The organism is Bradyrhizobium sp. GW821-FHT13H06, assembly GCF_058803975.1.
This window is the reverse complement of the sequence record NZ_JBXAPN010000016.1, coordinates 57,672-115,342: the sequence shown is the minus strand read 5'-3', so window position 1 is coordinate 115,342 and position 57,671 is coordinate 57,672. Positions and strand designations below refer to the sequence as shown.

The window sequence follows — 57,671 nt, the reverse complement described above, 5'->3', positions numbered from 1 at the left end:
CTATGGCCATGAGGGCATCCTGGAAGAATCGTCCATGGACGATCTGCGACGCCAGTTCGAGGTCAATGTGTTCGGCGCTGTGGCGATGATCCAGGCCGTGCTGCCTTCCATGCGAAAGCGCCGTGCCGGACATATTCTGAACATTACGTCGATGGGCGGGATCATGACGCTGCCGGGCTTGAGCTATTACCACGGCAGCAAGTTTGCTCTGGAAGGGATCTCCGAATCCCTTGGCAAGGAAGTCAAGGGGCTCGGGATCAAGGTCACCGCGGTCGAGCCCGGCAGCTTCCGCACCGACTGGGCCGGTCGATCGATGGTGAGGGCGGCACGATCGATCGGAGACTACGACGCGATCATCGAGCCGATCCGCAAACGGCGCATGGAGCTGAGTGGCAAACAGGTCGGCGATCCCAGGAAGGCCGCGCTGGCGATGCTGAAAGTCGCGCTGTCGGCAGATCCGCCGGCGCACCTGCTTCTCGGCAGTGACGCAGTCCGGCTGGTCGACGAAAAGATGAAATCGTTGCAGGCCGAGCTCGATGCATGGAAAGGCGTTTCACTTTCCACCGATGTGGCGTGACGCGTGCCCGCACGCTCGCGGCTGGCGTTTTGAGCGCGCCGGGGACAGGCCAACGGCCGACGGGCCATGCTTCCAACCAGGTCAGTCTTCCTGACCATCTTTTGGCGTTGCAGTTGCGCCCGTTTGTCGTCTAGAAACGGCCGCATCGGTCCTCCTGGCAACCAACCGTCAACGGTTTTCGCCCAGGATTTCGGGGCTCAAAGGGTCTGGCAATGTTGATTCGCGGCCAAATCGAGGGGATTTCGGGGGAGGTGGCTCTGGCCGCCGCCACGACCTCGGCCGCGTTGCTGCCCACCCTCCTTATTGGCGGCCTTCTTCTTACTTGCCCCTGAGGGCCGGCTGGGCGCCATGCGCCTGGGCGCTCAGGGGTTGGTCGAGATCACCGGACACCTCAAGCGCCAGGGGACAAATCGGTCTGAACGGCGCAAACGCTCAAAAGGAAATTTCGTAATGGCCACCCAGAACAAGTCCGACAAGGACCGCGTCATCATTTTCGACACCACGCTGCGCGACGGCGAGCAGTGCCCCGGCGCCACCATGACCTTTGAGGAAAAGCTCGAGGTCGCCGAGCTCCTGGACGATATGGGCGTCGACGTCATCGAGGCCGGCTTCCCCATCACCTCCGAAGGCGACTTCCAGGCCGTCAGCGAAATCGCCCGCCGCTCCAAGAACGCCGTGATCGCCGGCCTGTCGCGCGCCCATCCCGCCGACATCGATCGCTGCGCCGAGGCGGTGAAGTTCGCCAAGCGCGGCCGCGTCCACACCGTGATCGCGACCTCGCCGCTGCATATGCGGGTGAAGCTGAACAAGACCCCGGAGCAGGTGATCGAGACCTCGGTCGCCATGGTCGCGCGCGCCCGCAACCAGATCGATGACGTCGAATGGTCGGCGGAAGACGGCACCCGCAGCGAGATGGATTTCCTGTGCCGCATCGTCGAGGCCGTGATCAAGGCCGGCGCCACCACGGTGAACATCCCCGACACCGTCGGCTACACGGTGCCGGAGGAATACACCTACTTCATGAAGACGCTGATCGAGCGCGTGCCGAACTCGGACAAGGCGGTGTTCTCCGTGCATTGTCATAACGATCTCGGCATGGCGGTCGCGAATTCGCTGGCCGGCATCGTCGGCGGTGCGCGCCAGGTCGAGTGCACCATCAACGGCATCGGCGAGCGCGCCGGCAACGCCGCGCTCGAGGAGATCGTGATGGCGATCAACGTGCGCAACGACAAATTCCCCTACTGGAACAAGATCGACACCACCCAGCTCACCCGCGCCTCGAAGGTGGTGTCGGCGGCAACCTCGTTCCCGGTGCAGTACAACAAGGCCATCGTCGGCCGGAACGCGTTCGCGCACGAGAGCGGCATCCACCAGGACGGCGTGCTGAAGGACGCTTCCACCTACGAGATCATGCGGCCGGAAATGGTCGGCCTGAAGCAGTCCTCGCTGGTGCTCGGCAAGCACTCCGGCCGTCATGCCTTCGTGCACAAGCTGGAGGAGATGGGTTACAAGCTCGGCCCGAACCAGCTCGAGGATGCGTTCACGCGCATGAAGGCGCTCGCCGACCGCAAGAAGGACATCTACGACGAGGACATCGAGGCGCTGGTCGACGAGGAGATGGCGGCGTCCCACGACCGCATCAAGCTGACCTCGCTGACGGTGATCGCCGGCACCCATGGTCCGCAGCGCGCGACCATGAAGCTCGACGTCGACGGCCAGATCAAGATCGAGGAGGCCGAGGGCAACGGTCCCGTCGACGCCGTGTTCAACTGCATCAAGCGCCTGGTGCCGCACGAGGCGAAGCTGGAGCTGTATCAGGTCCACGCCGTCACCGAAGGTACCGACGCGCAGGCCGAAGTCTCGGTGCGGCTGTCGCAGGACGGCCGTTCGATGACGGCACGAGCGGCGGATCCGGATACACTGGTGGCCTCGGCCAAGGCCTATCTCGGCGCGCTCAACAAGATCGTCATGAAGCGCCAGCGCGACACGGTGACGACGGCGGCGGCGAGCTGACGTTTCTTCGCCTCTCCCGCTTGCTTGCGGGAGAGGCCGACACGCGAAGCGTGGCGGGTGAGGATTCTTTCCCCACGGGGAATGTCCCGTTGCCGAAACACCCTCTCCCCCAACCCTCTCCCGCAAGCGGGAGAGGGAGCGCAGCAGTGCCTGCGGCATTCACCATGAATACCTGCCCTGCTAAGGGCCAATAGCGGCGTAAGCCGGCGGCCTGTATTGATGCAGCCGGCATGAAGAAAGGCCGCTCGGCGTGCCCGGCGGCCCAATAACACCCAGGGAGAGATTATGCGCACCTTCGCGATCGCCGCGTCCATGGCGGTACTGGCACTTGGCCTGACCGGGCCGGCACTGGCCCAATCGCCAATCATCATCAAGTTCAGCCACGTCGTCGCCACCGATACGCCGAAGGGCAAGGGGGCGGAGAAGTTCAAGGAACTCGCCGAGAAATATACCGGCGGCAAGGTCAAGGTCGAAGTCTATCCGAACTCGACGCTCTACAAGGACAAGGAGGAGCTCGAGGCGCTCCAGCTCGGCAGCGTGCAGATGCTGGCACCGTCCAACTCCAAGTTCGGGCCGCTCGGCATTCGCGAGTTCGAGGTGTTCGATCTGCCCTATATCCTGCCCGACCTGAAGACGCTGCGGAAGGTGACGGAAGGCCCGCTCGGCACGAAGCTGCTCAAGCTGCTGGATGCCAAGGGCATCACCGGCCTTGCCTATTGGGACAACGGCTTCAAGCAGATGAGCGCCAACAAGAAGCTGATCACGCCCGCCGACTATCAGGGCGTCAAATTCCGCATCCAGTCCTCGCGCGTGATCCAGGCCCAGTTCAAGGCGCTCGGCTCGCTGCCGCAGGTGATGGCATTCTCGGAAGTCTACCAGGCGCTCCAGACCGGCGTGGTCGACGGCCAGGAGAACACCTGGTCGAACATCTATACCCAGAAGATGCACGAGGTGCAGAAGTACATCACCGAGACCAATCACGGCTACATCGGCTACGTCGTGATCGTGAACAAGAAGTTCTGGGACGATCTGCCGGCCGACATCCGCGACCAGCTTTCCAAGGCGATGAAGGAGGCGACCGCCTTCAGCAACACGCAGTCGCAGAAGGAGAACGACGACGCGCTCGCCGAGATCAAGAAGAGCGGCAAGAGCGAAATCATCAAGCTCACGCCGGAGCAGGACGAGGCGATGCGCAAGGCGATGGAGCCGGTCTACAAGGACGCCGCGAGCCGCGTCGGCCAGTCGCTGATCGACGAGTTCCAGAAGGAAGCGAAGAGCACGACGAACTGATTCTAACGACGATGAATGATGAACGAAGGCTTCCGTGCGCTCCGCACGGAAGCCTTTTTGTTGCGAATGATTTCCGATCGCGGCTGGAGGTAAAATCGGCGGTTACATCTTCGTAACAACGCCTCCCTGTCCAAGTTGTAAGTTGCGCCTCAGCCGCGCCGCGCTCATCCTCGGGCATCCTTCCAGAGGAGGTTCGTATGAGGAAATTCACCATCGCAGCCATCGCCGTGCTCAGCATCGCCGGCTCAGGCGCGGTCTATGCCCAATATCATCGCCCGTGGATGGAGCACGTCCGCCACATGCGCATGAACCCCGAGGACCGCGCCGCCTTCGTCGACGCGCGGATCGCCGCCGTCCATGCCGGGCTGAAGCTCAACGCCGATCAGGAGAAGCTGTGGCCGCCGGTCGAGACCGCAGTGCGGGAATTCGCCAAGCTGCGCATCGATCGCGCCAATGCGCGGATGAATGCCGGCCCCGGCGATACCGACAGGCCGGAGGATCCGATCGCCCGTCTGCGCCAGCGCGCCGAGGACATGGGCGCCAGCTCCGCCGCCCTGAAGAAGATCGCCGATGCCGCCGATCCGCTCTACAAGACCCTGGACGAGGGCCAGAAACGGCGCCTCGCCGTGCTGACCCGCCACCGCGGCCCGTTCGGCGGCGGCGAGGATGGGCCGCGGCACCGCCATTTCATGGAGCGCATGGAGCGGGGCATGGACCGCATGATGGAACGCGGCATGGATCACTTCCACCATGACCGTTTCGACCGCGACGGCGGTCCGGACCGGGACCGCGAGGGCCAGCTCTGAGCGGATCGGGTTTCCGGCCATTAACCTTGGTGAAGCCGCTGGAATCCAGCGGCTTTTCGCTTTTTGCGTCCCGCGGAAGAGGCCTCGGCAAACCCTTGGAAAACCTTCACCGGATCGCTTGCCAGACCCGGATCGCTTTGCTAAACGACCGGCCTCGCAAGGCTTTAGCCGCCTTTCGGGCGCATAGCTCAGTTGGTAGAGCAGCTGACTCTTAATCAGCGGGTCCCAGGTTCGAGCCCTGGTGCGCCCACCATCCTTAAGAGATTGGCCCGCAAGGGCTTTTTTAAATTCCCCGGCAGAACAAATCGGGTCTCGTGCGACGCTTTTGATGATCGTACGTCGCACGCCGTGCGACGAGTCGGATAATTCGGGGCCGCAGCTTATCCAGCGCTGAAACACGTCGGCCAAATGAGGCCTAGCGGTCTGCGTTCAGCCGTTCATGCCTTCCTTCCGCACCTGCAATTCGAGCATGTCGATACCGGAATCGGCGCGAGCCGCATTGCGGGCTCGGTAGTGCTTCACGATGGTCTGCGCGCTTCGATACGAATGCCCTGTAATGTCGCAGATCGTCAGCAAGTCGCAGCCAGCCCGATCGAGAAGCATGACGCAGGTATCACGTAAGTCTTGGTCGTGCTTCTGGTCGAGTTCACCGGCGCCGTTGACGAAGATCAGAGTGGGGCAGGGCTTGAGACGCCATGCTGTCTCATGGCCATTGCTGTCGCGTGCGGTCTGCGCATCGAGCCATTTCGTCAAGGCGCGCTTGCGCTGATCAACCGCTCGAACGCGTTGCGCCTTATTCTCTTCATCGAGAGGAAAGGGAGCAAACAGCTTCTCGACAGTCTTGATCAATTCGGCATTCAGTCGGTCTGCGCGGACGATTGCCTGGCGCGCGCTGTCGCGCGCGAGAAAGCCGAAGATTGCGACGGCTCGGGCGGTCGACACCCAATGGCGATAGGTACTCTCGTCGTAGGGCTCGCCATTGTCTTCGTTGACAACGAGCTCGGGCGGTACCTGATCCAGTTGAAGCCGAAGCTTGAGCTCCTTTACGCGTGCACGCGAGGCATTGAGCCGTGCGCTGAGTTGTGGCGCTTCCTTGATGTCGACAAGCTCGCCGGTCTTGCTCTGTCGGAAGGCGTGCCGTCCCTCGACGTCGCTCTCGTTGCGCATCATGAGACGGTCAGTCTGGCGCTGCCCGGTGAACAACGCCAGATGAAAGCTGTCCCCAACCGAGGGGCGGTCAATCGCATCGGCCGCTGCCACCCATGCAGAAAATTCCGACATCGTAACCTGCACGATGCGTCCGTCCGGATGATCGAACTCCATGCCTTCTCGCGGGTTGGGTCCGAGACGCCACAAGACGCTTTCCTGTCCCCACGTGAATGCCGCTGAGAGTGCGGCTACCATCGCGAGCGCCATGTGGTGGCCGCGGGCCGATCTCGCATAGTTATAAAAGGCGCGGAACTCCGGTTTGCCAATTGATGTTGGAGTGGCAGTCGCGATCGGCTCCAGCTCTCGTGCAGGCTCGGCCACACCCAGCAGCTTGGCGGCACGGATCTCGGCGCGCATCCTGGCCGCGGATTCGCGTGATTGCGGTCGATACAAGATGGCGGATATACACTTGCGATAGGAGGATTGTGAGGCGGACGACAGCGCCCTGAACTCCACTGACTTACTCCAATCGTCCAAAAGGTCCTCGATCGTAGAACGCTTCCGGATCGTAATTTTCTTCGGCAATTTGCCGGCGCGGCGCGCCGCCTCGATTTCCGACTTTCGCTTGTCTGAAAAATCCGAGGCTTCCTGAAGATTGAACCACGCCCCGACGGGGCGTCCTTTTTCATCGTAGGGCGGATGGCGCAGATCGGCATCGACAAAGCCGAGTGCCCTGGCGTAAGCGCCGTGCGATGAGCGAGGACGGCCATCACGCCACTTCACATGCGGAAACTTGGGATCGGCCATAAGAGCCTCAGTGCCTATAGGAGATGGCACCTATTGGAATCTAGCTCGATCTGGTCTGTCAAGAGTCGTGCTGGCCGTAGGCCTTTCGCAGCCGCTCACGGTGCTCGTCATCGCTTGCTGCCGGTGGTGGTGCGAATGCGTCATTCGCAATCGGCTTAGGGCGCATGGGATGATGTCGGGTAAGCCAGGCATCGAATCCGGTGCGTTCCCATTTCAGCGGTCCCCGCTCGCTGATCGGCGACGGCAAGCCGTCGCGCTCGTGCCTGAGGCGGCGCGTGCGATAGAACGTATCAAGTGAGACCCCTATCGCCATCGCGACATCGGTCGAGGAATAGGGAGGCTGCATGCCGGGGTGACGCAAGGTATGGCCTTTTTGACCGAAGCCCTGATGAACCAGAATCAAGATGGAGCGTCCTGACGAAGACCCTAAAACGCACGTCAGGGATTTCGTCAGGCCTTGTATTCGATCATGGGGTTTAGGCTTGCGCTAGCCGATGCTATTGCAAGCAGCGGCATCGAGATCAAGCTGCCACCGGATAAAGATGCCTTCCTGCTACTTAGGTCATGCTCGGTCTTGCTGCTCACTTTGTGTTGAGGCTTGACGAAACGCGCTTCGACAAAGAAAGCCTTTTCCGCGTGCGGCAAGCGCCGCACCGGACTCTCGTGAACCGAGCCGCTTCGCGTCTCGGCCTTCGGTTTCGATCCCTCACGGAAGCAAGCATAGATATAATGTGTCGCTCGCCGGAGGCACTCGCACGAAGGGCTGCCGCTTCGCGGCACCGCTATCACTGCCCGTCGCGCGGGTGCCTTCTTGAACCGGTCTCGCGACTGCACTCGGTCCCGGGTCCCGCCGCGCTCCGCGTCGGCGCTATGCTGACCCTCTTGCGGGTGCCTCTTTTGATTTTCTCACTCTTGCTCTTGTTTCGATCTCTTGTTTTGGCCTGCGCTGACTTGTTCAACGTTCTAACGCTTGAGATCTATGGGGCTCCGCCCCTCGCGCGCGCCAGGGTAAAGCGCCGGCTTTCGCCGGCGCCGCCCCGAGCGGTCTCCCCGGTCTTCCGTGCTTTTGAACAGTCCTCATCTTCTCGAACGGCTGACAGACGCGCGTGCAGACCCGCTCTTGCGAGCGGCCCTTAGCGGGCGGGCGAGCCCCCTCCGCTCGGGTCGCCCTGGCACTTGCTACCCCCGGTCTCGCCGACGGGCAGGGGTGCAGGCGCGAGTGCGCCTTGCACCCATGGAAGCAAAAGGAAGAATGATCATGTCGGCAAAGCAGGTTGAAATCATCCCGGCGAGCGGGACGGAGACTTTCATTCCGCTCAACAAGCTCAAGAAGTCACCGAACAATGCGCGCAAGACGCCGCATAGCGAGGCGGCGATTGAGGCCTATGCGACGAGTATCGCCGCGAAAGGCATTCTGCAAAATCTGGTGGTCGAGCCCGAATTGGACGGAGAGGGCGTAGCCACCGGGTTCTATCTAGTGACCATCGGCGAGGGTAGGCGGTTGGCCCAATTGCTGCGGGTGAAGCGGAAGGAGATCAAGAAGACCGAGCCGATCCGTTGCGTCATCGACACCAAGAATGACGCGCACGAGATCAGCCTGGACGAGAATGTTACCCGGGAAAACATGCATCCCGCCGACCAGTTCGAGGCGTTCAGGAGGCTCGCGGACCAGCGTGGTTTTGGTGCGGAGGAGATCGCGGCCCGGTTCGGCGTGACGCCGCAGGTGGTGCGGCAACGGCTGCGATTGGGGTCAGTCTCGCCGCGATTGGTTCAGCTTTATCGCGATAGCAATCTGGCTCTTGATCAGTTGATGGCCTTTGCCATCATTGACGATCAGGCCAGGCAGGAAAACATCTATGAGCGTTTGTCTTATGACCGTGAGCCCGGCACGATACGCCGTCTGCTCACCGAAACCCACATCGTCGCGACCGATCGCCGGGCGCGGTTTGTCGGGCTTGAGGCCTACATCGAGGCCGGTGGCACGATCCTGCGCGACCTCTTCACCGAGGATCGCGGCGGCTATCTGGAGGACGTAGCGCTGCTCGATCTCTTGGTGACGGCACGGCTCGGCCGGGAGGCGGATGCCTTGCGGACGGCCGAGGGATGGAAGTGGACAGAGCCCCATCTTGACTTCCCGCACGCTCACGGCATGCGGCGCGCCTTCCCGCATCCGGTCGAGCTTTCGGCGGAAGATCAGGCCGCGCTCCAAGCCGTTCAGTCCGAGTTTGACCGGCTGACCGAACAGCATCAAACCTCCGACGAGCTGCCTGATGAGGTGGATGCTAGGTTCGGTGAACTGGAAAGCCAAATAGAGCAGTTGGAGGCGAAACGGCAGGCTTACGACGTGCACGATGTCGCGCGTGGGGGTGCGTTCGTCATCCTCAATCATGACGGCACCGTCAGGATCGAGCGCGGTTTCATCCGCCCCGAGGACGACAAATCCCAGCCCGGGGCCGGGCAAGACGGCGACGCTCGGGGGCAGGACGAGGAAGGCGACGGGGACAATCAAGCAACGCGCGATGGTGAAGGAGAGGAGGCAGAAAACGAGGAGGAAGACGGGGAGCAACGGTTGTCCGACACGCTCATTCGTGACCTCACCGCGCATCGCACCTTGGGACTACGTATCAATCTGAGCGAGCAGCCGGACGTCGCCATCGTGGCGGTTACGCATGCGTTCGCAGCACAAATCTTCTACATCGGGGCCAATGCCCACGTGGTCGGCATCCAACCCGTGAAGACGGATTTGGGCACGCATGCGGTCGGGATCGAAGATACCCCGGCCGGGAAAGCGTGGTCGGATCGTCATGCCAATTGGGCGAGGCAAATGCCCCGGGACGTTGCCAAGCTGTGGGAATTCGTAGCCGAACTCGATCACGACAGCAGGACGGCGCCGTTCGCCCATTGCACGGCATTGACGGTCAATGCGGTCAAATTGCCGTTTGACTTGAGGCCCCGCGCGTTGGCGGTGGCCAGCCGTTTGGCCGAGGCCGTCGCCCTCGACATGACCGGATATTGGCGGCCTACGGTGGGGAGTTATCTCGGCCGGGTCACCAAGGCGATCATTTTGGAGGCCGTCCGCGAAGGCGTTAGCGAGGAGGCGGCCGAGCGCTTGTCGGGGATGAAAAAGATCGAGATGGCGGCCGCCGCTGAGCAATTACTGGCGCCCACCGACTGGCTGCCCGCCGTGCTCCGCACGCCGAAGACGGCGGATCACGTTCCTGCACCGGACACGACGCAAGGGCGCGATTTCTGCTCGCAAGCTGCTGAGTGAGAGGTGTGCCGGGGTCGCAAGGGCGGTCCCGGCGCTCATCAAATTCCGGCCGCGCACCTGACGGTGCGCGGCCGTTTTAGTTGAGATGAAGCGGCGACAACGCGCGTTAGCCCGTCTCCAAATGCGAGCCACGATCCCTCCGATCTGAGCCATTTGCAGCGACCCGCGAGCTTGTGCCGCGCCTCCCTTCTGGCAGCAGCCAGGCGATCAGGTTGGGGTCCTGATTGTGTCTGGACCTCGCGTATCCGACGCGCAATCGCGCGAATAATCTTAGCCGGCGCTGTCGCATCCTCATGCGAAAATACAGCCAGTTCGCTTTGATCTGTCCGGTGCACCGTCCTAGCGATTGATGTGCAGGCGTTGCTATTCCTGATCGATCCTACTGTTCTCCAATGCCGTGGTAGGCGTCGGCAGCCACGGTAATCTCCGTCAGTCCGGGTTATGGGCTCGCGTCCAACGCAACCTCGATTGGCTGATCAGGCCCGAGGGACGGCAAGAGCCTCGATCGCCTTCCCGCAACGGCTCACGCCTGCTTTTTTCCCCTGCCGCCAAGCGGCGGCATTCCTCGCGGAAGACAAAAAAGCAGGCTTTCGCCGTCCTCCGCTGCGCTGCGGGCCTTGCGGCTGCGGGCCGATCGCTCCCCGGGCCAAGGATCGCCATCGAGGCTGCGATGGGCGCGGCCCGAGCAACAGACAGACGGAGATCACCATGGCGACCATCGGCACTTTCACCGCTTCGGACAACAGCTACACTGGCTCGATCAAGACGCTGACGCTGAACATCAAGGCCAAGTTCACGGCCTCCGAGAAGGACAACGACAAGGCTCCCGACTACCGGATTTTTGCAGGCGCGACCGAATTCGGCGCCGCCTGGAAGAAGACGGTTCGCGACAGCGACCGCGAATATCTCTCGGTCAAGCTCGATGATCCGAGCTTCCCTGCTCCGATCTACGCCTCGCTGGTGAAGGTCGAAGGCGAGGACGGTTTCAGCCTGATCTGGTCGCGCCGCAGCGGCGATTGATCGCACGGGATCAACGGCCCCGCCTCTATGGAGGCGGGGACTTTTGCGTTTCCTGCGCCGCTTTGAAGGAAGGCAGAGAGCATTTTCTCCTTCAAGAGGGAGGCGCGCGGCTGCGAATTCTCGGCGCAACTCGAAGCCAGGTTTGAGGCGCCGAGTTGCGAATTTACGAGCTCCGGGGTGTGTCTTCTTTGGTCCGTTGGCGAGCTCGATCGCTCTTTGCGCGGTCGACTGATCGCGTCGATTTCGATGTGAAAGCGGACACCAGGACCAGGCCTCGGATGCGATCCGAGCCGTTCTCCCGGCAAGTTAATAGGCTCAGAATAGCCGTTTGCGTGGGTGAATGGCGCTCTGCGGCACTGTCTGGCTCCTCCGTCCGAAGGGGCACGATTCCCTGCTTCTGGCGCTACGACCTATGGCAGCCGTCCCCCATCCGAAACCCTCGCTCGCTCCTTTTTTCCCCGCCGGCAAGCCGGCTCCTCGCGGCCGCTTCGCTGCAAAAAAGGAGCGGGCTCGGGTGCGCCGCTGCGCTTCGTCCCACGGGTTCGGTTGGGGGCCGGCCGCCATGACGGTCCCGCCATCGCAGGGCATCGGCGCCTTGCGGCAACGAAGGAGACAGACCATGACCGCGATCGGATTCGTTACCCGCACAATTTACGGCGGCTTCAGGGGCCAGCTCAAACTTCTGCCCATTTGCGTCGACATCGACATCGTGCCCAACCGCGACAAGTCCGGCGATACATCACCGGACTTCCGCATATTCACCCACGGGCTTGAGGTGGGATCCGGCCGGATTTTGACCGGCGAGGGCCGGGGAGCGGACTATCTCAGCTTGTCATTTGCAGCACCTGGCCTCGGAGGCCGCGAGCTCTGCGCCAACCTTGGTCGAACGGTTGGCCTGTACGGTGAAGGCAGCTTCTTCCTGATCTGGAATCCTATCGATTAGGTCAGAAAGTTAGGCTCCCGCGCGATGCGCGGGAGCCTAATCTTATGTGCCGGAGACGGCTTTGAGTATCGCCGGCGGGTGTACGAGTGTCCCCGACTAAACACACATGGAAGAGCGAGCGCGGCTGAACGGCCTGCGAGACGTCCCGTTGCGATCGAAAAAATGCACTCGCAAGCAACGCAATTTGCTTGGAGTTGAAGGTCGGGCGATGGCTTTTTCTCAACGTTCCGATGCAGAAAATCGCTCCGGCGCCGTCGGAATTTATGTCAATCGATGGACAGCCGAGAGTCTGGAATTGACCGCTTGGACGCGTGCCGGACGGTCGAGCTTTGCGTGCTTCTGTCCCAAATCGTTCGCTGCAAGATAGTGCGTCGGGTGTGCCATAGCTGGGATTTCTCCACCAGGATTGCCATCCTTTACAGACAAAGGGTAGTTCTGAGCGTTGAAAGGACCCTCGCTGTTATGGGCAAGAGTTCGCGGAGCAATGCGAATATTGCGTGCTGAAGGCTTATGGGCGATGCCTTCGGCCCGCGCTCTACTCGTCGCTTCGCTCCTCACCGAGCCACCCTAGGGGTGTCTCGGCCCTTCGGGTAAACGATCGCTATCGCAAGCGTGGAGACAGTGGGGTTTCGCTCGCCAACTGCGAAGTCGGGGCAGCTTTTTCGCAATAAACCGGCCACCAGCCGACGTGTTTCTGCAGGCGCTATTAAGGGATTATCGCAGACCCGAACGCATTTTGTCGCAAATCGCCGCGAGTGCCGAGAGCGTGTTGGGCCCTGGGAATGAGCGTTCGGGAGACTCAGGACAAGGGTAAAGCAGAGAAAAATCGACGCCGTCGGCAGCAAAATCTGCGTCAATCTACACGCGTCAAGGCGCTTCGATTTCGTCGATTCGGACCTTCTGAGCGGCCGGATTTTTCGTGTTTCCGTTGAGCGCCGGCCTCCTAAAGTGCGTCAGCAAACCGGCTCGCCCGACGTGCGCTGTTGGCAATTTCAGGGCTACGATCGTTTCTTTTTCCAGCTCAATTGCTGGCGAATGGAGTGCTGGCGCGTGCATCAGCGGACTTCGTCGCAGCAAAGAGAAGAAGCATGAGTTAGTCAAGAAAGAGCAGGGCCGACATGCAAGATAAAAGCACTGCCGCTACAGCGTGCTTAAGCCGTTGTCTGCACATCCAAGATTTGGCGCTCTCAGTATACTCGCTGTCGCCACGTTCGACCTAACGCGATGGCGGACTTGCGCAATTGCGTCTGCTTGTCCTTGGCCTCACAAATCGCCGGCACGTTCAACGCCGGACGCGAGCCGCGCTAGCGATCGACGACGAATCCGATGTAAAGCGGGCGGGTCGCGCGTTGTCCGCACTGCGCTATGTCTGGCGCTCCGGGGCGTGCGTGAGAACACGCCGCGCGACCTATGCGAGGTCAAGGTTGACCGCGCCGGTGCCAGAACTCACTGAGCGCAGCGCTGGCGATCATCACCAGAATTTCGCTTCATCGTCGCGCCTGAAGACTGTGCCATTCATGTCGTGGAGGTCTTTACGGTCGGCTTGTCGCAACCTTAGACAATCTCGTCGGCCGGGCACTCCGGGCATGTATCGCCGATCGATTCCAGGACTTCGGCGATCGCAACCGCGGCGACCTCCGGAGAATACCCCTCCGGTGGATTCTGCCGTGCGAAGTCGAACGCTCGCTCATGGGCGTGCGGGTCGCCGCGATCCTGCATCCAGCCGTGCTCCCCGCACTCCCTGATGGCTCCGGCTTCGTTGAGGACCGAAATGGCCCAACCGCGCAGCGTTCGGATCGCAGGCCGTCTTTCCTTAGACATCAGCATGAATCGGCTCCACCGAGACGAATCCTCGTCTCTCGCCCTCGTTCCGGCCGGTTAACACAGGGCAGGGATTCCAAATCGTCGGCACTGGCGATTGTCCACGTGTTCCGCCATCTTGTGCACAACGCTAGGACGCCGCGGCTGGGTCTTCCTTCTCGCCCGTCGCCACGATCTTCAGCGCGCCGTCCGGGAGCGCCCGCTGCAGCGCCTTTGCCTCGTCCCAGGGCGCGCGCATCCAGGTGTCGTGCTCTTCGATCGTCGTGAGGATAACCGGCATCGCCTTTGGATGAACGCGTTTCACTTCTGCGTTGGGATCACAGGTCAGAAACCCAAAGACATCAGCCGTGACCTCGCCTTCCTTTGCCTTTCGCACAGACGTCCAGTTGGTCCAGATCCCGCCGAACGCGAGCAGGGGACGGCTCTCATCGGGAGAAAACCAGACGGGAACCTTCTTTCCATCGATGGTGTCGTACTCGCTGAAGCTGGTGATGGGTACCAGGCAACGATTTGCCGGCTCGAGCCACCGCTTCCAGTGGCTGCTTTTCGTATTACGGATGTTGGTTGTCCCTGAGTCTGGCTCCATTCGGAGCAGCTCCTTGAAGTCGACCTGCTTGCCCTTGGCCTCAAGCTTCTCTGCTCGTTTCTTCGTGGCGTCCATCAAGGCCTTCGGGGACGAAGGCATTCCCCACCGCGCCATAACGATCTCGCGTCCGTCTGCGGCGTTGCGGACGATGGGCGCGGGATAGTCGGGAAAGATGCCCGGCATGCTTGGCAGATTGCCAACGCGGCTGTTCAACGCTCCGAATAACTGACGTATCGCGTCAACGTTCTTGGTCATCGAGTAGAGATTGCACATCGTCACGTCTCTGAAACAGCGGGGCGGGGTCGGCGCACGAGCTGCAGCAGCGTCGCCACAGGACGGCGTCCCGCCTTAGCACATTTGTTGCACCGGAGCCTGCCGGCCAGGTCATGGACAAAGGTTGTGGAGGCGTGCGGCAATACAACGAGATCAACGTCACGCCGGGTCTTGCAGCGGGAGCATTGGATCTCCAGCCAAGGATAACCGCCGTTGATCGCCTGATCGATCGCCGGCGAAGGATCGATCGGCTCGCCATTCGCCCACATGCGCTCGTTCCAGCTCTCACACAGGAGGCGATCCGCCTGTTCGATCAGTGCTTCACCCTTGGCGCGAGCCGCTGTGGACTGCTCGGCCAGGATGGTGGTCATCGCGCGTGCCTTGCCGAGCTCCTTGCCAAGGGCCTTCCGGTCGCCGCCAGAGAGCGGCGTCGGGTGATGCTTCGGAGCCATCCGGGGCGACGCACGTGATCGGTCAAACGGGCCCGAAGGCCGGCCAGCAGCCGTCCTCCTCGTGGCGGCCGGTTCGGTTCTGGCATGTGTTGTCCAGCAAACGTTGCGCGACCTCCTTCCAGTTCGCCTGTTGCCCGTAGAGACGAATGGCGTCCACTTTCTGGATCTCAACAATGCGCTCACACCTGCGGCAGGAAACCCGCAGGACATGCTGCGGCATCTCGCAGAGGCGTTGGCCGGGGCTCGAACGTCCCGAGGCCGCTGTCTGGTCATAGGCGTCGAGCAGAGCGCGCCAGTATTCGTCCGGCATGTCGTCCTTGGGAGCGAGTGACCCCTCTCTTATGGCTCCCTTTCCCATTGAGGCGGCTAGCTTTTCCATCTGTTTCGGGGAGGGCATTCGCCAACTCGCAGGTCGATCGTTCATGACGGAATTAGAACATAAAGAGAACAAAAGTCGAGTCCGACCAAAGGAGACAGGCAGATTTATTTGCCCGGACATTGTCGGAACCAGCCGCTTTCGATCGTCTTGAGTCCGAGCGGCCCACCATGGAGTTCTGCGTAAATGGCCCCCCGCGCCAACTGGAAAGGCTTCCTACGTCTGTCCCTCGTGACTTGTCCCGTGGCGCTGTACCCAGCGACTTCTGAGTCCGAGAAGATCTCCTTCAACCAGCTCAATCGGCAGACGGGCCACCGCATCAAGTACATCAAGGTGGATCAAGACACGGGCGACGAGGTGCCCAACGAAGACATCGTCAAGGGCTATGAACTGGAGAAGGGGCAGTTCATTGAGGTGACGAAGGAAGAGCTCGAAGAGATCGCGTTGGAATCGACCCGAGCGATCGAAATCGATGAGTTCGTCGACAAGTCAGACATCGACCCGCGCTACCTGATCCGACCCTACTACCTTCGCCCGGACGGCAAGGTCGGCCACGACGCCTTCGCGGTGATCCGCGAGACCATCCGTGAACTGAACAAGGTCGCCATTGGCCGCGTCGTATTGACCAATCGCGAGCACATCATTGCACTTGAGCCGATGGAAAAGGGGCTCGTAGGAACGTTGCTGCGCTACCCCTATGAGGTTCGCAGCGAGCAGGAATACTTCGACGAGATCCAGGACGTTAAAGTCACCAAAGACATGCTGGATCTCGCCAAGCACATCGTGACCCAGAAGGCAGGCACATTCGATCCTGAAAAGTTCGAGGACCACTACGAAAGCGCACTGGTCGAACTGATCAACCAAAAGCGCGCCGGCAAGACGATCCGTCCCAAAGAGCGGCCAAAGGGTGAGAACGTCGTGGATCTGATGGAGGCGTTACGACAGAGCGTCGGGAGGGAAAAGTCGACCGAGCCTGCAAATGTTTCGAAGAAGTCGGCCAAGAAGCCCCGCAAGGCCGCAAGCGGTCAGAAAGAGATGCTGATGCCCATTGTCGGCAAAAAGCAGGCAAAGGAGACTTCTGCGAAGAAGCAGCCGGCAAAATCGCAACGTCGATCTGCTTAGCTTGTCCCTAACGCTTATTGAGTTTCCGAACGACCTCGGCGGGGTCAAAGCCAATTGCTCGCCCCAACTCGATCAGCTCAACGACGTCTATTCGACGTTGCCCAGATTCAAGATGGGTTACCCAGGATTGGTAGACCCCAAGTTTATTGGCCAGATCAACCTGACGGAGTCCCGCACCCTTTCTCAGCTCAACCAACATTGCGGCGAGCTTCTTTTGAATGGGCGAGGTAACCGTTTTGGGCATCTAGCCTCCGAAAGGGGGCCAGACACATAGAACGACTTTTCAGATACCGATAAATTAGGTATTCATGGGGCGGGGAAGTTGACGGAGTTAAGTTATTGGCTCTTGCTGCTCGACAAGCAATTGAACCCTTTGCCGAACGCGTGTGCCTTGGAAATACGCAAACGGCGGATGATCTTTATCGGTTTGGATACAGAGACGGTGAGACCGGGACCGTTGTCGCGGCGATCGAAATTCCCGCTTTGCTGTTAGAAGAAGCAGTTTCATCTAACTTGACGTCGTCGTGCAGACTTACCCCGGACGGCAATCTGATCGCCGTGTCATCGTTTGAATACGGCAAGGCTTCTGCGGGAATATCAATTTCCCCAATGCCGCTCGACCAACTCATCCGAGCAACTCTCACGCCTCAAAATCTTCATATGGAGGAAGCAACCATCGCGAACTTGAGGACTATGCTTCAAAAACTACAAGAATCGACTAGCGTTGTAAGAGAAGCGTTGGCTCGCTTTGTTCAGGATGAAGAGTCGCGGTACGGTGGCCGCGCTGTCGAGTAGCCATCTCCTGTCGCTCCCTCGCCGGAAGACCCGTCGCCTGATCGAGCTCAATTGCCAAGCCTATCAGCGCCACTCGGCAAATCTTGGCGAAAATGAAGAGCAAATCTCCGCTACGCGTCGTGGTCCTTCGCAGTCGCGCGCGATGTCAAAAATAGATAAAGTTTTGTTGGCAAGATCAGTAAATCCACGATTTCATTGGTGAAATTAAGCTTCCGGAAGAAAGCGTATAAGTAGCCCAGTTCTTTCTGCGACCCTGTTTTCGTTACTCTCCGTCCAGTAGCACCGGGTGGGAAAAACAATGGGAGGAGCGACATGCAAAAGCGGCGTCGTTTCAAACAGCAGATAACCTTGCAGGACAGACTTGCGGCTTGGTCCACGAGTGTTCTTGAACAGGCCGCCAAACTTCCGCCTGGACCGGAAAAGGACGCTCTCATCAAGAAGGCCCGTCAGGCCGATGTAGCGTCACACCTGGACGACTGGGCGCACTCGCCGGGACTTCAGTCACCGACGTAATTCGAATAGCTAAAAAACGACTCTCAGGGAAAACTCCGGCCCTCGCTTTCCCAAGCGAGGGCATTTTCTTTGGAACGGCCCGCGGCGTGACCGGCTTGGCGATGATGACCGATGTAAAATGCACCATCTGCCAAGGCCTGGGATGGGTCTGTGAAAACCACCCCGACAGAGCGTGGGCTGAAATGGAAGGCGGCAGCCAATGCGGCGCCGGGATGCTCTGCAAGTGCAACAGAGCAAACGGCGAAGACACGCCGGACATCGAAGGAATCATTGAAGAGATCGAGGGTGGAGAGACCCGCCACTGATCACATCGCGATTATCCAGGCGGCAAACGCAATCAAGAGCGTCAGGATTATCGCGGCGATAATGACGAGCTTGCCCACTACTTCTCCTTGCGAACACCCTTGTACTTCACCGCGCTCTTCTTGACGGCCATGAACTGTTCGCCCTTCTTGTTGCGCTTGGTCTTGGTGGGGGGTTCTTAAGCTGGGTACGCTTCTTCACAGTTTCGGACACCTGCGGATGTCCCTATGCGGTAGCACGTAGATCGTTAGGACTAGCGCAGCTATGGCGAAGTATCGAGTGTAACCGGGAGCCGCATACATGCTGGCCTAATCGGTGCCGCGTACCAGCGCTCCTAGGGGAGGGCGTGCGCCGAACCATGTGATTATGGTTGGGCCTCGGCGCGCGCCGCCTCTGTGACCTTCTGGGTCTGCGCGCCTATTCGGCGGCCTAGCTTGGCAGGCCGGCAGGGCTCGACGGCGGTCGATCCGCCGGAGTCTGATCGGCGGAATGGGGCGTACGACATCGTTGAGCTCGCGCATGAGCCCATCTGTCGGATATCTGGCGGAGAGGAGTAGGGCGCCTGCGAAGGCCGGAGCGCTGCTCGAGATGCCCAAAGCTACGGTCGCGAAGCTGCAAGATTGACCGTGGCCAGGACCGTAGATTGCTCGCGGGTTAGGCGAAAAAAAGGACTAGCAATTTCAGTAGATTTGACAGACACCCCTTTCCGCCAGCATGCTGTTCTCAACTGTTCGGAATTCACAGCAGACTCAAAGGTCTGGTTCGAGTCGCATCGCATTCTCGATGTGCCTGGATCGCCGAGCACACGGGCGCAATTCGACCGTGGCCGAGATCGTTACGGAGGGCGTGTGCCGGCGGCGGGACGCGCAATTGCGCAAGCTGACGCGACGCGAGCAACGAGCACGATCATCTGAGATTTGCAGTGCTTCATTCGGCCGAGATGCTGATAGCACTGGAAAGAGTACGACGCCCGCTGGAACAGCGAGACGCGGGGCAAGACGAAGCGCCGCCGCAGACCGCACGGGATGCGCGACCGGCTGCGGCTCATGACGCATCGTCGAAGGTTGAAGCGATGACAACAACAGCGCGGGGGCTACGTCCCGCGTTGGCTCTCTTCAGTCGCGTTGCCGAATTTGGGCATTGACAATCAGCGCTTGGGCAGATGGCCCGGTCAATCGAGAGCGGCCGTTTTTTGTACTATGACTTCCTCTGCGACGTGATGACACGTCGTTACGACAAATGCCGCTCTGCTGCATTTCCATTCACTGCCGAGGACGACGGTCGAGACTGGTTCGTAAGCGGTCAATCCTAACAGAGCGGCCGCGCCGATCAGCAAATTTGCGATAACGAGCTTGCGCGCTTTGCGAGTCCACGTTGGGCTGATCATAGAGGTGGTTCCCCTTATGGGCATGCGCTGGCAGAGAGTAAGCTAGGCCTCGCTTGTTTCAGGCCGACTTCACGACACAGGAAAATGGTTTCATGGCGAGTCTTTGGGGAACAAAACACTTTTAGCCGGGGCCGATTGTTTCTGCCTCCGACCCCAGCCTCGCTCATCCATGAGCAGGCTCAGGCGACGTCACGCAGCGGCAGCGCGAGTTGCAAGCCGTATGGACGCGAGGAATTGGCTTGGACGAAAGCTTGCAGCGCGGGCGAAAGGTCAAGCCCATCGCGGCCAGCTAGATCCGCCAGAGCATAAGCGATGTCCTCAGTGGCGTCGCGGGACCAGCCCTCGGCCGCGTTGAACGCGACGATCCTGAGTGGGTAGGCGTATTGGCCGGAGATGATGTCCCGAAGCACCGTCTCGCGATCGGTGTCCTGCTCTTCGGTCTCTCGCCACGCGCAGCCGGCCCGTGCCCCGAAGTCTTCCAGCACCAGATAGATCTCACGATCGAGACGATCGGTTGGCACAATCGAGGGAGAGGAACGCAAACGCATACTCCGATACTACCGAAGGCGCAGAGACGGCCCCGGCTGGCAGGGGGGCTTTTGAGGTAGGCCGGGGCCGCTCGGCCGGCTCGGCGAGAGCCAGCGAGACTGACAATCTGGTCGGCAGAACTTCGTTCCTGAAGCTCCTGGCTGATCACTCATGGCTGCTCCCGCTGGACAGACCGGGGCCGATTATCCGTCCGCGCTTCGTCTCTTCTGAGTGCTGCCAGTCTATCCAATTGCGTGGCCAAGCCGGCAAAGCTCCTCGCGATATTCTTCAAAACGGACGCCCGGGCCGCGGAAATGCCCGGCGCTTTGGAAAGTGCTTTGTAGTGTTCGGATGCGTGATGGCAGGTCGCGGAGTCAATCATTTGAGGCTCCATGGCCGAAAGCAATTAGGGCGGCAATACTTACATAGGTCGCCGCTCTCGCCGAAATGGTTCGCGACAGGCTGCTCAACTCCAACGTCCGGCAGCCCGCTAGGCCGATTACGACCCCAGATTCGTAGCTATGTGCCTCGCCGCATGCGAGGCTTGAGCGATATTACGCGTTTCGGAGGGAAGCCCGATGCGCCTGGCATTGCCTTATGGGAATTGGTTTCTGCGTGCTCTTGACGGGATGGTTGTCTTTGACACTCATCTCTTAACTGATCAGATCCGCGCCGGGTGTAGCAGCCGCCAAGGTGCCGCTCTCGTGTAGTTCGAGCCAGCTCTGCGCTACGGCGTATTCGGACTCAGCGCCGAACTCGCTGACAGTGGCCTTCAGCTTGAATGAGGATGGCGCGCATGCGGCCGTCTTGGGCGGCTTGGAAGGCCGCTGAGCTGCGGGTCGTAGGTGTGGAAAAGGGGGCAGGCAAAGGAAACACTCAACTGCGTTTTTGCGAAAAATCGCTCAGTGCTTTGCCGCTCTCTCAAGAAATTCTAGCATGGAGGGCGCTACATCCTCGAATTCGACGAAGCGACGGCGCAGCTCATCCGCGATATCCGCGGTCACATCGCGCGACCATCCTCGGTCGTGTTGAAGGCGACGATGCGAGCTGGACGAATGTAATGGCCTTCGATGAGGTCGCGCAGCAGAGTAGCACGATTGCCGTCCTCTCCTGCCGTTTCGGACCAGGCTCGTCCCAAACGGCCGCCGAAGTCCTCAAGCACAATGTAGACATCGCGGTTGCCCGCACTCTGCGGCACGATGGATGGAGAGGGAGCCATGAGAACGCTCTTGACTAGAGTTCCCTTCAGGACTCGAACCTGATCTGAAGTGGTCGAAAACGCTACAGCTAAAAAGGGGTAGGTAGTTGACGGTGTAGCCGGCCGGAGTCTGATCCGCGCCCATGGGGCCGCCGTGTTACGATCTTGCAGAGCAGAGCAGAGCAGGGGTGCCCGGCAAGGCTGGCGCGCTGCTCGAGATGGCCGAAAACGACGGTCGCGAGGTTGGCCGCAGGACCGTGGTTAGTATCGTAGATAGGTCTCGGCGGCGCCAAAAAAGCCGAGCAATTTCAGCTAGGTTGACAGGACACCCCTTCTACCGAACGGACCAATGCTTTCATCGAACCGCCGACGAACGTGGTTATTGCCGCGATCCTGGTGAGTTTGAGGCGAAGGTACATGGATTGGAAGAATGCGAGAAGCGAAGCCGGGCAAAATGACCAAGCGCGGCTGGTTATCTCGCGCTGACGTTTGTGAAGCTTCAAGCCGAGTGAACGCGCTTGCCTTGATGGTGATAGCAGCCCGGCGCCTTAAGAGCATCTCGGAATGTGCACGGGTCGCATTCCGCGATTGAAATCATTTCAATTCCGCCCGCGACCAGGAAGTGCAATATAGCCTTGTGGTGATGGACTGGAGGTTGCGCAGACGAACCTCGAGCGCAATAGCCAAAATGAAGTTTGCCGCTGCTCTGACCTTGCCGAGCTGGAGCGTCGAAGCTCGTGTGCGGATGGCTGAAGAGCAGGTGAGTTTGCCACTTGCTCACACTAAACATTGGAATCGACATGACAAAGGTTCTCGTCCTCTATTATTCAGCCTATGGACATATTGAAGCCATGGCAAACGCTATCGCGGATGGCGCACGTGAGGCTGGTGCGACAGTGGACGTCAAACGCGTCCCGGAATTGCTGTCCCTCGATGTTGCAAGATCTTCGAAATACAAGCTTGATCAGCCAGCGCCAGTTGCGAGGATTGATGAGTTGGCAAACTATGACGCCCTCATTGTGGGGACAGGTACCCGCTTTGGCCGCATGACTTCGCAGATGGCCAGCTTCCTCGATCAAGCCGGAGGACTTTGGGCTAAGGGCGCGCTACATGGGAGAGTAGGTGGCGCATTCACATCGAGTGCGACCCAGCATGGCGGCCAAGAAACAACGCTGTTCTCGATCATCACCAACCTGCTACACTTTGGAATGACCGTTGTCGGCCTCAACTATGGCTTCACTGGCCAGATGAGACTTGACGAGGTGACGGGTTGCTCTCCTTACGGCGCCAGCACAATCGTCGGCGGCGACGGCGCTCGCCAGCCATCAGAAAACGAACTCTCCGGCGCGCGCTATCAAGGGCGTGCGATAGCGGAGATCGCCAAGAAACTACGTACTTAGCGAGAAAGCCCCCGTTATGCGTTCGCGGCGGAGACCGAGTTGATCTAGGTGCTCACCGGGCCTAACCGCACAAGCGTTTTGCGGAAGGTGCACGCATGTTTGCTCTCAGGAGGATCCATGCTGGATAGACTAATTCGAAGATTGGCAGCGTGTGCCTCATGCCTGACTTTCATTATTGGGTTTGAGGGCTACGGTGCTGCCGCGCAAGTCGGAACGGAGGAGGGCCGGCCAGGCGACTCTACCTACAGCACGGGACGGACAGTGCTACCCGACAACAAGGGGCAGCTTCAACCTCAGGGATGGACCGGTCCCATTTCGACCGGTTCCGGTGGCGCACCGGCGTCCAGTCCGCAAGGCGGAACCCCACCGGATATGCAACCGGCGCCTGGAGGAGCATCTAAGACTATTGTCGATCCCTCACGTCACGATTGATTGCATGCTCCTCATTGCGGCTTCCTCCCGAATAAGCTGGCATCGAGAACGCGTGGGCCTCAACGAACGCATCCCGGCTCGGTCGACACAATCAAAGCCGCCGCGGAGGTGTCCCTCAACCCAGGAAGGCTCCCAAACCAGCCAGTATATCCTTAGACCCAGCGATTGAAGCGGAGCGCACCCGCGTGCAGCCTGCGAGCCTGGCAACAGGATCTGCGACAGTTCTGATGAATGGACGATGGCTCCGCGGCTGGTGCGGGCAGGGAAACGCGGCAAGCTCGGTTAACGCGAGCTCCCAAGCCGTCGATGTGAAATTACGCAGAGCGTCCTCCGCGTTCCAGCGAAGTTCGACGTCTGGCCCAGACGCGCTGTTCAACGCGACCACACAGACAACAACAGCCATTCGAGGCACCACGATGAGGCGGATCCCATCACGGCAAGGAAGACGCAATCTCCGTCACCTGTTTAAAATTGAAGCGCCTCGGTCACGATTCTTAGCGACGTACGCCGCCGCGTTCATTGCGGTGATTGCGTCTGCTATCGCTGCCGTCCCCGCCGGGATCTTGCTCGTGAAGTACATCGCGCTTGGGCAGAACTATTGAATCTCAAATTGGAGTAAAGTGTCACGAGGAAGACCGCGAAGACGTTTGGCCGGGAGAAGTTCACTCCCGATTGGAGTGCGGCGCGACAAGTGAATGCCATTCAACCGATAAGAGCACCAACTTCACTTCCACTAGTGGGTCAGTCCTGATTATCGTCATGCCGTCTACTCCGGGCTAAAGCACCCGCCTCTGGAGTGCTCACGGCGCGAGCGAGACGTCGCCGGTGTTCTATGAGAGGTGATGTAGCACTCTCAGCGCCACTTGCCCCGGCAGAGCGAAAGGAGTTGGCATGAGTGACCGAGCAGTAAGAGTAAGAGAAGAAGTTCTTCATGCGGTGCACTGGGTTGCCGGAAGCCAGTCCGAGAAACTTGGCATCCAGGCAATGCGCGTCGCAATCGCAATCATTTTCCTGTGGATCGGGGCGCTCAAATTCGTCCCCTATGAGGCGGACAGCATCACGCCGTTCGTAGCAAATAATCCAGTGATGCAACTTTTTTACAACCACCCAGAACAATACAAGGCCCATCTCACGCGAGAAGGGCAATTCGTCGCTGCCGAACGGGAGTGGCAAACGAAGAATAACACCTACGGCTTTTCGCAAGGACTTGGAATTGTCGAGGTGGCCATCGGTCTTCTCACTCTGGTCGGTCTGGCGTCGGCCCGCTACGGACTCCTTGGAGCCGTTCTTTCGTTCCTGACGCCAATTGTCACCCTGTCATTCTTGTTCACGACTCCGGAAGCTTGGGTCCCTGATCTTGGGGATGGACAGTATGGCTTTCCATACCTTTCTGGCGCCGGACGATTGGTCATCAAGGATGTGGCGCTATTCGCCGGATCGTGGTTGGTCGTCGTCGATTCGGTGCGCGACGCCCTCCACAGTCGCGCGGTTGGGTCCGCCACAGCTATCGTGCATGCCGCGCAGCGTGGGGGCTCGCATCTATAACAAAGTGTATATGCGAGCGTCTGATGATTTCGGAATGGCAAGGTAACGTTGCGTTGCATGTTGCTCTGCTCGGACGAAATCGCAGGCCGCCTGTCAAGATAGCCGGTCACTCGTCTACCGAGCAGCGAGCGCAATCAGTTTACAAGCAACGTCAATCCAAGGCACCTGATGCGCGAGGCGGTCGTATCGCTTGCACTTGCGTGGCCAGATGTGGCGCGAGCCTTAGCGACATCTTAAAGGCTGAACGGGTGGAATAAGCAAGGAGTGGTGAATGGATCCGACGGCGCTTCTTCTGTCCCGCTTGCAGTTTGCATTCACCATTTCATTCCACATCATTTTCCCTGCCTTCACGATTGGTCTGGCTGCTTGGCTGACAGTGCTCGAAGCGATGCACATGTACACAGGAAAGAACGTATACGGCGCGTTGTTTGAGTTCTGGCTGAAGATCTTTGGCGTAGCGTTTGGGATGGGTGTCGTCTCGGGAGTCGTGATGGCATTCCAATTTGGAACGAATTGGAGCGTGCTCTCGAGAATGTCTGGTCCCATTCAGGGGCCACTCCTTTCATACGAGACCTTTACGGCCTTTGCGCTGGAGGCTGGCTTCTTCGGCATCCTTATCTTCGGACGCCCTCGTGTGCCCCCGTGGTTCTATCTTTTCTCGATCGCAATGGTCGCGCTCGGTACAGCGATTTCCGCGTTCTGGATCATGGTGAACAACAGCTGGATGCAAGTGCCCGTCGGATACGTCCTGCGGGAAGGCCAATTTGTACCGGATGATTGGTCGGAGATCATTTTCAATCGCGTGGTTTGGACCAGATTTCCGCATATGCTTTTGGCCTCTTACCTGACGGGCGCGTTCTGCGTGGCGGCTACTGGCGCCTGGTATCTGCTGCGGCATATTCACCGGAGCGAAGCGCTCGTGATGCTGCGCATGGGTCTTGCGTTAGCTGCCACGCTCCTGCCAACTCAGCTCTACGTCGGACATCTTGTTGGTGACTACGTTCACGATTTCCAGCCAGCGAAATTCGCGGCCATTGAGGGCAGGTGGCATGATCAGCAGCCGGCCTCGGAGGTATTGATCGCGATCCCCAATGCAGAAACCGAGTCAAATCGGTACGAAGTCGCGGTGCCGGTCTTGGGAAGCATTATCGGAAGTCTGAGCCTCACCTCAAAGGAGGTCGGGATAGCCAGCTTCCCGCCGCAGGACCGCCCGCCAGTCGCGATTACCTTTTTCGCTTTTCGCATTATGGTCGGTTGCGGAATTATCATGCTCGCAGTTTCTTGGTTGGGTCTGGCCTTGAGCATAAGACAAGCTCTTGAGCAGAGGCGCCGTGCCCTGTGGTGCATCTTTCTAAGCTTCCCTCTGCCCTGGATTGCCATCTTAACCGGCTGGTACACGGCTGAGGTGGGACGACAACCCTGGACCGTCTATGGACTGCTGCGGACCGCTGACGCGCTGACCCCGTTTCTCACAGCGTCCGTCGCTTTAACCTCGCTGATGGTGTTTGTCGGCATTTACGTTTTCATTTTTTCGTTTGGAACGTACTACATTTACCGCCTGCTATTTGCTGGACCCGGGGAGCTTAACGAACGACGAGTACAAAGCGCCGCTCCAAATCGGCCAATGTCGTTCGCAGAGGGCGCTTCAACAATGTCCCTTCAAAGGGATCCGGGAGAATAGCCGTGGTGAACTTCTGGGCCTCGCTTCTTGCTATCAGCGTCCTGATCTATCTCATTCTGGACGGCTTCGATCTTGGCATCGGCATGTTGTTCGGTCTGGTCAAGAGCGAGCGAAGGCGCGATGCTGTGTTTGCGACGATTTCTCCAGTATGGGATGGCAATGAAACGTGGCTGGTCGTAGCTGGCGTGATCACGTGGGGCGCTTTTCCTCTTGCCTATTCAATGCTGCTTTCGGCGTTCTATATTCCGGTTCTAGTTATGTTATTGGGCCTGATTTTGCGCGGCGTTGCCTTCGAATTCAGGAGCAAGTCACTGGCGTCAAAATGGGTCTGGAACGTCAGCTTTGTCGTAGGTTCGTTTGCCGCGAGCTTTATGCAAGGAACGATGGTTGGCGCCATGGTCCACGGATTGCATTTTGTGGATCGCGAATACTCAGGTGGTCCTGCCGGCTGGATTACCCCGTTCTCCGCCCTGTGCGGCGTCGGCCTGTGCCTTGGCTACTCCCTGCTTGGTGCGAGTTGGCTGGTGGGAAAGAGCGAGGGCGCGATCCATCGTTCGGTACAGGAGCAGATTCCGCCGCTTGCAATTGGAGTTCTTATATTTCTTGTCGCTATATTTGCGTACTCTCTCGCCGAGCGGCTAGAGATTTTACATCGCTGGCTCGACCGACCGTATCTATTTGTCTTTCCTTTAGTCGGTGTTGCCGCGGCCGCGATGCTCGCGCGAAGTATCGTTGACCACAACGATCATTGGCCGTTTCGACTGGTTGCACTGATCTTTGTGGCCGCCTTTGCAACGCTCGGGCTTTCGTTCTGGCCCTACATGATTCCATTTGTGCTCACGATCCAGGAGGCCGCCGCCCCATATTCAAGCCTGGCCTTCATGTTTTGGGGCGAAGGCTTGTTCGTTTTCCCGCTGATGCTGGTCTATGTGGCTCTTGGATATCACGTATTCCGGGGCAAGGCCGTGATACATCACGAATAACGTCAACTAAGGCTGAGAAATGGGAGCCAGCTACTGCGAGCGGGCCAGATCGTGGGAGTCGGCAGTGGTGCGCCGGTTTGTGTATCCGACGGCGGCAAGAATTCGATACTCCTCCAGCCGGCCTGCTCGGCTCACGGCGAAAGACCGAAGGGACAGCAGAATTTGACCCAATCGGCTCGACAACAAGGGAGCACCGCTCGTGAGAGTCCGGCTGTGCGAGGTGCGTATAGCAGACATCCTGACCGTGATGGATTTCATCGCTGCGAACGTAGTGCCGCATGAAGCGGGCGCATCGTACTAGGCGACTGCCTCTGTCGATGCCGGAGGCCAGCGTGGTAAGGTGCAAGCTAATCATCCAAGTCGCGTTGCATAGTCGGTTTGCATCATGCCAAGCTTAGCCGCCAATCAAAGCGGCTTCCATTGGTGTGCACACATAACAAGCGGAGGAAGTTTGACATGCTCGGGAAAAATTATGCAAGCGCCGCACTGGGTCTTGCCGCCGCGCTGGCGACCTCACAAGTCCAAGCCCAATCGGCAAGCAGCAGCGAACAGGAGATTGCGCTGCTGAAGCAGCAGTTGAAGCTGCTCGAGCAAAAGCTCGAGAAGCTTCAGAGCCAGACCACGGCAAACACGGCGGCCACAGCCAAAGCCGAAGCAAAGGCGGAGGCCAAGGCCGAAGCGCGCTCGGAGGCAAAGGCCGCGGTCGCCACTGCTCACGCGGCAATCCCCGTCAAGGGGCCTGCGCCGACCCCGGCTGTCACCGTGACGATGCCGAACAACCGGCCAACGATTTGCACCGCGGACCAAGCGAACTGCGTCGCCGTCACCAGCCGTCTGCATTACGACGTAGGTGGATACGACTATCGTCCTAACACCGCGGCGACGGTGCCGCAAAAGCTCGACAGCGGCCAAAACGTTCGCCGCGCGCGTATCGGCGTCACCGGCAAGTTCTTCAACGACTGGAACTTCGCGCTGGTGTACGATTTCGGCGGCTCGTCTGATGGATTTGGAGGCGCCGCGCCCGGATCGCTCCCTGGCGGCGGCGTCTCGGGCGTGGAGAATGCCTATCTCAGCTACACAGGGTTGAAGCCATTCGGCGGCAAGATGGCAATCGAGGCCGGCATTATGGATGTACCCTACACGCTCGACGAAGCGACGAGCTCCAACGATATCATGTTCATGGAGCGGGCCTCGCCCGGCGTGATCGCAACCAACATCGCCGCGGGAGACTTCCGCTCAGCTGCCGGCGCGCGCTGGTTCAACGACCAACTCTGGATCGGGGGCTATGTCACGGGGCCCTCGACCGGTGCAATCCACTCCGCCTCGAGCGTCTCGCCGCCGGGCACGAGCGAGCAGTACGGCGCTGTAGCGCGCGTGGCCGGCAATCCCGTCAGCGCCAAAGATTACTCAGTGCATATCGGCGCCAATGCGGAATGGCTGATCCAGCCGCCGCGCAATTTGATCGCCAATACGCAGACGGTCACGCTGAGCGATCGTCCGGAATTGCGGCTCGATCCGACCACGCTGATCTCCACCGGCGCCATCGCCAATGCCGCGGGCGCGCAGGTCTATAGCGTCGAGGCGGCGGCGACGTACGGCCCCTTCATCGTCCAGGGCGAGTACTTCTGGTACAATGTCGATCGCACCGCCAACACCGGTGTGCCAATGATCGGCGCGCCTAGCCTGAAGTTCCAGGGCGGCTACGCGCAGGCCGGCTATGTGCTAACCGGCGAGGGCCGATCCTACAATGCGGCGAACGCGGCCTATGGCGGGATCAAGCCGGCGAATCCATTCTCGCTCGAGGGCGGCGGCTTGGGCGCGTGGGAGGTTGCAGGGCGCTTCTCGACGATCGACCTCAACGATCAGCTCGCGACGGCGAGCGGCGTCGCCGGCGGCCGGCAGACGGTCTATACGCTCGCGCTCAACTGGTATGTCAATGGCAACGTTCGCTTCATGCTGGACTATCTGCACGGTACCGTGTCGCGGCAGGCCTCGCCGGTAGCAACTGCCGACGTAGGTTCGAAGTTCGACGCCGTAGCGCTGCGCACACAGTTCGCATTTTGAGAGGGCGGCAACGTTATACGAACGGATCGGCGCCAACTCGGATGGCGACCTCTCGCAGTTTTGCCCTGCCGAAGCTTGTGAGAGGTCATTCGCCGACTTCAGAACGCTATACCGGGCGCACCCTAATCGACTCTCGCACTTGGCTCGGCAAATGCATTCGTCGATGAATTCTGGACATACCCCCAGAGAACCACGGCGGACGAAGCGGCGATAAGCATGAGCATTAGGCAAGCAAGAGAAAAAGCACGCATTTCGGAACTTTCTGCTGGAGTGAACGCGTCATGGGAAAGGTTGGTTAGCCGGGCTCGCGAGCCCGAATGCTTCTGTTTCGACTTCGATGAAGGTTCGTCCCAAGAGACCTACAGCTCGATAGAAGGCGGAGATGCTTGACCTTTCAAGGTCGACGAAGAACTGTCTCGCCCACGGCGCGATATGCTTTTCGAAAAAGAGTCGGTCAGCGCCGGGTGATTGCGGAATCTCCGCCCCGGTCAAGCCTGCCATGACCTCAAAGAGGAATCCTATGTGGTCCTCCGGCTCGGTTCTGTCAGGAGCTTTCTCGATCTCGAAGGACCGAAGTGTCTGCCGCAGCCGGAGCAATGGACGTCCATACACAGTATTGGCCAAGTAATGTGAGGCATAGGGCCATAGCCCCTCTTCACTCAAGCCCGCGAATAAGCAAAAATACTCGCGTGCGATAGCTTTGACCCCAGATTCGGAAGCTGCGCCGGCCAATGCCGAGTGAGCTCGTCCCATTGGCGTGGTGTCGCCCCGCAATTGGATCAGACCAGACAATAGGGCCGCGCTGGGACTCCTGGAAAGAAGAGTGGCCAGCAATGCGTATTCGTGCGAACGCGCGATGTCTAGTTCGTCGATATTGGGTTCGGAAAGAACTTGTTTCGCCACGATCTTGATCCGCGTGCTACGTCAGCTCGGCAGTGCGCTGCCATGCTTCGGTTGCGTAGAAGACAAAACTAGAGGGAGCTGGTTCTCGGCAACTCGGGTTTTCTCGGAGTTGCTTTGGACGCCAGCGGTTGACGAAGCACCGATCTCCGCCTTCTGCAGTAGCTGGTCTGACTCCAATCCGGGCGGGCCAACGAAAAATTCGCCATGGGCGCGCGGAGCTTCAGGGTGCTCGATGCTAGTGGCAATTAGGGAATTGACCGCACTCGGTCTGATTTCCAGTGGCGTCAGAGGGCCAAAGCCTGGTATTCCATTCGGATCGTTGAAGTCCCATTGGTTCTCAGCGATACCAATGAAGTCGCGTATAGAGGGATCAATCGCCCAGGCTCGGCGCAAGGCGGCCCTGGTGAGTTCTGCCGGAACACCGGGCTCCAAGAAAGCGGTGACGTCGGAATCGGCGGTGATGGATTCAATGGGCGGCAACCTTGAGGCCTCAAGCGGCCTAACCACCGAGCTCGGCGCTGGGATGTTAGTTGAAACTGCCACTTCAGGAACAGTCTGCTTCGGGTCGAGCGACGCCTGCTTCATCCGCATCCATCGCTGAAATCGACTTTCAACCTTTTTCATTGCATCCTCTGCCAGCCCCGTGACCTGACGCCGAGCCCTTTTGATCGCGCCTCCGCTTGACGAAGGGGCGCTCGACGTGATGCTCCGCGACGAACCGCTCAACGATCTCAGAGATGCTGGACGGCATCGGCAGAGCTTCGACAAGGTCTGTTCCGGCGTCCGTAAATGCCTCGCCTTCTGCTGGGTCGACCGTCACCCCGCACAGCTCGTAAGGCGGTTCAGCGGCCGTCGGACGCATGCTGACCCATACGCTGGGCCGGTCTGAAGCGAGGTTCTCGCGATAATTGGTTGTCTCAGTACGGTGCAATTCGATAGTTGCGGCCCCAGCATAGAACAACGACCGTTTGTGACCCCCCGTTAGAGAAGCCCAAAGCGCTGCGGTTGGCATTCCCTGCAACACCAGGACTGGTCGCCACAGAACGTCGGCCCAGGCGCTTCTAGCGTTGTGCCGCTCGATGACAATGCCCACCGGAATGCGAGCCAGGGCGGTCGATATCATGGGCCGCCTCCATCCAATTTCGTTTCAGCTAACGAAGTTGCAGCTTGCTCGCGCTGGTAATCGTCTGTCGTCCGAACAAGAGGAGCCGCTTCGCCGGATGCTTCGAAGCCCTGTTCGGCGGCAAAAATGACCCGGCAGTCGCCACACATCTGAACGGCGTCCAACCTCCGGGCCGACGGCGCGTACATCCAATGCTTGCCGTTAAGCTTGGAGATCATTCGTTCAATTGTGCTTCTTACGCCGAATGGCTTGTTGCAGCGAATGCAGCAGAACGGCTCTTCCTGCTTCAACACGCGCGCTGGAGAGTTTGCAGCGCCAAAATTGACCCTTGGTATGAGCGTTACGGCGCGCTCAGGACAAGTGGCTTGGCACAAGCCGCATTGCACGCAGGCATCCTCGACAAACCGGAGCACCGGGCGTTCTGGATCGTCCCGTAGCGCGTGAGTAGGGCATGCCGACACGCAGGAGAGACATAGAGTGCAGCTTGCGTCGTCGATCGCGACGCTCCCGAGGGGCGCTCCAGGCGGTAGTGCGACGATATCAACAGGGTTTGGAGCGGAGCGGTGCAATTCAGCCAGCGCAAAGCGGAGAACGTCTCTCTTATTTCCTATGGGACGAAAGCTCGCCGGGCGCGGCGTGCCGGGACGAGGCTCGGCTCCGCGAAGCGCGTCAAGCAAAGAATCTGGGTCATCTGTCTCAATGGTCGAGACCCGTTCAGGGCCAAAACCAAGGCCGGTAAGAATCGAGCCGGCAAAAGCGATCGTCTGCCTCAAACCCGTAGGATCGTGGGGCTGTTTTGATGGAAGCAAGAATTGCAGCTTGGACGCCCCGTATGCGAATGCTGCGGCGATCGTCTCTAGACCTACCTGCGTGGTTTCATTGACAGCGATCGGCAACACATCTGCCGGCAATCCGTCACCGAACCGGGACAAACATTCGATCAACGGTGCGCCGTGCGAGTCATCATGCACGAGCAGCATTGGATGCGTCCCACCAGCATCCCGATAAGCGACCATCATCGCGCGCAGGCGACGAACAAACTCATCTGCTAGTGGCAGGGCATACGATGCGGCTCCCGTCGGACAGGCAGCAGCGCATTGACCGCATCCTGCGCAGATATGGGGGTCGATAGAAACATGGTTTCCTGATGGAGTGATTGCGCCGGCCGGACAGAGGTCAAGGCATCGTGTGCAGCCTGGACGTTGCGAGCGCGAGTGCGCACATAGCTTGGCTTCGAAATTAATATAGCGCGGCTTTCGGAAGGTTCCGACAAGATCCCGCGCCTGCATCACGGCTCGCAGCGTAGCCGCTGGATCTCCCAGATCCTCGCGCAGATATCCCTCCCGTAGATTGCCAGCCGAAAAGAGCGCAACACTCCCGGTCAGGTCGAGAATGATGTCGCAGGTCGATCGGGCGTTGCTTCTCGTCGAGCCAAATTTCAATGCTTCGCGCGAGGAAGGAGTAGACTCAGCGAACTCGTCGACAACAAGCTCAAAGGAACCAAGATGCCCGCGAGCGCTACGGATCTTCCCTTTCGCTGTGGGAAAATCGACCTTACGAGATAGTGCGACCTCTGCTGGCGGGGTGATCAAGACCGTGACATCCAGGTGATCCTTCAGAAGGTTGCCAGCCTCGATCGCTCTCTCGTCGCGGCCGTAGATAAGAATAACGCCACGGCTTTCGAAATCGACCGTCTCCGGCTCTGAGGTCGGCTCGGCCGCTGCGGCCAACAAAGCTGCCATCTTGGGAGCGGCACGCTCGCCCTCGCTGGACCAGCCGGCTAGCTCGCGCACATTGGCAAACTGTATCGGTCTAGTCCGACCCATCTCTGCAGCAATGCCGGTGAAAAGCGCAGCCTGTTGCGTGCAGGCCACCGTCAGAGGGGTGTCTCTTGACGCAACACTTGTGAAGCGATCGATTTCACGGCCGCACAGTTGAACCGCGGATGAAATTTCGTGGCGGCAGCCACGGCGAATGCCATCCGGCTTGAGCGGCATCGTCTGGTCGCATGAGCAAATCAGAATGTCTCGGGTTGAACCAGGCAAGTCGCTCATCTCGTGCCGCCTCTGGATGTAATGGCCGGCGAAACTTCGCTGAATGAGGCCTCGGTCATTCAGAAGGGCTCGCGGGAGATTGCTTGGCTCGTTCGAGGCGCTCGGCGAGCCATTGGTCATGATGTTCTCGTGCCCAATTGAGATCCACATCTCCAGTAGCCATCGCTTCGAACGCACCTTCCATCCCGAGAGTGCCGATATAGATGTGGGCCAATATCAGCGAAATGAACAACACAGCGATGACGGCGTGGGCGACGTGGGCGAGCTGCATGTCGGCAACGTTGGTGCCGTAGAACGGGAATAGGAGCAACAACCCGGAGACGGAGACTGCTGCGCCGGCCGCGACGGATAGCCAATAGACCAGCTTTTCGCCGAGATTGAATCGGCCTGCCGGAGCGTGCTTGGACTTAATAAAGCCGCCGCCCTTCCTGACCCATTCGATATCGACTGTCGACGGCAAGTTGTCCCGGAAGAAGATCAACCCGATCAAGGCCAATCCGACCATGAACGCGAAGCTGACGAAGTTGTGCGTGTATTTTGCGATCTGCGAAACCTCGGAGAATGACTCCGGCCCGATTATGGGCAGCAGCAAGATCTTTCCGAAGGTGACGTTCAAACCCGTCACTGCAAGGACAAGGAAGGATACCGCCGTCAGCCAATGCGAAAAGCGCTCGAAAGCGACAAAGCGGGTGATCATCTTCCCAGAGTGCCCAGCAGCAATCCGAAGGCGTCCTAGGATCAGATAAGCGAGCGAGAGGAGTGCGATTGTTCCAAGAAGGACCATCGCACCGCCACAATGCAGCAGAACTTCGTGGAAGTAGTCCCAGGTCCGTCCGCGAGGTTGTATCAGGACGCTTGCCTTCCGATCAGGAATGTCAATACGACCTTCAATGCGCGGCGCCTGCTGCAGCAGTGTCCTTTGATCGATGACGCTGGCGTCTGGATTCGGTGCGCCATCCGGCGCCAGCCTCTGGGCGCACAGCGGCTCTGCAGCAAAGATCTGCAACACGAGCACCAATGTTACGAAGCCTATGCGAGCGAAGAAGGACATGGCATTCACTTCCGTAGGAGATGGGGAGTCTGTTGGACCTTTTACGCCTGACGCCCCAAGTTACGGCTTGATGTCCTCATGATAGGCTGTCTCCCAGCCCCAAGCGCCGGAGCCATAGCCGCGGGTTCGAGACCTTTCCTCATAGAGTTGCCCGATGATGTCGCCGTCCCCGGCGAGGAGCGATTTGGTCGAGCACATCTCTGCGCACAACGGCAGCTTGCCTTCAGCAAAGCGGTTTGAGCCGTATTTTGCATATTCGGCAGCGCTGCCAGGCTCTTCCGGACCACCGCCGCCAGCGCAATAGGTGCATTTGTCCATCTTGCCGCGAGAGCCGAAGTTTCCGACCTGTGGATACTGAGGCGCTCCGAACGGACAGGCGTAAAAGCAGTAACCACAACCAATGCAAAGATCCTTGTTGTGGAGAACTATCCCATCATCAGTCGGATAGATGCATTGTACCGGGCACACCGACGCACATGGTGGGTCGGTGCAATGCATGCACGCCATGGAGACCGAGCGTTCGCCAGGTTTGCCATCGTTGATGGTGACCACCCGGCGCCGATTGAGACCCCAGGGCACTTCGTTCTCGTTCTTGCAGGCGGTAACACAAGCGTTGCACTCGATGCAGCGTTCCGCGTCACAAAGAAATTTCATCCTCGCCATTGATGTACTCTCAAGCTGCTTTGATCTGACAGAGCGTTGCCTTAGGCTCCTGCATGCCGGTGGCAGGATCGTAGCCGTAAGTGGTCAACGTGTTCACGCTCTCACCCAGTACAATGGGATCGGCGCCTGGGGGGTACTTCGCTCTAAGGTCTTTGCCTTCGTACCAGCCGGCGAAATGGTAGGGCATCCATGCGACACCCCGGCCAACGCGGTCGGTGACAAGTGCTTTCATCTTGGCGCGAGAGCTATTCTCTGCGCCCATGACCCACACCCATCCGCCATCCTTGATGCCGCGCTCCGCAGCATCTGCAGGGTTGAGCTCCACGAACATGTGCTGCTTCAGTTCCGCGAGCCACTTGTTGGAGCGTGTTTCCTCGCCACCGCCTTCGTACTCAACCAGTCGACCAGAGCTGAGAATCAATGGGAATTGTTTTGAGATACCTCGATCGACGGCAGCTTTCTGAACCGAGAAGCCGACGTTCGGCACGCGAAACTGGCGCGCGTCAGGTAGGGTCGGATAATCGGAAACAAGATCCGGGCGCGGCGTGTAGATCGGTTCGCGGTGCACGGGAATGGGATCGGGCAGATTCCAGGCGATCATTCGCGCTTTGCCGTTGCCGTAGGGCGAACAACCATGCTGGATGGCCACTCGCTGAATACCACCTGAAAGGTCCGTGGACCACGAAACGAGATCGGGTTTGTCGGGGCTGACGCGAAGGATCATCTGCCATTCTTCGGGCGTAAGATCCTTTTCCCATCCAAGCTTCTTCAGCACACCCAGCGTGAACTCCGGATATCCATCCTGGATCTCAGAGCCGGTGGAGAAAGATCCCTCAGCGAGGAGATTGTCGTGCTCCTGCCGCTCGACCTCTCTGCCGTTTTCCATCACCTTGCGGGAAACCACACGCTCCACGCCGAACCGGGCGCGAAACGTACCACCCCCCTCAATGACAGGGAGCTCGGTGTTGTAGAGGATCGGGGTCCCCGGATGCCTGAACTGAGGTGTTCCCCAACACGGCCAGGGCAATCCGTAATAATCTCCCCCTACCTCAGGATCATCTTTCGGCGCACGGAGCGTGACCAGGTCGAACTTCGCCTGGTTCTTCATATGAGCTTTCAGGCGTTCGGGAGATTGGCCACAATATCCAGTGGACCATCCGCCGCGATTGATCTCCCGAAGGATGTCTTCCGCCGACACTGAACCGTTCTCGACTTTGATATTCTTGAACATCAAGTCGGCGAAGCCAAGCTTGGCCGCCAGCATGTACATCGTGTCGTAGTCATTCTTGGATTCGAAGACGGGATCGACGATTTTTTCACCCCATTGTAGGGAGCGATTCGAGGCCGTTCGCGAGCCATCCATTTCGAAGCTAGTGCAAGCGGGCAACAGATAGATGCCGTTCTTACGCTCGGAAAGCACGGACCACGCGGTCGGGTAAGGATCGCACACCACCAGCAGTTCAAGCTTTTCGATGCCTTTCACCGCTTCCGGCATCCGGGTGATGGTATTGACTCCGTGGCCCATGATGAACATGGCCTGCACCGGATTGGGTTGAGCAACCTGATCTCTTGGCAACAAGGTGGCATCGAACCAGCGCGTGCTGGGAATGCCGGGCGTCTCCATGAGCGTCTTGCTGGGGAAGCGTCCCCTCATCCATTCGTAGTCGACGTCCCAAACCCTGCACCAATGGCGCCAAGCGTCTTCTGAAAGGCCATAGTAGAGGGGGAGAGAGGTGACATCGAGGCCTAGGTCGGTGGCACCTTGAACGTTGGTGTGACCGCGAAAGATATTGGCGCCGGTGCCTGGTCGCCCCACATTCCCAGTGGCGAGTAGCAGAAGACAGCTGGCTCGCACGTTGGCTGTACCAGTTGTAAATTGGGTTTGTCCCATCGCCCAGATCAAGGTCGAGGGTTTTTGCGTCGCGAACAGCCGCGCAATATGACGAACCTGTGCCTCGGGAAGTCCCGTGACTCGCTCGACTTCACTTGGCGGCCACTTAGCTGCTTCTTTGCGGATTTCTTCCGCGCCATATACCCGCTGGTTGATGAATTCCTTGTCTTCCCAGCCATTCTCGAAGATATGCCACAACATTCCGTAGATGGTCGCAATGTGAGTGCCCGGTCGAACCCGGACGTATTCGGTTGCGTGAGAAGCGGTCCGTGTCATGCGCGGATCCACAACAATCATGTTGGCTCGGTTGAGCTCTTTGCCCTCAAGAATGTGTTGGAGAGAGACTGGGTGTGCTTCGGCGGGATTCCCTCCCATGAGCAGTATTGTCTTGGCGTTGCGGATATCGTTGTAGCTGTTCGTCATGGCGCCGTAGCCCCATGTGTTAGCTACGCCGGTAACAGTGGTCGAATGGCAGATGCGGGCCTGGTGATCCGAGTTATTCGTGCCCCAAAAGGCCGCCAGCTTGCGATTGAGATAGGCCGCCTCGTTGGTGAATTTTGCAGACCCAAGCCAATAGACGGAATCGGAACCCGCCTTCTCCCTGATTGTAAGCAATTTGTCGCCGATCTCATCGATCGCCGTTTTCCAGGAGATCCGGATCCATTGGCCATTCACAAGCTTGACCGGATAGCGCAGGCGTCGCTGACTCAAGACGTCGTCGCGAACCGCAGCTCCCTTGCAGCAATGTGAGCCGCGATTTATCGGACTGTCGTAGTCAGGTTCCTGACCGATCCAAACTCCGTTCGAAACCTTTGCGATCACGGAACATCCAACCGAGCAATGCGTGCAGATGTTCTTGCGGGTAACCACATCTGCTTCCGGCGCAGGCGGAGCGCCAGCCTCGGCCTTACGGATGCCTTCCAAAGGAAGCGAGCCTAACACCGACAGGCCTGCAACGGTCAGCCCGGATCGCTTCAGGAAGGCACGGCGGTCCTGCTCATAGCAAGAGGAGGAGCGCTCCGCACCGCTCAACCGCTTCGAGAAGGGCCGCTTTGATGTCTTTACTAGCACAGGATCGTCCCTATCGAGCGGGGTATCGGTTGACGCGATAAAAGTTACGAATTTCCGGGGAGTTCGGCTGGTAGCGAGTTCTCCGCTTGCTCTTGTCGCCGGTGGCGGACGCGCCAGCGGACGTCAAAGGTTGCGAACCGACCACGGTTGCGGCCATCCCCGTCAGACCCCAGCCGAGCAGACCGCGGCGGTGAAGTCGTCTCTCGCTGCTCTTGGTCATCGCTTACGTTATCCGAGTTTCGACTTGCGAGGCGCACCTGCAAGTCCCAGCTAGGTTGGATAGCTTTCGGCATTTCGGCTTTCACGATGGCACGAATATCCCGATGTCCTACAATCAGTTCGGTGAACAGCACCGTTTGCGACGGTGCGCCTCCAACAGAAAGCCACCTAATTTGGAACGACCAAAGCCTTGCTCTTCCGCAAGGAGTCCATGACGTCCTTGGGTAGCTTAAGGTGCGCATCTACAAGCTCGGGCGGGGTCGATGCCATCCAAGTGTCCAACGAGAAATCCACGAAATAGCGGCTCTTAAACGTCTCAAGAAAGCGGAATGGACCAGATCCAGTGTTCTCCAGATAATGTCCCATGGCTACGGGGACGTAACCGACGTCGCCAGCCCTAAGGTCAAACGTGCGCGCTTGGCCCTGACCTGCGAATACACCCATGCGAGCCTCGCCCTCGATGACATAGAGCCACTCGTCACCATTTGGGTGCCAATGGAGCTCGCGCAAACCGCCGGGGTTGACTTCGACCAGTGCAGCGGCGGTTGTCGTGTTGATTGGGAAGAGCCGGGAATCGTTGATGCGCACCGTGCCGCCCTTCGTGCGAATGGGCTCCTGCGCCATCAAACGCCACGTATAGCTTGTCTCTACGGGGTTCGCTCCCCGAATGTTTTCTGAGTTAAGTGGGCCGGGCAAAGGGGCCGAAAAGATATAGCGCTCGCTCTCATCCGGGGTATGGCCAAACAGCGAGGGTGAAACTCCAAAGTTCTTTCCGAGCACCTCGTTCGGTGTGTGCTTGAACCAGTCGTTGATCATGAAGGTGTTGTCTTCGTCGAAATCTCCATCATCAAACACGAGGAGAAACTCGCAACCGTCCGGGCCCAGTCCTTGGATCGAATGCGGTGTACCGGATGGGAAGAACCACAAATCGCCCACGCCGACATCATCGACAAAATAGCGGCCATCAGGATCGACTGCCGTGATCCGGGCAGTACCTTGAAGCATGTAGGCCCATTCGGAGGCCTTGTGCCAGTGCAATTCGCGCACGCCACCGGCGTTGAGACGCATGTTCACGCCGGCCAAAGCAGTCGCGGCTCCCAATTCGCGCCGAGTGACCTGGCGCGTCCATCCGCCGGTCTCAAGTCGCATATGCGCATCAGAGAATGAAAACCGCAGGTTGGGCAGAGATCCGTGGTCGGTCGAAGGAGGTACCAGTATATCGGGGTTCTGTTGGTCTCGTGCTAGATTGCGAGGTCCGAGATCAGAGCCGCCGCGGCCCGGACGCTGTGGCTGGGGGATGGGGTTGTTTTGTTGCGGCTGCGCGGCCGCAGCTGTTGTCAATAGCCCAGTAGCGGCAGTTGCGGCGAGCATCTTTCGACGAGAAATCGTGGTCATGTGATTCCTTCCAGTCAATGTCATCGACGAGCATCATGCGGACATGGGTCCTGGTCGATTGCTGATCGATGCGTCAGTTGCTAATCGGACGTAGCGATGCTCGGGATGTTGAACGGTCTGGAAGTGCGGTGGAAGTGAAACCATTTCAGCCGCCAGATGCGTCTACTGCAACTCGTGCCGCATCCGCGCATCGGGATGGCGGCACGAGGTCGGAGCATGTGGCAATCCGCTCCAGAGTGGCACTGTGCCAGCCCGGCGAGTTCGATCACATCAAGCTGCGTTCTCTCGATTGCCTAAATGGGCAGACAATCGTCTGATGTCGGAGCTGATCTCAGTCCGAGTGTCGATCCCGCGGAATTCTTCGGACATCAACAAAGCCCGTCGGCGAAATCTGTCGGTATCAAGAACGGTCCGCACGGCCTCGCGTATGGCTTGAGGTGTCGGAGCATTTGTCCTGAGATCAATTCCGGCTCCGGACCATTGGACGCGTATGTTCACATCGGCTTTGTCTTCGGTCAAGCCGGCGCAGACCAAAGGAACGCCAAAGCTCATGGCTTGATTGACACTGCCATAGCCTCCGTTTGTGACGAACACGTCGGCTCTGGGCAATATCCAGTCAAACGGCAGGTAGCTCGCCAGACGCGCATTGGCCGGGATCGGAGCGGGGATGTCCTCGACCCGCCGTCCACCCGCCGTGACGACCACGAGGAGATCGGGCTCTTCAGCCAGCGCTGCCAGAGTGGGCACGATCAGGAGATTGAAGTCGTGGTTGGCCACCGTCCCCTGAGTGACGAGAACGACTTTGCGCTTGCCGTCCAGGTCTGCGGCCCACTGCGGAAGCGGCGCTTGGTTCGGGATGATCGGCGGCGTCCCGATGAACTTCACGGAGGGCGGTAGAGGCCTGGGGAATTCAAAACTCGGAACTGATAGTTGCCAGTAGATGTCGGCCATCCGCACCATCGCTTCAAATGGAGGGGTTGCAAGCGGCCCGCTGCCTAGCTCTACCAGATACTCATTCAGCCGCCGGGCAAGCGGTTGATGGACGATCCTGTCGTGGTCCTGAATTGTTTGGGCATGGTCGGCCGGGCTGGGCGCCGGTGGCAGTCCGAGAAAGTCGGGCGCTCCGTCGTCCCGCGCCCAATGCAGAATGGATGTGCCGAAGCAGACGACAGGTGGTCGATTCGGTCGAGGCTCCAGGAGCATCGGCAGAAGGCCGAGGAAGCAGTCGTCACCAATGACGACATCGGCCTGCACGTCCTCAAGCACATGTTTCAATCCATGGTGCTGCGCTGGAATGTGGTCGACGAACAAACGTTCGAGAATGATACGAAGCAAGTCCAGCCCGGGAGGCAGTGTCTTGAACTCGGGATATTTTGAGAATGGATCGACGATGTCCTGATCTGCGCTGGCGGGAATAGGCCGGAAGGTGGCTCCCATCGCCTCGATGCGTTCTCTGAAGGCACGGCCGGTGAATGCGAGCACCTCATGACCCTCGGCCAAGAGAATTCGTGCGATCCCGAGCATAGGATTGACGTGCCCGGGCGCCGGCGTGGTCGCGATGACGATTTTCATGTTTCCTCTCTTCGAGCCGCAACGAAAGAGCGGCCCCATAGCGTCGCTGCAGTCGAGGTGACTGCGAGACGAAATTCAACAGTTGGAGTTTCAGCTCGATGTCGGGGCAGCGGGATCTTGCTACAGCCGCAATGAAATTGCGGATCCCTGTAACGCGACCGTAACGCTGACGAGCGAGAGGACCGAGCGTCCATTCGCGTCGTAGGTGCAACAGATCCAGTGGGTCTAACGATCGAATGCCTGCCGATCTCCTTAAGGAAAGTGAAGTCACGGAATGAGGATAGTGCAAGAACTTCACTGGGGACGCGAACGGATTGGATCTAGAGAGGATAGGCTGACCTTACCTAAAGATGGAGGCCTAAATGGCGCGTTTGATAGAATTCAAGACCGTTGCGCCGTTGTCTGATCGTGGGTCGGATACCATCATCCGAAATGGCTCGCCCATTTTGCTGGCGGAAGTCGAGCGCGCGCTGACCGCGCACCCCATGGTGCAAGATGCTGCGGCGTTCGGCGTACCGGATCCAATGCTAGGTCACCGGCTCGCGGCAGTTGTTCAGCTTGAGAACGAAAATGACGACGCGATCATTGATGAAATTCTGGCGATGGCCCGGGTTCAACTGCCCGAGCACAAGCTTCCCGAGCTATTGACAGCCGTTGATGCTGTGCCGCGAGACCCGTTCGGGAATATCGATCGCAGGACGATTGCAGAGAGCATTCTTGGCAACCCAACAGGTCGAAGCAGGAAGTAAGTCACCCTGCTGCAATCAGACGCAGGTACGTCGGGGTCGATGAACCCCAATGTCGCGACGCTTGCATGCCATGCGCAATTCCTAGGAGACTACAAGACTATGTCAACTTACGTCCTTGTTCACGCAGCCTGGCATACTGGAGAGCATTATTGGCCCACCGCCTCTTTGCTGAGAGCTGCAGGGCATCACGTCTTCACCCCGACTATGAGCGGCAACAGGCTAGGGGATCAAAAGACAACCGGACTGGCCGAGTCAATCGAATCGGTCGTAGAGTTCGTCTCGGAAAGGAATCTCGACGATGTCGTTTTGGTCGGCCATAGCTATGGCGGCATCGTCATCACAGGCGTTGCAGACCGTATTGCACATCGCCTTCGCAGACTTGTTTATCTCAGTGCATTTGTCGCCAATGACGGCGAATCTTTGAGCGACCTGGTGCCGCCACATTATCCCAGCTTCCTCACGCATGTTGGGGATGGCTCCGTGGTACTGCCGTTTCCTATTTGGCGAGAGGCCTACATCAATGATGCAGATGCGGAAACGGCTCAACGGGCGTACGACAAGTTGAACCCACATCCCTTCAAGTCGTTCACCGACAAGCTTGCGGTGCGCACGAACCCGGCTGAGATGAGTTTGCCGAAATCATTCATCAACTGTACGGAAGACATCGCGCTTCCCCATAGCTTCCCACTACATCCGAGACTTTCAGAAAAGCTCGGGCTATATCGGCTTGTTCAAACCGCAGGAAGTCACGAGCTTTGCTTCTCAAACCCTGCACGACTTTCGCAAGCTATTTTGGAAGCTGGTCGAGACTAGAACTGAAAGCCGGCCATGTACGGGCGTGCACCAGGACGCGGCGCGCCCGTCGGATGAGCATTATTGGACGGCGGTAGACCAAGCTGCGCCTCATCATCGCAAGCTAATCGGAAGCTACTTAAACACAAGCTCGGTAGGCGCAGCAGGCCCAGTGGTCGGACATTTTGACGGTCCTTGGCTGCTCAGGAAGTCTCTCCTAACTGAGCCCTTGAAGAAATCCTGTGCGCGATCCATAGCGCTAGAAGAGAGCCTAAACTGAAGATTGTAGCCACTATACCCAGGCGTACAACGGCTCCTTCAGCAACAAATATCGCACCTGTCGCGGCTCCTGCTGCGCTTCCCAGGTAGATCGCGGATGAATTTAGTGAGAGACTGACAGACGCCATATCAGGCGACAGCGCCACCAACCTCGCTTGCTGTCCGGTCATTGCCCCCCAACTGGCAAGTCCCCAAAGAAGCAGAGCAGGAAGGATGGCAAACGCGGCGTCTCGCGTCGCCAGGATCGGGGCGAAAGATAGCATAAGGTAGGCCAAAAGCGTGAGGCTGCATCCGGTCGTGACTGTGAAGGCAGCCCCCAATCTGTCCGTCATGACACCGCCGATCCAAGCCCCGAGTGCGCTGGCAATCCCAAAGGCGAGCAACACCATGACGAGACCCGACGGCCCGATACCGGCAGCTTCGGCGAGAAACGGGCTCAGATAGGTATAGAGCGTAAAGGTGCTCGCCACCGTCAGAATGCTTGTCGCCAGCACCGCCAGCATGTCAGGCCGCTTTGCTAGTGCAAAGCGTTCGCCGAGCGTTGAAACGGTACCGGGCGGCTGGCGGGACATCCCGCTCAAGATCCCAATAAGAGAGAGCGCCGAGAGGCCAGCCACACTAGCAAAGGTCGCTCGCCAACCAAGCCGCTCGCCGATCAGGACGCCGAGCGGGACGCCAGCGACGATAGCAAGGGTTAGTCCGTTGGTAACAATTGAGAGGGCGCGCCCCCGCCGCTGATGCCCTCCCAAAACGGCAGCATAACCGCTTGCTGCAGGCATAAAGCCTGCTGCGGACAATGCCAATAGTAGCCGAGCCATCAACAATCCAACGTAGTTAGGGGTGACCGCAGCAAGTGCATTTCCAAAGCCAAAGCATAGCATCGCCACAACGAGGAGGCTGCGCCGTTCAAACGAGGCGGTTAGGACTGCAATAACGGGAGCTCCGAGTGCGTAAGCAAACGAGAACGCCGTCACCAGATGGCCTGCGGCCGGAAGTCCTACATTCAGATCACGTGCGAGATCCGGCAGCAATCCGGCGATCATGAAACCCTCGGTGCCGATAGAGAATGCACCCAGGGTTAGCCAGAGAAGCTTGCTATGAGACACTTGTCATCGTTCCTACGATCTTGCTACGGCTCGGCGCCCTGGAGGTGTTCACGGGATGATACCTCCTGTGCTCAGAAGCTCGCGTAGTGCGTCGCAGCTAGAGACATCCGATTTGCGCAAGCCAGGGTGTACGGCACCAACAGACCCTAGCTTGGCCAGGGGGTATTGCGAATCCGCATGCAAGCGTTGGGCTTGTGAAATCCGGGGTCGTGATGCTCGATATAATCGAAATTCACTGTCCCAAAGGTTGTCTGCGGCTTCTTCAATGCCGAGCAGGTCTGAACCTTCACGAATTCGTTTTTGAAGTCCCCACGCGGCCATGCTGCCAGAACATGCTCCCGTTGCTCTGGTGTGTACTCGTCATATCCAATTCCCACGACATCCACCAGGACGCCCGCATTGGTGAGCGCGATCTCTGGCCGCATGAATTGCGGAATGCCTGGAGTTGTGTGTAGCGCTATGGCGTCCCAAACAAGATCCACTTTCGGTTCCGGTATCCCATGGCTCTTTAGGAAATCACGAGCGGCATCTGCACCATCTACTTCGAAGCGCTTCGTCGGAGTGTGGTAAGCGTCGGCGAGCCCAAGGTCATGAAAGAGCGCCGCGACATAGAGCAATTCAGCGTCGAATTTCAGATTCTGTCGGATTCCCTTCATTGCGCCGAACACAAACACTCGCACTGAATGGTTGAACAGCATGTCGCTCTCGTGCTGCCTAACGAGCTCGGCAGCCTCGCGAGCAAGCTTGCTGTCGGGAATCTTGATACTTGAGATTTTGTCGGTCATGCCGAATTCCTCTGTTCACGTGCTGGAGCAACCTGCTTCCCCCGTCCTAAGGGCGAGCGCTGCGGCCGCGATACTACCTAGATCGTCAGAGAATAACTTTAAGGGGCCCTACACATGAAAATGTTGCAAGGAGATATTGGATAAGCTGCATCGCAAGCGAACTACTGCGCCCCCTTAGGCCTAGTGGGAAGGGCAGGGCAGGCCTCGAGCTATTTCGCTCGACGCTTAAGGTCTATCAGGCTCTGTCTGCTCGAGGTAGGTTCTCTGTTGCTCGAGCAAGGATGTTGTGCAGCCATTTATGCGATGGATCTTCGTCGAGTCGCTCGTGCCAAAGGAGATGAACCTCGAGCGAGTTGGTCGTGTAGGGCAACTCATGGATTGCAATTGCATAGGACTGTTCAACGACCTTCGCCAGAGGGCGTGGGACGATTGCTGCGAGGTCGCTTCCCTCGATAAGAGCTGGTAACGCAAGAAAATGGGGTAGGCTAATCGCCACGCGTGGCGGCGGATCACCATTCCCGAGCGCCCTTTCGAGCGCAGCACGATCGTACATCTCGGATCGCCGTGCCAAACCACGCTCTGAGATGAATCCTTCCACGGCCCCTTCTTGCTCACCCCCAAAGGATACGACGACGAGGGACAGCTGCTCAAGCGTGGCCTTGTCAAGCCGTCGGAATTTGCTTTTCGCGCTCACAATCAGCACGTCGTCATACTCGAACAGCAAAGCACTCCTAAAGCGGTTCGGAGGAGAAGAGAAGACGCCGATTGCAACGTCGATACGCCCTAGATCGAGTTGCTCTGCGAGGTCTATTCGCGTTACGGGCTTGATGACGAGATCAACGGCAGGCGCCTCATGACCGAGCAACCTGATCAAGGGAGGCCCGAGCACGAGTGTGGTAAAGTCGTTTGCTGCGAGCGTGAACAGTTTCGTCGATGTGGCAGGATTGAATGTCGGGGCTTCAATAGCCGCCTCGAGAGCCCGTAGCGCATTGCGCACTTGAGAGGACATGGCAAGCGCCCTGGAGGTTGGCTGCATGCCGGTGGCTGTCCGGACAAACAGATCATCCTCTAGCATCTCTCGCAACCTCGCCAACGAGTGGCTGACTGCGGATTGGCTCAGCGCGAGCTTTTGACTTGCCCGTAAAACGCTCCGCTCCTCCATGACGGCGTCAAACACCTTGAGGAGGTTTAGATCCATTGTGTTGAAAGACATTGCCATGGCTGCATTCCCGCCCGGCGGCGCTTAGCCGAGCTCGAAACGTGAGCATTTTAATCTCAGCCGCATAGTAATGACAATCTCAGAGCGGCTTCACCCTGATGAGCGACATTCAATGTCCTCTTGCAAATATTTCACTTCCGCGCAAGCCGACGATCGTCATTGTGGTAGCTAGTAGGAATTTTCGAATTCATGATAGCTAAAGATGTCGAGTGTGAGGGTAATCTCTAAGTCCACTCGCGCGGCACCGACTTCCAACAATCCGACCGAGCAGTTGGAGTTGTAGACTGATGTCGTCGCTGGATCTTAAGAGCGATGGTGCGACCGAACCCGTCGCTATGCACAAGGCCGAGGACGTTCAGTCTGAACCTGCTGCGGTAGCACTGCAGGTCGAGCCATCTCAGCGGCTGACTTACAATTCGATCGATCAGATTATTTCGGGCCGGATAGCCTGTCGTGAGTTCTCTGATCAGGCCCTGCCGCGGCGCCTGATCTGTGAGATCCTCGAAGTTGCACGATTTGCGCCCAGTGGGGCAAATATACAGCCTTGGAATGTGTATGTCGTCGCTGGCGAAACGCGACAGCGGCTTTCGGCAGCTCTTCTTGACGCCCACCGGACTGCCAGAGCGGAGCACTCATCCGAATACAAGTACTACTCAGATGTACTGCCGACACCATACCGCGAGCGGCGCCAAGAATTCGGCCGAATCTTTTACGGGTCGCTTGGCATATCCCCTGAGGACGTGGAGGCGCGCGCGAACCAAACGGCGAAGAACTATGCCTTCTTCGGCGCTCCCGTTGGCCTGATCGTCACGATCGATCGCCGCCTCGAGGCGGGTAGCTGGCTAGACCTTGGTATGTTCGTCCAGAACATGCTTCTTGCCGCGGCCAGTCGTGGTCTTCAAACATGTCCTCAAGAGACCTTCGCAAAGTATCACAGGGTCTTGCGCGAGCATTTGTTGATTCCGGAGGAGCAAATCGTCGCTTGCGGGGTATCGATAGGCTACGGCAAAGAGGGGGCCATGAGAACATACGCGATGCCTCGAGTGCAGGTAGATGAATTCACCCGCTTTGTTGGGTTTGATAGCTAAGGAGGCGTGATCATGGACGCGCGGGAAAGACTGATTGAACGTAGCATCCCATTCCTGGCCGAGGTCAAGGATATGACACCAGGGGCAGAGATGGAGAGATGGCTTAACGCGACCTATGGGCTCAATAGCGAGCTCTATACCGATCTATCTAGCCTGATTAAGATCGGCGTCGACGAAGGATGGGCAGCGAATCAGGAAGTGGAAGGCCCAAATTATCGGCGGAGCCGAATCTTGGAGCCGCGACCAGAGACGTTTCATTTCAGCATTACAGCGGTGTACATGAATAGCAATGATGCGCGACGGTTCAAGGACGAGGACGATGCAGACCTTTTGCGCGGTCAATACCATGGTCATCCCTACGGTGAGCTCAATCTCGTCGTGCCCTTGACGGAGGGTGCTCAATTGCGAGGCTTGCAAGGTTGGCAAGGGGCCGGCTGGACTGCTCCTCACCCGGGGAGCAAGCACTACCCGGAAGTGAGGAGGGGCGCGGTAATCGCTTTGTTCTATCTTCCAGCAGGGCGCATCTCATACGATGTGAATTCGTCCTAACGAAGGCTTTTGATCTCTGATGGTGATCCCGAGCTTCGGGCTCGGATCGAGACCCCATTAAACGCCGTCTCGTGTCAGCATATTATGTCGGTCCGCTGGATACGGAAGCGGCCGGGAATGCTGCGCGCAGACAGTAAGAACCGACTTGCTTCTCGAGGGTGGTTCATTAACTTCCGTTCATTGGAAAATGATTCAGTAAAGATGAGCAGCAGCTCAGCTCACCCGTAAGGACATAGAGCCTCATATTTTGGAGTGTCCATATATGATCAGCCCGGAGCTCGCCGTGCTCTCGCATATTCAACGCTCATCCAAGAAGCGGCGCGCCGTTATCGCAGCTACGATTGGCAATCTCCTAGAGTGGTACGACTTTTTTATATACGGGGTGCTCGCTACGACATTAGCAAAGCTGTTTTTTCCCGCCTCGAGTGAAGTCACGTCGCTTTTGCTTGCACTCGTCACGTATGGTGGCGGGTTGGCGATGAGACCGGTGGGGGCGATCATTCTCGGGCAATATGCCGATCGTGTGGGCCGCAAGGCTTCCCTCTGTTTGGCAATGTATGTCATGGGGGCCGGTACCGCGATCATTGTGTTCGCTCCTACCTACGAGACGGCCGGGATTGTAGGGCCTTTGCTCCTTCTCCTAGCGCGCTTGCTGCAAGGATTTTCAGGTGCCGGCGAAATCGGCAGCGCAACGGCACTTCTGATTGAGATTGCGCCGCCAGAACGCCGAGGTGTCTACGCAAGCTTCAATGCCGTCAGCCAACAGCTCGGCTTTGTACTGGCTGCTTCCGTTGTCATGATCGTCAATCTGGCAGTCACGCCCGCTCAAATTGAAGCTGGATTGTGGCGCGCGCCCTTTTTGCTTGGCCTTGGGATTGTACCGATTGCAATCTACATCAGGGCCCGCGTGCAGGAGCCCGACCTATTTCTCTCGGCACGGCAAAGAGGCGGACGGCAGTTGATTTACGACGGCTTAAGAGAAGGTCGACTGCTTTTGTTGGCGGTTGGAATTCTAAGTCTCTACGTCGTCGCAGGAAATATCGTGTTCGTTTACATGCCGACGTTTGCAGTCCGGAATTTGGGATTATCCAGTGCAGGAGCGCTGCTCGCAACGGTCCTGGCGACATGTTTCATGATCGTTTGCACGTTGCTCGCGGCAGCGTTCTCGGATCGCTTTGGACGCAAGCCGCTGCTGCTGTCGGCAGGTATCACATATGGAGTGGCGATCTACCCAGCCTATATGATTGTCACGACATGGCCATCTGTCGAGGTGTTACTGCTCGTTCAGTCTGCTCTTGCTCTGCTGAACGCGCTCTACATTGGTCCGATGATGTCCGCTATTGCCGAGATATTTGCAACGACTGTGCGTGCAACGGCCGTCGCCTTAGCTTACGGGCTTACTGTTATGGTCGGAGCACTTTCACCAGCCCTCGCCACATGGCTGACAGCGGTCACAGGCGACATCCGTGCGCCAGCCCTTGTCGTCGTTGCCGCAAGTATCCTGAGCAGCCTGGCTCTCTTAAACTATGAAGACCGCTACCGAGAGGCGCTAACCTGACGGGGCTTGCGGATCTGGAGAGTTCCCGGCGCGGAACAGGCATAGCTTGATAACTTACGCCCTTCTGACTGTGCTAGGCTATGGGTTCAGCCATTTGCTGCATTGCGGCACCCAATTTATCGAGCCGCGGTCCGAGGTTGAGGGCGCTGTTGCAAAATAGACAAAACGACGGTGAAGCATTCCTGTTCGGTTCATTCCGTTTGTTGGCATCCGAACGGTTGCTGCTAAAGGAGGGCAAGCCGCTCCAGCTGGGCAGCCGAGCCCTTGATATTCTCATCGCGCTGGTTGAGCAGGCTGGCGAGGTCGTAAGTCACCGCAAGTTGTTCAAGCGGGTCTGGTCTGATGTCGTTGTCGACGAGGCGAGTCTGCGCGTCCAAATTGCCGGGTTGCGAAAGGCGCTGGGCGATGGTCGTGACGGTGCTCGCTACATCGCCAACATTCCGGCGAAGGGCTACTGCTTCGTCGCTCCAGTGGAACGGTCGCGCCAGATCCCATCTTCACCGAATTCGGTACAAGCGAGTCCCAGATCCGACACGCTTCCCGACCGCCTGGACCGGATGGTGGGGCGGGAGGAAACGATCGTATCCTTGTCTTCTGAGATCAGGCTACGCAGGTTCGTCAGCATCGTTGGACCCGGAGGCGTCGGAAAGACAACAGTCGCGGTTGCCGTTGCACATGCACTAGCCGGCGAATATCAGGGCGGTGTTTGTTTCGTTGATCTTAGCACTGTTAGGGAAGAATCGCTGCTCGTAACTGCCGTTGCTTCAGCGGTTGGATGCCTTGCCCAGACGCAGGACTCGAGGGAGCGGCTCGTGGGTGTCCTTTCTGACAAGCGAATGCTCTTGATTTTTGACAGTTGCGAACATGTCCTCGACGCAGCCGCTCTTCTCGCTGAGAATATCTATCGGGAAGCTCAATCTGTTCATATTGTGGCAACTAGCCGCGAGGCCCTTCGTGCCGAAGGTGAGAACGTTCATCCGCTTCGTTCGCTTGCGCACCCGATAAGTCCGGCGCAGCTGACAACAGCAGAGGCGTTAACCTATCCAGCTGTGCAGCTGTTCATGGAACGGGCGTCGGCAGGGGGGGCGCGGCAGACAATAAATGAAGAGGAGGCCAACCTCGTCGTCGAAATTTGCCGTCAACTCGATGGACTGCCACTCGCGATAGAGTTAGCGGCCAGCAGGGTGGGCTCATACGGAATCCAGGGCTTGGCTAGGCTTATCGGCGACCATTTAATGCTCGTGTGGCGCGCCCGTCGAGGCGTGCCACGGCATGAGACGCTACAGGCGATGCTAGATTGGAGCTATGAGCTTCTTTCCCACGATGAAAGGGCCACCTTGGCGGCGCTCTCCGTCTTTGTCGGCACTTTTACTCTGAATATGGCCCAAGCCGTCGTATCTCGGCCCGAGCGCGATGGACTGCAGATCGCAAACGACATTGTAAGCCTGATTGACAAGTCGCTCATCGCGGTATCACCGCCCGATGGCGATAGCTGCTATCGCTTGCTTGATACGACACGATCGTATGCAGCTCTCAAGATCAAAGAGCTTGGGGAAGCGAACAGCGTGGCAAGAAGGCATGCATTATACTTCGCGGAGCGCCTGGCACGCTTTCGGACCACTGCCGGTGAGCGAGACTTTGCTGTGTACACTCGTTACATCGGAGACATTCGGGCGGCATTGGAATGGAGCTTCTCGGAAAATGGTGACAGCTCGGTCGGCGTTGCGCTTAGCGCTGGTGCTATGCCGCTTTTTCTGTCGTTGTCTATGCTGGGCGAGTGCAGGCACTGGTGCCTACAAGCCATCCACGCCCTACCGGAGGAGGATCGCGGCACCAAACTCGAATTGAAGCTACAGCTGGCTTTGGCAATCTCATCGAACCATGCTCATAGCGACAGCAGCGAAGTAGGCGCCGTGCTTGAAAGGGCCATTCATCTTGCCGACGCTCTAAAGGACGCCGAATACCAACTGGAGGTCTTGGCCGGCCTCAATCTCCATCTCGCACGGATGGCTGAGTTCGGTGGATCCTTAAGCGCCGCGAAGCGCTATGCGGAAATCGCAGCGGGAGCAGGCGGAGTTCGGGCTGCGGTGACGGCTGAATGGATGCTCGGCGCAAGCCACCATCTCGTCGGCAACCAGCTGGCTGCGCAGAACTGCTATGAGAAGGGATTCGACACTGCATCTGCCTCGGGCATAGCGGAGGTACACTCATTTGGATTCGATCATCAAGTTCGAGCTCTGATCGGGTACGCGCGAACGATGTGGCTCAGAGGATTTCCGGATCAGGCAGCCCGGCTGGCGCACCAAGGTATAGAAGTAGCCGAAAGCCATGAGCATCCGGTTTCGCTATGCATTTGCCTTCAACACGCTACACCGGTGTTCCTGTGGCGTGGAGACCTGCAGATTGCAGCGAGCTTGATCGAGCGCCTCGTCACCTGCGCCTCCAAGTACTCGCTGCCAAACTACGAGGCCGGTGGCAAGGGTCTGCGAGGCGAACTTATGTTGGCCACGGGCAATACTCAGCTAGGTATCCGCATGCTCAGAGAAGCATTATCGATCCTCAGATCTGAGCGGCGCTTCATGCTCTCTTCATCTGTTTATCGGGCCTTGGCCGAGGGACTCGCTGCAGCTGGAGAGTTTGATGAGGCATCCCACATGATCGGCGGACTCTTGGCCGATGCGAGAAGCGGCTCCGCATCATTTGAACTGCCGGAATTGTTACGGACGCGTGCTCGAGTGCTGCTCTTTCGGTCATCAGACAATTGGTCTGCAGCGGAGGCGTCTCTTCGCGAATCGATCGAGTATGCGCAGCAGCAAGCGGCGGTTGGGTGGGAGCTTCGCTCCGCACTGATGTTGAGTCGCTTGTGGCGCGATCGTGGGCTGATCGAAAAAGCGCGAACTGTGCTTGCTGAGTCAATTGAGAAGTTCTCTGAAGGTTTCGACACCATCGACTTGGTTCGAGCTGCGGATCAGCTTCAGGGCCTTGGAGTGCCGGTTCCAAAGCAATGATAGGAGGCTTTCGGCTGCCTTGAGAGCAGCGAAAGATCCTAACGGCCGTTGAGCGCGGCTGCGCATCACTCTTGCATGAACCGATCGCGGATTTACACCATTTAACAGGAAAGAACTCGCATTAGGATATCATTTCGGGTCAACCTGCACGTGTCACGTCGTTCAGGTCACATGGCATGTCACCAGCTCTTCCAGCCCCTCCATTCACTTGGGCTGCCGCAGCCGGCAAGGTTCGGACAATCGAGGACGGTTGGAATAGCCGCAATCCCGCAAACGTGGCGCAAGCCTTTACGATCGACAGCTTCTGGCGTAGTGGCGTCGAATTTCTATCGGGGCGCGCGGCGATCGAGACGTTCCTTCAAAGGAAGTGGGCAAGCGAGCTAGAGTACCGTTTAATCGCCGAACTTTGGGCTTTTGGAGACAGCAGGATCGCGCTGCGTTTTGCAAACGAATATCACGACACCAACGGCAGGTGGTTCAGGTCCTACGGGAACGAGCATTGGGATGTTGATTCAGATGGGCTGATCCAACGGCGGATTGAGAGTTTCAACAATCACAGAATCGAAGAGACGGACCGGGTGCTTCGGTGGCCGCTGGGGCGGCGGCCAGATGACTATCCCGAGCTCAGCGATTTCGATTTCTGAGAGGGATTTGCAGCTAAATCCGACAAAGGGCAGGGGTCCTTTCTTTCGATTTCGATCTGGTCAACGTGCCAGCAGATGCTGGAGTACCGTCTGAGGGACACCGCAGGTGTTCCGTAGCCCGTGAAAGCATGCTTAAGAGCCACTGCTGCGCAGCGTCATTCGTCATTCGTTCGTGCCACAAAGCGCTGACCTCGACCGAGCTAGACGTATAAGGCAGCTCATGTATTTCCAGCGGCTGTGTACGAACCATAGAAGCAGCTAGGGGGCGAGGTACGATGGCAACTAGCTCTGACTGCTCAAGAAATGTCGAGAGAGCCAGGAAGTGCGGCAATGACACGACTATCCGGCCGTTATGCCCTGTAGCCGAAAGTCCTCTTTCCAGAGCAGCCCGATCATACATTTCTGATCTTCGACATAGTCCGCGCTCAGACACGAGGCCCTCCAAAAGATCATTGTTCTCTCCATGCACAGAGATTGCCACGATCGACAATTGTGAAAGGGACTTGAGTGACAACGGTCCGAGACGGTGAGACGACCTAGTGATCAGCACATCATCGCAATCAAAGAGCGTGCGAGACTGGAACCTGGCAGCCTTGTGCGAGAACGTCCCTACAGCTGCATCGATCTGTCCAAGGTCGATCTGTTCGGCCAGATTGCTTGCGCTATCGGCACGGATAGCGATCTCCATCAATGGAGCCTCATGTCGGACCAGATCGAGAAGGTGGGGAACCATAACGGCCGCCACGAAATCGCTGACCGCAATAGTGAAACGTCGCCCGGCCTTGCCTGGTTCGAACTTTGGGGCTCCTACGGCTGTCTCGAGTGATTGCCACGCCTCCCGAACAAGAGGAGCCATCGCAAGCGCTCGTGCGGTTGGCTGCATCCCGCTCGGAGTGCGGATGAAGAGCTCGTCGCCAAGTACTTCTCTCAAGCGGGAAAGCGCGTGACTAACCGCCGATTGGCTCAGACAAATTCGCTGACTGGCCCGGAGCACGCTGCGCTCCTCCATCACCGCATCGAAGACACGTAGAAGGTTCAAATCTAGCCTATTGAGGGTCGTAGTCATTATGATCCGGAGCGTGTTGGTGGTGAATCGATTGGAGCAACTATCGGCTGGGACGGCGTGATCTCACGTCGAAAGGTCAAATCTGGCCGCCAGGATCGAAAAGAGAGATCCAACCGATGGGCGAGACGCTGCATATATTCGGTGTCCCAGCAAGCCGAGCGCTTGGCGGACAATGAAGAGGCCGATCCCCAACCCATCGTTACGGACCGGATCAAGCCGAGTGAAAGCATCGAAGATCCCAGGCATCTGCTCGCTCGCAATGCCTATGCCAGTGTCATGCACTTCGATGCGAAGATTCGGGCCACAACGCCTGCATCCAAGGAGAATGCGGCCGCCTGGTTGCGTATACTTTATCGCGTTGCCGAGCAAATTGCGTAAAGCAGCTCCCAAAAGAAGGCTGTCACTCATCACCATCATCTGTGAAGCAACCAAGCGGACGCTCACACCTTTGTTTAGAGCGCTCGCCTCGTTGTCTCGATAAGCCTGCCTCAAGACGTCGCCAACACAGACCGGCATCAACTTAAAGGATTTCGTATGCTCGCGGATTCGAATGGCACTGGTTAGCAACCCCAGTTGGTCCTTGAGACGATCAATGGCGTCTTGCCCCGATTGCAACAGGCGCAACTCAGAGCTGGTTCGAACTCCCATGCCGAGTAGTTCATGTACGCTCTGGATCACCTGTAGTGGTTGCCGCAGATCATGCCCTGCTATGGCGAGTAGCACGGCCTCAAAGTCGGTACCCACGTGAGGCTGCGCAGTCGCGCGCCAAGCACAATCATCGGCAAGAACCGGCTGAACACATGGTTCCTGGTGCATTGCAATATTGGTTCGCTGCATAGTGTTCCCCTTTCAGCTGGAGCGCCTTGAAAGAACATCCCTGCCACGAACAACAGTAATCCGTTTGGGCCCGCCCTCGAGTTAAACGTGCTAAGATTTTGTAAAGACCCGTAAAGTCATTACAGTCAATTATAGGCTCGTAACCGATGGCACCGCTGCCCCTCTGCCGCCCAGAACCCGTTTGTCGGTGCCTAGCGCGATGCCGTTTGCAGACGAACAAGCCAAGCTCCAATCATTGTGGGACCTGGAGAACGGCTCGTGCCGATTGAAGATCAGGCCCTTCTAGCCCCTCAGTAAACTGACGGTAAATCGACTCAAGAACCGCCCTCGCGCCATGATCAACCCCTTGTTGGCATTCGAGCCGATTAAATGTTATCGCGGAGCGCAGCTGATACGCCAACGCAGCTTGTTTTTGGCTGACCTTTAATGAGCGGCGTATCGTCGTGATCGCCGAACATTCATCAGCGGGCGTTATCGCGGCTAAGACCTCGGCCTTAATACGTAGCAACTCGGCGAGCTCAAGTGCAGCTCCTGATTCAGTCGCCAAACCTATCGCCCTATCAACAAGCGTCAGCGCTTCGTCAAAACGTCGCTGTTGCTTAAGGCCATCTGCTAAGGCGCCAGCAAAGACCGTTTGCAAAATGTTGTGCTGCTCAGATCGGAGCGAAGAAAGCGCCTCCCGGAGCAGCTCGATACCTTTGGTCAGCTCTCCATTGTACAGAGCGATCTCCCCCTTGAATGCGAACCCAATCGCCCGAAATGGAGCTAAACCATGTTCAGTTGCATACTCCGTCAGCCGCTCAGACAGCTCAGCAGCGCGCTGAAGCCGGCCAGCTCTGAGAAAGACCTGGACAGTATAAAGCGAGACGCAAATAGAAATCGGCTCTTTTCGAACTTCCGCCTCTCGTATGGCCTGTTCTGCAACGCCGAGAGCGCGCTTGGCGAAGCCGCGTAGCCATAGAATGCCCGCCAGACCGACAAGTGCGCGGACGCGATGATCATAGCCGAAATAGCTCGGCTCGGGCATTTCAACGCGAACCGAGCGAGAGAAACCCCGCCGGCAGTGCCTTTCCGCAGCATCTTGACTGCCGACGCAATGATAGGCGATTCCGAGCATCCAGTCGGCGGCGACCAAACCCATTGGTATGTTGCCATTTTTCGCGACGATCCGTGCCTGCCTTCCGACGGCAATGGCAGCGCGAAAATTGCCCGATCTGTACAAGAAAGCATTGAGACCCGCTAGGAAATGGAGTTGCTGATTGCTGTCGTGGAGGTTAATGGCGATCGTCAAGCCTCTCTCAAGGCTTGCTCGCACCTCTTCGCTATTTCCCTTTATGAACATAGAAGTAAACGATAGAGCTCCCTGTAAGTGCATCTCGATACGCCCACCGGCGTGTTGGTGCGGCAACAACGCAAGAGCTTTCAGGCAAGAACGTCGGCATTCCTCGAAGAATGACATCCGGATCAAAAGCGGCGCGGCCAACGCAGCTAGCCGCGGGGCAAGCTCAGGATCTCTATGCGCCGATAGCACCCATTTGAGCGCCGCGCGAACGTCTTTGACATAAATGTCCCAGCTATGGATATCGCAGGTCTCAAGCGGAAAACATGATTTGGAGCGCATCTCCAAGAGTCCTGCGAAAGCGGTTGCGTGCCTTCGGCGAGTATCTTGTGCATCGCCGCTTTCGTCGAGCTTTACCGAAGCATAGCTGCGAGTGATCTCCAGAAGGCGATATCGAACGTCTCCCCCATAATCGGTGGCGCATATCAAGGATTTTGAAGCGAGGCCTGCCAACGCGTCGCAGACGGCCTGTCGACTCAAATTCGCATCGGTGATGACGTTTGCGGCGAGCTCGTTGGTAAAAGCATCGGCGAACACGGACGCGCGGCTCAGAACGGTTCGCTCTGCGGAAGTTAGAAGAAGATAACTCCAATCAAGCAGCTTAGCGATGGTTTGGTGCCTGCTGGTCGCGGTTCGACGGCCTCTCCAATCGAGTACGAAGTTGCCTTCCAGAAGATCGGCAGTGTTGCGAAGACCGAGCGAGCCGACACGACTCGCTGCCAGTTCTAACGCAAAGGGAATGCCATCTAGCCGGCGGCAAATCCTTGCGAGTTGTGGAGCATCTGAATCGAGTAACGGGAGCTTGTATCCCGCGGCAGTCGCGCGTTCGACAAACAGCTCGGCAGAAGCATAGCTCAGTGCTTCGGTGGCGCTCAGGCTGGATCTGTCGGGCGGGTAATCCAGAGCGCTCAAGATCTGGATATGCTCGCCAGTGGCGCGCAACGCTTCGCGACTGGTTGCAAGGATGTATGTTCGTGCACTATCTCGATAGATGCGCCCTGTCAGTTCTGCGGCAGCGTCTATCGAGTTCTCGCAATTGTCGAGTACTAGGAGAAGAGCACTGCTCCGGAGAAAACTAACGAGGGCGGAAGTCGGATCATGCGAGAGTAGCGGATAGCCCAACGCTAAGCCCACAATGTTTGGCAGCGAGGCCGAGCTGCCGTGGGAACAGAGGTCCACAAAGCACGCGGGGATCTGCATCTGTGCGGCAAAAGCACGGGCCGCTGCAAGGGCAACAGTTGTCTTTCCAACGCCTCCTGGACCTATAACAGTCACGAAGCGGTGGGCCGCCAAACCAGTGGAGAGTTCCATCACTGTCTTGTCCCGCCCTATTATTCGGGTCGGTTGCGGTAGTAGTTGGCGAGTCGTAGTGCGG

Annotated in this window: 46 protein-coding genes and 1 tRNA gene (2 of these 47 cut by a window edge); 23 read left to right on the top strand and 24 right to left on the bottom strand. The window is 58.3% G+C overall.

What is annotated here, in order from left to right:
- The 5 genes from AC1RQP_RS38170 to AC1RQP_RS38150 all read left to right on the top strand — a co-directional run.
- Positions 1-577 carry the 3' portion of an oxidoreductase gene (locus AC1RQP_RS38170; protein ID WP_131869892.1) on the top strand. The gene continues 251 nt to the left of window position 1, outside the view, so the window shows 577 of its 828 coding nt (coding positions 252-828); its start codon lies beyond the left edge, outside the window; its stop codon occupies positions 575-577.
- A 450-nt stretch (positions 578-1,027) separates the two neighbouring features.
- Positions 1,028-2,590: a 2-isopropylmalate synthase gene (locus AC1RQP_RS38165; RefSeq protein WP_239626220.1), complete on the top strand. Its 1,563-nt coding sequence runs from the start codon at positions 1,028-1,030 to the stop codon at positions 2,588-2,590.
- Positions 2,591-2,875: 285 nt separating this feature from the next.
- Entirely contained in the window at positions 2,876-3,880 is a 1,005-nt protein-coding gene (locus AC1RQP_RS38160) for a TRAP transporter substrate-binding protein (protein ID WP_239626218.1), read from the top strand.
- A gap of 197 nt (positions 3,881-4,077) precedes the next feature.
- Complete coding sequence (locus tag AC1RQP_RS38155; protein ID WP_239626216.1) at positions 4,078-4,686, top strand: Spy/CpxP family protein refolding chaperone; 609 nt, start codon at positions 4,078-4,080, stop codon at positions 4,684-4,686.
- Between the two features lie 177 nt (positions 4,687-4,863).
- A tRNA-Lys gene (locus AC1RQP_RS38150) sits at positions 4,864-4,939 on the top strand.
- 176 nt (positions 4,940-5,115) lie between these two features.
- On the opposite strand, the gene AC1RQP_RS38145 is transcribed toward AC1RQP_RS38150, so the two are convergent.
- On the bottom strand, positions 5,116-6,642 hold the full coding sequence (locus tag AC1RQP_RS38145; protein WP_492942724.1) for a site-specific integrase: 1,527 nt from the start codon (positions 6,640-6,642) through the stop codon (positions 5,116-5,118).
- A gap of 58 nt (positions 6,643-6,700) precedes the next feature.
- Entirely contained in the window at positions 6,701-7,045 is a 345-nt protein-coding gene (locus AC1RQP_RS38140) for a hypothetical protein (protein ID WP_492942722.1), read from the bottom strand.
- An 855-nt stretch (positions 7,046-7,900) separates the two neighbouring features.
- Here AC1RQP_RS38140 and AC1RQP_RS38135 point away from each other — a divergent pair.
- The 3 genes from AC1RQP_RS38135 (at position 7,901) to AC1RQP_RS38125 (ending at position 11,876) form a co-directional block, all read left to right on the top strand.
- Positions 7,901-9,913, top strand: coding sequence for a ParB/RepB/Spo0J family partition protein (locus tag AC1RQP_RS38135; RefSeq protein WP_492942720.1), 2,013 nt, complete (start codon positions 7,901-7,903; stop codon positions 9,911-9,913).
- Between the two features lie 708 nt (positions 9,914-10,621).
- Entirely contained in the window at positions 10,622-10,933 is a 312-nt protein-coding gene (locus AC1RQP_RS38130; RefSeq protein ID WP_492942718.1) for a DUF736 domain-containing protein, read from the top strand.
- A 619-nt stretch (positions 10,934-11,552) separates the two neighbouring features.
- Positions 11,553-11,876 carry a DUF736 domain-containing protein gene (locus AC1RQP_RS38125; RefSeq protein ID WP_492942716.1) on the top strand — a complete coding sequence of 108 codons (324 nt, stop codon included), beginning with the start codon at positions 11,553-11,555 and terminating at the stop codon, positions 11,874-11,876.
- 1,554 nt (positions 11,877-13,430) lie between these two features.
- On the opposite strand, the gene AC1RQP_RS38120 is transcribed toward AC1RQP_RS38125, so the two are convergent.
- From AC1RQP_RS38120 to AC1RQP_RS38105, 4 genes are all read right to left on the bottom strand, one after another.
- Positions 13,431-13,703 carry a hypothetical protein gene (locus AC1RQP_RS38120; protein WP_492942714.1) on the bottom strand — a complete coding sequence of 91 codons (273 nt, stop codon included), beginning with the start codon at positions 13,701-13,703 and terminating at the stop codon, positions 13,431-13,433.
- Between the two features lie 124 nt (positions 13,704-13,827).
- A complete protein-coding gene (locus tag AC1RQP_RS38115) occupies positions 13,828-14,556 on the bottom strand; it encodes an SOS response-associated peptidase (RefSeq protein WP_492942712.1) in 729 nt (242 codons plus the stop codon).
- A gap of 2 nt (positions 14,557-14,558) precedes the next feature.
- Entirely contained in the window at positions 14,559-15,008 is a 450-nt protein-coding gene (locus AC1RQP_RS38110; RefSeq protein WP_492942710.1) for a hypothetical protein, read from the bottom strand.
- A gap of 22 nt (positions 15,009-15,030) precedes the next feature.
- Entirely contained in the window at positions 15,031-15,318 is a 288-nt protein-coding gene (locus tag AC1RQP_RS38105; RefSeq protein WP_492942709.1) for a hypothetical protein, read from the bottom strand.
- Between the two features lie 252 nt (positions 15,319-15,570).
- On the opposite strand from AC1RQP_RS38105, the gene ku reads away from it, so the two are divergent.
- Positions 15,571-16,506 (top strand): non-homologous end joining protein Ku, encoded by a 936-nt coding sequence (ku, locus tag AC1RQP_RS38100; RefSeq protein ID WP_492942707.1) that lies wholly within the window; start codon positions 15,571-15,573, stop codon positions 16,504-16,506.
- Positions 16,507-16,513: 7 nt separating this feature from the next.
- On the opposite strand, the gene AC1RQP_RS38095 is transcribed toward ku, so the two are convergent.
- Positions 16,514-16,750, bottom strand: a complete 237-nt coding sequence (locus AC1RQP_RS38095) for a helix-turn-helix domain-containing protein (RefSeq protein WP_011084405.1) — start codon at positions 16,748-16,750, stop codon at positions 16,514-16,516.
- Positions 16,751-16,845: 95 nt separating this feature from the next.
- Between AC1RQP_RS38095 and AC1RQP_RS38090 the strand changes: the two genes are divergently transcribed.
- Positions 16,846-17,301 (top strand): hypothetical protein, encoded by a 456-nt coding sequence (locus AC1RQP_RS38090; RefSeq protein WP_492942704.1) that lies wholly within the window; start codon positions 16,846-16,848, stop codon positions 17,299-17,301.
- Between the two features lie 614 nt (positions 17,302-17,915).
- Complete coding sequence (locus tag AC1RQP_RS38085) at positions 17,916-18,119, top strand: hypothetical protein (protein WP_492942742.1); 204 nt, start codon at positions 17,916-17,918, stop codon at positions 18,117-18,119.
- 1,564 nt (positions 18,120-19,683) lie between these two features.
- Here AC1RQP_RS38085 and AC1RQP_RS38080 read toward each other — a convergent pair.
- Both AC1RQP_RS38080 and AC1RQP_RS38075 read right to left on the bottom strand, forming a co-directional pair.
- Entirely contained in the window at positions 19,684-20,046 is a 363-nt protein-coding gene (locus tag AC1RQP_RS38080; RefSeq protein WP_492942740.1) for a hypothetical protein, read from the bottom strand.
- A gap of 986 nt (positions 20,047-21,032) precedes the next feature.
- Entirely contained in the window at positions 21,033-21,251 is a 219-nt protein-coding gene (locus tag AC1RQP_RS38075) for a hypothetical protein (protein WP_492942702.1), read from the bottom strand.
- A 779-nt stretch (positions 21,252-22,030) separates the two neighbouring features.
- Between AC1RQP_RS38075 and wrbA the strand changes: the two genes are divergently transcribed.
- The 5 genes from wrbA (at position 22,031) to AC1RQP_RS38050 (ending at position 29,335) form a co-directional block, all read left to right on the top strand.
- Entirely contained in the window at positions 22,031-22,630 is a 600-nt protein-coding gene (wrbA, locus tag AC1RQP_RS38070) for an NAD(P)H:quinone oxidoreductase (RefSeq protein WP_492942700.1), read from the top strand.
- Between the two features lie 1,323 nt (positions 22,631-23,953).
- On the top strand, positions 23,954-24,607 hold the full coding sequence (gene rclC, locus AC1RQP_RS38065) for a reactive chlorine resistance membrane protein RclC (RefSeq protein WP_492942698.1): 654 nt from the start codon (positions 23,954-23,956) through the stop codon (positions 24,605-24,607).
- A 271-nt stretch (positions 24,608-24,878) separates the two neighbouring features.
- A complete protein-coding gene (locus AC1RQP_RS38060) occupies positions 24,879-26,288 on the top strand; it encodes a cytochrome ubiquinol oxidase subunit I (RefSeq protein ID WP_492942696.1) in 1,410 nt (469 codons plus the stop codon).
- Positions 26,289-26,290: 2 nt separating this feature from the next.
- Positions 26,291-27,271, top strand: coding sequence for a cytochrome d ubiquinol oxidase subunit II (locus tag AC1RQP_RS38055; protein ID WP_492942694.1), 981 nt, complete (start codon positions 26,291-26,293; stop codon positions 27,269-27,271).
- 456 nt (positions 27,272-27,727) lie between these two features.
- Positions 27,728-29,335, top strand: coding sequence for an OprO/OprP family phosphate-selective porin (locus tag AC1RQP_RS38050; protein WP_492942692.1), 1,608 nt, complete (start codon positions 27,728-27,730; stop codon positions 29,333-29,335).
- A gap of 279 nt (positions 29,336-29,614) precedes the next feature.
- Here the strand turns inward: AC1RQP_RS38050 and AC1RQP_RS38045 are convergent, their stop codons facing one another.
- The 9 genes from AC1RQP_RS38045 to AC1RQP_RS38005 all read right to left on the bottom strand — a co-directional run bounded on the left by AC1RQP_RS38045 (position 29,615) and on the right by AC1RQP_RS38005 (position 41,277).
- A complete protein-coding gene (locus AC1RQP_RS38045) occupies positions 29,615-30,238 on the bottom strand; it encodes a TorD/DmsD family molecular chaperone (protein WP_492942690.1) in 624 nt (207 codons plus the stop codon).
- A 21-nt stretch (positions 30,239-30,259) separates the two neighbouring features.
- On the bottom strand, positions 30,260-30,862 hold the full coding sequence (locus AC1RQP_RS38040) for a DUF3306 domain-containing protein (protein WP_492942688.1): 603 nt from the start codon (positions 30,860-30,862) through the stop codon (positions 30,260-30,262).
- A complete protein-coding gene (locus tag AC1RQP_RS38035) occupies positions 30,849-31,361 on the bottom strand; it encodes a DUF3305 domain-containing protein (protein WP_492942686.1) in 513 nt (170 codons plus the stop codon). Before AC1RQP_RS38035 ends, AC1RQP_RS38040 begins: the two co-directional genes overlap by 14 nt.
- A complete protein-coding gene (locus tag AC1RQP_RS38030; RefSeq protein ID WP_492942739.1) occupies positions 31,358-33,358 on the bottom strand; it encodes a 4Fe-4S binding protein in 2,001 nt (666 codons plus the stop codon). Before AC1RQP_RS38030 ends, AC1RQP_RS38035 begins: the two co-directional genes overlap by 4 nt.
- 112 nt (positions 33,359-33,470) lie before the next feature.
- Positions 33,471-34,466 (bottom strand): formate dehydrogenase subunit gamma, encoded by a 996-nt coding sequence (locus AC1RQP_RS38025; RefSeq protein ID WP_492942684.1) that lies wholly within the window; start codon positions 34,464-34,466, stop codon positions 33,471-33,473.
- A gap of 60 nt (positions 34,467-34,526) precedes the next feature.
- Positions 34,527-35,129 (bottom strand): formate dehydrogenase FDH3 subunit beta, encoded by a 603-nt coding sequence (gene fdh3B / locus AC1RQP_RS38020; protein WP_247296499.1) that lies wholly within the window; start codon positions 35,127-35,129, stop codon positions 34,527-34,529.
- Positions 35,130-35,139: 10 nt separating this feature from the next.
- Positions 35,140-38,091 carry a formate dehydrogenase subunit alpha gene (locus AC1RQP_RS38015; RefSeq protein ID WP_492942682.1) on the bottom strand — a complete coding sequence of 984 codons (2,952 nt, stop codon included), beginning with the start codon at positions 38,089-38,091 and terminating at the stop codon, positions 35,140-35,142.
- Positions 38,092-38,478: 387 nt separating this feature from the next.
- Entirely contained in the window at positions 38,479-39,705 is a 1,227-nt protein-coding gene (locus AC1RQP_RS38010) for a cupin domain-containing protein (protein ID WP_492942680.1), read from the bottom strand.
- A gap of 270 nt (positions 39,706-39,975) precedes the next feature.
- Entirely contained in the window at positions 39,976-41,277 is a 1,302-nt protein-coding gene (locus AC1RQP_RS38005; RefSeq protein WP_492942678.1) for a glycosyltransferase, read from the bottom strand.
- A gap of 362 nt (positions 41,278-41,639) precedes the next feature.
- Here AC1RQP_RS38005 and AC1RQP_RS38000 point away from each other — a divergent pair, with 362 nt between their 5' ends.
- Positions 41,640-42,026, top strand: coding sequence for an AMP-binding enzyme (locus AC1RQP_RS38000; protein ID WP_492942676.1), 387 nt, complete (start codon positions 41,640-41,642; stop codon positions 42,024-42,026).
- A gap of 99 nt (positions 42,027-42,125) precedes the next feature.
- Positions 42,126-42,839, top strand: coding sequence for an alpha/beta hydrolase (locus AC1RQP_RS37995; protein ID WP_492942674.1), 714 nt, complete (start codon positions 42,126-42,128; stop codon positions 42,837-42,839).
- 182 nt (positions 42,840-43,021) lie between these two features.
- Here the strand turns inward: AC1RQP_RS37995 and AC1RQP_RS37990 are convergent, their stop codons facing one another.
- The 3 genes from AC1RQP_RS37990 to AC1RQP_RS37980 all read right to left on the bottom strand — a co-directional run bounded on the left by AC1RQP_RS37990 (position 43,022) and on the right by AC1RQP_RS37980 (position 46,207).
- The gene (locus AC1RQP_RS37990; RefSeq protein ID WP_492942672.1) at positions 43,022-44,203 is read right to left on the bottom strand and encodes an MFS transporter; all 1,182 of its coding nucleotides are present in this window, start codon (positions 44,201-44,203) and stop codon (positions 43,022-43,024) included.
- Between the two features lie 146 nt (positions 44,204-44,349).
- Positions 44,350-44,988, bottom strand: a complete 639-nt coding sequence (locus AC1RQP_RS37985) for an HD domain-containing protein (protein ID WP_492942670.1) — start codon at positions 44,986-44,988, stop codon at positions 44,350-44,352.
- A 235-nt stretch (positions 44,989-45,223) separates the two neighbouring features.
- Entirely contained in the window at positions 45,224-46,207 is a 984-nt protein-coding gene (locus tag AC1RQP_RS37980) for a LysR family transcriptional regulator (protein WP_492942668.1), read from the bottom strand.
- Positions 46,208-46,494: 287 nt separating this feature from the next.
- Here AC1RQP_RS37980 and AC1RQP_RS37975 point away from each other — a divergent pair, with 287 nt between their 5' ends.
- From AC1RQP_RS37975 to AC1RQP_RS37955, 5 genes are all read left to right on the top strand, one after another.
- Positions 46,495-47,295, top strand: coding sequence for a nitroreductase (locus AC1RQP_RS37975; protein WP_492942666.1), 801 nt, complete (start codon positions 46,495-46,497; stop codon positions 47,293-47,295).
- A gap of 12 nt (positions 47,296-47,307) precedes the next feature.
- Positions 47,308-47,844 carry a 4-hydroxylaminobenzoate lyase gene (locus AC1RQP_RS37970; RefSeq protein ID WP_492942664.1) on the top strand — a complete coding sequence of 179 codons (537 nt, stop codon included), beginning with the start codon at positions 47,308-47,310 and terminating at the stop codon, positions 47,842-47,844.
- Positions 47,845-48,106: 262 nt separating this feature from the next.
- Entirely contained in the window at positions 48,107-49,402 is a 1,296-nt protein-coding gene (locus AC1RQP_RS37965) for an MFS transporter (protein ID WP_492942662.1), read from the top strand.
- A 149-nt stretch (positions 49,403-49,551) separates the two neighbouring features.
- Positions 49,552-52,410: an ATP-binding protein gene (locus AC1RQP_RS37960; protein ID WP_492942660.1), complete on the top strand. Its 2,859-nt coding sequence runs from the start codon at positions 49,552-49,554 to the stop codon at positions 52,408-52,410.
- A gap of 176 nt (positions 52,411-52,586) precedes the next feature.
- Positions 52,587-53,054, top strand: a complete 468-nt coding sequence (locus AC1RQP_RS37955) for a DUF1348 family protein (RefSeq protein ID WP_492942658.1) — start codon at positions 52,587-52,589, stop codon at positions 53,052-53,054.
- Positions 53,055-53,067: 13 nt separating this feature from the next.
- Here AC1RQP_RS37955 and AC1RQP_RS37950 read toward each other — a convergent pair whose 3' ends face one another.
- From AC1RQP_RS37950 to AC1RQP_RS37940, 3 genes are all read right to left on the bottom strand, one after another.
- Complete coding sequence (locus AC1RQP_RS37950) at positions 53,068-54,120, bottom strand: LysR family transcriptional regulator (RefSeq protein ID WP_492942656.1); 1,053 nt, start codon at positions 54,118-54,120, stop codon at positions 53,068-53,070.
- A 63-nt stretch (positions 54,121-54,183) separates the two neighbouring features.
- On the bottom strand, positions 54,184-54,957 hold the full coding sequence (locus tag AC1RQP_RS37945) for a sensor histidine kinase (RefSeq protein ID WP_492942654.1): 774 nt from the start codon (positions 54,955-54,957) through the stop codon (positions 54,184-54,186).
- Positions 54,958-55,189: 232 nt separating this feature from the next.
- Positions 55,190-57,671 carry the 3' portion of an ATP-binding protein gene (locus AC1RQP_RS37940; RefSeq protein ID WP_492942652.1) on the bottom strand. Its footprint extends 377 nt past the window's final position, so the window shows 2,482 of its 2,859 coding nt (coding positions 378-2,859); its start codon lies off the right edge, out of view; the stop codon is at positions 55,190-55,192.

What these genes read in the sequence shown, in the direction of transcription:
- AC1RQP_RS38165 (WP_239626220.1), top strand. Translation starts at nt 1,028, where the DNA reads ATGGCCACCCAGAACAAGTCCGACAAGGACCGCGTCATCATTTTCGAC.
- AC1RQP_RS38160 (WP_239626218.1), top strand. Translation starts at nt 2,876, where the DNA reads ATGCGCACCTTCGCGATCGCCGCGTCCATGGCGGTACTGGCACTTGGC.
- AC1RQP_RS38155 (WP_239626216.1), top strand. Translation starts at nt 4,078, where the DNA reads ATGAGGAAATTCACCATCGCAGCCATCGCCGTGCTCAGCATCGCCGGC.
- AC1RQP_RS38145 (WP_492942724.1), bottom strand. Translation starts at nt 6,642, where the DNA reads ATGGCCGATCCCAAGTTTCCGCATGTGAAGTGGCGTGATGGCCGTCCT.
- AC1RQP_RS38135 (WP_492942720.1), top strand. Translation starts at nt 7,901, where the DNA reads ATGTCGGCAAAGCAGGTTGAAATCATCCCGGCGAGCGGGACGGAGACT.
- AC1RQP_RS38130 (WP_492942718.1), top strand. Translation starts at nt 10,622, where the DNA reads ATGGCGACCATCGGCACTTTCACCGCTTCGGACAACAGCTACACTGGC.
- AC1RQP_RS38125 (WP_492942716.1), top strand. Translation starts at nt 11,553, where the DNA reads ATGACCGCGATCGGATTCGTTACCCGCACAATTTACGGCGGCTTCAGG.
- AC1RQP_RS38120 (WP_492942714.1), bottom strand. Translation starts at nt 13,703, where the DNA reads ATGCTGATGTCTAAGGAAAGACGGCCTGCGATCCGAACGCTGCGCGGT.
- AC1RQP_RS38115 (WP_492942712.1), bottom strand. Translation starts at nt 14,556, where the DNA reads ATGTGCAATCTCTACTCGATGACCAAGAACGTTGACGCGATACGTCAG.
- AC1RQP_RS38110 (WP_492942710.1), bottom strand. Translation starts at nt 15,008, where the DNA reads ATGGCTCCGAAGCATCACCCGACGCCGCTCTCTGGCGGCGACCGGAAG.
- AC1RQP_RS38105 (WP_492942709.1), bottom strand. Translation starts at nt 15,318, where the DNA reads ATGCCGGACGAATACTGGCGCGCTCTGCTCGACGCCTATGACCAGACA.
- ku (WP_492942707.1), top strand. Translation starts at nt 15,571, where the DNA reads ATGGCCCCCCGCGCCAACTGGAAAGGCTTCCTACGTCTGTCCCTCGTG.
- AC1RQP_RS38095 (WP_011084405.1), bottom strand. Translation starts at nt 16,750, where the DNA reads ATGCCCAAAACGGTTACCTCGCCCATTCAAAAGAAGCTCGCCGCAATG.
- AC1RQP_RS38085 (WP_492942742.1), top strand. Translation starts at nt 17,916, where the DNA reads ATGATGACCGATGTAAAATGCACCATCTGCCAAGGCCTGGGATGGGTC.
- AC1RQP_RS38075 (WP_492942702.1), bottom strand. Translation starts at nt 21,251, where the DNA reads ATGGCTCCCTCTCCATCCATCGTGCCGCAGAGTGCGGGCAACCGCGAT.
- wrbA (WP_492942700.1), top strand. Translation starts at nt 22,031, where the DNA reads ATGACAAAGGTTCTCGTCCTCTATTATTCAGCCTATGGACATATTGAA.
- rclC (WP_492942698.1), top strand. Translation starts at nt 23,954, where the DNA reads ATGAGTGACCGAGCAGTAAGAGTAAGAGAAGAAGTTCTTCATGCGGTG.
- AC1RQP_RS38060 (WP_492942696.1), top strand. Translation starts at nt 24,879, where the DNA reads ATGGATCCGACGGCGCTTCTTCTGTCCCGCTTGCAGTTTGCATTCACC.
- AC1RQP_RS38050 (WP_492942692.1), top strand. Translation starts at nt 27,728, where the DNA reads ATGCTCGGGAAAAATTATGCAAGCGCCGCACTGGGTCTTGCCGCCGCG.
- AC1RQP_RS38040 (WP_492942688.1), bottom strand. Translation starts at nt 30,862, where the DNA reads ATGAAAAAGGTTGAAAGTCGATTTCAGCGATGGATGCGGATGAAGCAG.
- AC1RQP_RS38035 (WP_492942686.1), bottom strand. Translation starts at nt 31,361, where the DNA reads ATGATATCGACCGCCCTGGCTCGCATTCCGGTGGGCATTGTCATCGAG.
- AC1RQP_RS38030 (WP_492942739.1), bottom strand. Translation starts at nt 33,358, where the DNA reads ATGCCGCTCAAGCCGGATGGCATTCGCCGTGGCTGCCGCCACGAAATT.
- AC1RQP_RS38025 (WP_492942684.1), bottom strand. Translation starts at nt 34,466, where the DNA reads ATGTCCTTCTTCGCTCGCATAGGCTTCGTAACATTGGTGCTCGTGTTG.
- fdh3B (WP_247296499.1), bottom strand. Translation starts at nt 35,129, where the DNA reads ATGGCGAGGATGAAATTTCTTTGTGACGCGGAACGCTGCATCGAGTGC.
- AC1RQP_RS38010 (WP_492942680.1), bottom strand. Translation starts at nt 39,705, where the DNA reads ATGACCACGATTTCTCGTCGAAAGATGCTCGCCGCAACTGCCGCTACT.
- AC1RQP_RS38005 (WP_492942678.1), bottom strand. Translation starts at nt 41,277, where the DNA reads ATGAAAATCGTCATCGCGACCACGCCGGCGCCCGGGCACGTCAATCCT.
- AC1RQP_RS38000 (WP_492942676.1), top strand. Translation starts at nt 41,640, where the DNA reads ATGGCGCGTTTGATAGAATTCAAGACCGTTGCGCCGTTGTCTGATCGT.
- AC1RQP_RS37995 (WP_492942674.1), top strand. Translation starts at nt 42,126, where the DNA reads ATGTCAACTTACGTCCTTGTTCACGCAGCCTGGCATACTGGAGAGCAT.
- AC1RQP_RS37985 (WP_492942670.1), bottom strand. Translation starts at nt 44,988, where the DNA reads ATGACCGACAAAATCTCAAGTATCAAGATTCCCGACAGCAAGCTTGCT.
- AC1RQP_RS37980 (WP_492942668.1), bottom strand. Translation starts at nt 46,207, where the DNA reads ATGGCAATGTCTTTCAACACAATGGATCTAAACCTCCTCAAGGTGTTT.
- AC1RQP_RS37975 (WP_492942666.1), top strand. Translation starts at nt 46,495, where the DNA reads ATGTCGTCGCTGGATCTTAAGAGCGATGGTGCGACCGAACCCGTCGCT.
- AC1RQP_RS37970 (WP_492942664.1), top strand. Translation starts at nt 47,308, where the DNA reads ATGGACGCGCGGGAAAGACTGATTGAACGTAGCATCCCATTCCTGGCC.
- AC1RQP_RS37965 (WP_492942662.1), top strand. Translation starts at nt 48,107, where the DNA reads ATGATCAGCCCGGAGCTCGCCGTGCTCTCGCATATTCAACGCTCATCC.
- AC1RQP_RS37955 (WP_492942658.1), top strand. Translation starts at nt 52,587, where the DNA reads ATGTCACCAGCTCTTCCAGCCCCTCCATTCACTTGGGCTGCCGCAGCC.
- AC1RQP_RS37950 (WP_492942656.1), bottom strand. Translation starts at nt 54,120, where the DNA reads ATGACTACGACCCTCAATAGGCTAGATTTGAACCTTCTACGTGTCTTC.
- AC1RQP_RS37945 (WP_492942654.1), bottom strand. Translation starts at nt 54,957, where the DNA reads ATGCAGCGAACCAATATTGCAATGCACCAGGAACCATGTGTTCAGCCG.